At 51.4% G+C, this 57,671-nt stretch carries 49 protein-coding genes; 30 read left to right on the top strand and 19 right to left on the bottom strand.

What is annotated here, in order from left to right; all coding sequences use genetic code 11:
• Nucleotides 1-111: 111 nt before the first annotated feature.
• Both ACI4OH_RS05550 and ACI4OH_RS05545 read right to left on the bottom strand, forming a co-directional pair.
• Nucleotides 112-633 carry a MoaF-related domain-containing protein gene (locus ACI4OH_RS05550; RefSeq protein WP_432647003.1) on the bottom strand — a complete coding sequence of 174 codons (522 nt, stop codon included), beginning with the start codon at nucleotides 631-633 and terminating at the stop codon, nucleotides 112-114.
• Nucleotides 634-688: 55 nt separating this feature from the next.
• A complete protein-coding gene (locus ACI4OH_RS05545; protein WP_439784350.1) occupies nucleotides 689-1,321 on the bottom strand; it encodes an NAD(P)-dependent oxidoreductase in 633 nt (210 codons plus the stop codon).
• Between the two features lie 200 nt (nucleotides 1,322-1,521).
• Between ACI4OH_RS05545 and ACI4OH_RS05540 the strand changes: the two genes are divergently transcribed.
• From ACI4OH_RS05540 to ACI4OH_RS05520, 5 genes are all read left to right on the top strand, one after another.
• A complete protein-coding gene (locus ACI4OH_RS05540) occupies nucleotides 1,522-1,710 on the top strand; it encodes a VOC family protein (RefSeq protein ID WP_432647000.1) in 189 nt (62 codons plus the stop codon).
• A gap of 26 nt (nucleotides 1,711-1,736) precedes the next feature.
• Entirely contained in the window at nucleotides 1,737-1,907 is a 171-nt protein-coding gene (locus ACI4OH_RS05535; protein WP_432646999.1) for a hypothetical protein, read from the top strand.
• A gap of 160 nt (nucleotides 1,908-2,067) precedes the next feature.
• A complete protein-coding gene (locus ACI4OH_RS05530) occupies nucleotides 2,068-2,427 on the top strand; it encodes a type II toxin-antitoxin system RelE/ParE family toxin (protein ID WP_439784349.1) in 360 nt (119 codons plus the stop codon).
• Complete coding sequence (locus ACI4OH_RS05525) at nucleotides 2,424-2,720, top strand: helix-turn-helix domain-containing protein (protein WP_432646997.1); 297 nt, start codon at nucleotides 2,424-2,426, stop codon at nucleotides 2,718-2,720. The genes ACI4OH_RS05530 and ACI4OH_RS05525 overlap by 4 nt, the downstream gene beginning before the upstream one ends.
• A 41-nt stretch (nucleotides 2,721-2,761) precedes the next feature.
• A complete protein-coding gene (locus ACI4OH_RS05520) occupies nucleotides 2,762-3,067 on the top strand; it encodes a type II toxin-antitoxin system HicB family antitoxin (protein ID WP_432646996.1) in 306 nt (101 codons plus the stop codon).
• A gap of 152 nt (nucleotides 3,068-3,219) precedes the next feature.
• On the opposite strand, the gene ACI4OH_RS05515 is transcribed toward ACI4OH_RS05520, so the two are convergent.
• Entirely contained in the window at nucleotides 3,220-3,465 is a 246-nt protein-coding gene (locus tag ACI4OH_RS05515) for a hypothetical protein (protein WP_432646995.1), read from the bottom strand.
• A gap of 777 nt (nucleotides 3,466-4,242) precedes the next feature.
• Between ACI4OH_RS05515 and ACI4OH_RS05510 the strand changes: the two genes are divergently transcribed.
• The 7 genes from ACI4OH_RS05510 (at nucleotide 4,243) to ACI4OH_RS05480 (ending at nucleotide 14,463) form a co-directional block, all read left to right on the top strand.
• Entirely contained in the window at nucleotides 4,243-5,730 is a 1,488-nt protein-coding gene (locus ACI4OH_RS05510; RefSeq protein WP_439784348.1) for a hypothetical protein, read from the top strand.
• Nucleotides 5,731-5,805: 75 nt separating this feature from the next.
• Nucleotides 5,806-7,374, top strand: coding sequence for a type I restriction-modification system subunit M (locus tag ACI4OH_RS05505; RefSeq protein WP_439784347.1), 1,569 nt, complete (start codon nucleotides 5,806-5,808; stop codon nucleotides 7,372-7,374).
• Nucleotides 7,375-7,384: 10 nt separating this feature from the next.
• On the top strand, nucleotides 7,385-8,638 hold the full coding sequence (locus ACI4OH_RS05500; protein ID WP_435721769.1) for a restriction endonuclease subunit S: 1,254 nt from the start codon (nucleotides 7,385-7,387) through the stop codon (nucleotides 8,636-8,638).
• 22 nt (nucleotides 8,639-8,660) lie between these two features.
• Nucleotides 8,661-9,041, top strand: a complete 381-nt coding sequence (locus tag ACI4OH_RS05495; RefSeq protein WP_435721770.1) for a hypothetical protein — start codon at nucleotides 8,661-8,663, stop codon at nucleotides 9,039-9,041.
• Nucleotides 9,041-12,070 carry a type I restriction endonuclease subunit R, EcoR124 family gene (locus ACI4OH_RS05490; RefSeq protein ID WP_439784346.1) on the top strand — a complete coding sequence of 1,010 codons (3,030 nt, stop codon included), beginning with the start codon at nucleotides 9,041-9,043 and terminating at the stop codon, nucleotides 12,068-12,070. The genes ACI4OH_RS05495 and ACI4OH_RS05490 overlap by 1 nt, the downstream gene beginning before the upstream one ends.
• Before the next feature lie 111 nt (nucleotides 12,071-12,181).
• A complete protein-coding gene (locus tag ACI4OH_RS05485) occupies nucleotides 12,182-12,664 on the top strand; it encodes a pyridoxamine 5'-phosphate oxidase family protein (RefSeq protein WP_439784345.1) in 483 nt (160 codons plus the stop codon).
• A gap of 140 nt (nucleotides 12,665-12,804) precedes the next feature.
• Nucleotides 12,805-14,463 carry a [FeFe] hydrogenase, group A gene (locus ACI4OH_RS05480; RefSeq protein ID WP_439784344.1) on the top strand — a complete coding sequence of 553 codons (1,659 nt, stop codon included), beginning with the start codon at nucleotides 12,805-12,807 and terminating at the stop codon, nucleotides 14,461-14,463.
• Nucleotides 14,464-14,667: 204 nt separating this feature from the next.
• Here the strand turns inward: ACI4OH_RS05480 and ACI4OH_RS05475 are convergent, their stop codons facing one another.
• On the bottom strand, nucleotides 14,668-15,543 hold the full coding sequence (locus ACI4OH_RS05475) for a Na+/H+ antiporter NhaC family protein (protein WP_435721773.1): 876 nt from the start codon (nucleotides 15,541-15,543) through the stop codon (nucleotides 14,668-14,670).
• 261 nt (nucleotides 15,544-15,804) lie between these two features.
• Nucleotides 15,805-15,873 (bottom strand): putative holin-like toxin, encoded by a 69-nt coding sequence (locus ACI4OH_RS05470; protein WP_435721808.1) that lies wholly within the window; start codon nucleotides 15,871-15,873, stop codon nucleotides 15,805-15,807.
• A gap of 121 nt (nucleotides 15,874-15,994) precedes the next feature.
• On the opposite strand from ACI4OH_RS05470, the gene ACI4OH_RS05465 reads away from it, so the two are divergent.
• From ACI4OH_RS05465 to ACI4OH_RS05435, 7 genes are all read left to right on the top strand, one after another.
• The gene (locus ACI4OH_RS05465; protein WP_435721774.1) at nucleotides 15,995-16,270 is read left to right on the top strand and encodes a helix-turn-helix domain-containing protein; all 276 of its coding nucleotides are present in this window, start codon (nucleotides 15,995-15,997) and stop codon (nucleotides 16,268-16,270) included.
• Between the two features lie 582 nt (nucleotides 16,271-16,852).
• Complete coding sequence (locus ACI4OH_RS05460) at nucleotides 16,853-18,133, top strand: replication initiation protein (protein WP_435721775.1); 1,281 nt, start codon at nucleotides 16,853-16,855, stop codon at nucleotides 18,131-18,133.
• Between the two features lie 282 nt (nucleotides 18,134-18,415).
• Entirely contained in the window at nucleotides 18,416-24,085 is a 5,670-nt protein-coding gene (locus ACI4OH_RS05455; protein ID WP_439784343.1) for a UvrD-helicase domain-containing protein, read from the top strand.
• A 95-nt stretch (nucleotides 24,086-24,180) separates the two neighbouring features.
• Nucleotides 24,181-24,858: a hypothetical protein gene (locus ACI4OH_RS05450; protein ID WP_435721777.1), complete on the top strand. Its 678-nt coding sequence runs from the start codon at nucleotides 24,181-24,183 to the stop codon at nucleotides 24,856-24,858.
• Nucleotides 24,859-25,043: 185 nt separating this feature from the next.
• Nucleotides 25,044-25,853 (top strand): diguanylate cyclase domain-containing protein, encoded by an 810-nt coding sequence (locus ACI4OH_RS05445; RefSeq protein WP_439784342.1) that lies wholly within the window; start codon nucleotides 25,044-25,046, stop codon nucleotides 25,851-25,853.
• Between the two features lie 70 nt (nucleotides 25,854-25,923).
• Entirely contained in the window at nucleotides 25,924-29,748 is a 3,825-nt protein-coding gene (locus ACI4OH_RS05440; protein ID WP_439784341.1) for an EAL domain-containing protein, read from the top strand.
• A gap of 246 nt (nucleotides 29,749-29,994) precedes the next feature.
• Nucleotides 29,995-30,438: an Hsp20/alpha crystallin family protein gene (locus ACI4OH_RS05435; protein ID WP_432646945.1), complete on the top strand. Its 444-nt coding sequence runs from the start codon at nucleotides 29,995-29,997 to the stop codon at nucleotides 30,436-30,438.
• 105 nt (nucleotides 30,439-30,543) lie between these two features.
• Here the strand turns inward: ACI4OH_RS05435 and ACI4OH_RS05430 are convergent, their stop codons facing one another.
• The gene (locus tag ACI4OH_RS05430) at nucleotides 30,544-31,224 is read right to left on the bottom strand and encodes a Crp/Fnr family transcriptional regulator (protein ID WP_432646944.1); all 681 of its coding nucleotides are present in this window, start codon (nucleotides 31,222-31,224) and stop codon (nucleotides 30,544-30,546) included.
• Between the two features lie 205 nt (nucleotides 31,225-31,429).
• On the opposite strand from ACI4OH_RS05430, the gene ACI4OH_RS05425 reads away from it, so the two are divergent.
• Both ACI4OH_RS05425 and ACI4OH_RS05420 read left to right on the top strand, forming a co-directional pair.
• Nucleotides 31,430-32,569, top strand: a complete 1,140-nt coding sequence (locus tag ACI4OH_RS05425; RefSeq protein ID WP_435721780.1) for a S1C family serine protease — start codon at nucleotides 31,430-31,432, stop codon at nucleotides 32,567-32,569.
• Between the two features lie 278 nt (nucleotides 32,570-32,847).
• The gene (locus tag ACI4OH_RS05420; protein ID WP_439784340.1) at nucleotides 32,848-33,294 is read left to right on the top strand and encodes a GNAT family N-acetyltransferase; all 447 of its coding nucleotides are present in this window, start codon (nucleotides 32,848-32,850) and stop codon (nucleotides 33,292-33,294) included.
• A gap of 148 nt (nucleotides 33,295-33,442) precedes the next feature.
• Here ACI4OH_RS05420 and ACI4OH_RS05415 read toward each other — a convergent pair whose 3' ends face one another.
• Nucleotides 33,443-33,838, bottom strand: coding sequence for a pyridoxamine 5'-phosphate oxidase family protein (locus tag ACI4OH_RS05415; RefSeq protein ID WP_435721782.1), 396 nt, complete (start codon nucleotides 33,836-33,838; stop codon nucleotides 33,443-33,445).
• Between the two features lie 208 nt (nucleotides 33,839-34,046).
• Between ACI4OH_RS05415 and ACI4OH_RS05410 the strand changes: the two genes are divergently transcribed.
• On the top strand, nucleotides 34,047-34,424 hold the full coding sequence (locus tag ACI4OH_RS05410; protein ID WP_432646940.1) for a winged helix-turn-helix transcriptional regulator: 378 nt from the start codon (nucleotides 34,047-34,049) through the stop codon (nucleotides 34,422-34,424).
• 31 nt (nucleotides 34,425-34,455) lie between these two features.
• Here ACI4OH_RS05410 and ACI4OH_RS05405 read toward each other — a convergent pair whose 3' ends face one another.
• Complete coding sequence (locus ACI4OH_RS05405) at nucleotides 34,456-35,448, bottom strand: AraC family transcriptional regulator (protein WP_439784339.1); 993 nt, start codon at nucleotides 35,446-35,448, stop codon at nucleotides 34,456-34,458.
• Between the two features lie 48 nt (nucleotides 35,449-35,496).
• Complete coding sequence (locus ACI4OH_RS05400; RefSeq protein WP_435721784.1) at nucleotides 35,497-36,282, bottom strand: SDR family NAD(P)-dependent oxidoreductase; 786 nt, start codon at nucleotides 36,280-36,282, stop codon at nucleotides 35,497-35,499.
• A 225-nt stretch (nucleotides 36,283-36,507) separates the two neighbouring features.
• Between ACI4OH_RS05400 and ACI4OH_RS05395 the strand changes: the two genes are divergently transcribed.
• Nucleotides 36,508-37,020: a nitroreductase family protein gene (locus tag ACI4OH_RS05395; RefSeq protein ID WP_432647764.1), complete on the top strand. Its 513-nt coding sequence runs from the start codon at nucleotides 36,508-36,510 to the stop codon at nucleotides 37,018-37,020.
• Nucleotides 37,021-37,173: 153 nt separating this feature from the next.
• Here the strand turns inward: ACI4OH_RS05395 and ACI4OH_RS05390 are convergent, their stop codons facing one another.
• Nucleotides 37,174-38,301, bottom strand: coding sequence for an ROK family transcriptional regulator (locus ACI4OH_RS05390; protein WP_432647763.1), 1,128 nt, complete (start codon nucleotides 38,299-38,301; stop codon nucleotides 37,174-37,176).
• A 234-nt stretch (nucleotides 38,302-38,535) separates the two neighbouring features.
• On the opposite strand from ACI4OH_RS05390, the gene ACI4OH_RS05385 reads away from it, so the two are divergent.
• From ACI4OH_RS05385 to ACI4OH_RS05375, 3 genes are all read left to right on the top strand, one after another.
• Nucleotides 38,536-39,312: an SDR family oxidoreductase gene (locus tag ACI4OH_RS05385; RefSeq protein WP_432647762.1), complete on the top strand. Its 777-nt coding sequence runs from the start codon at nucleotides 38,536-38,538 to the stop codon at nucleotides 39,310-39,312.
• Nucleotides 39,313-39,379: 67 nt separating this feature from the next.
• Complete coding sequence (locus tag ACI4OH_RS05380) at nucleotides 39,380-40,972, top strand: xylulokinase (RefSeq protein ID WP_439784338.1); 1,593 nt, start codon at nucleotides 39,380-39,382, stop codon at nucleotides 40,970-40,972.
• A 37-nt stretch (nucleotides 40,973-41,009) separates the two neighbouring features.
• Entirely contained in the window at nucleotides 41,010-42,404 is a 1,395-nt protein-coding gene (locus ACI4OH_RS05375; protein ID WP_435721786.1) for a glycoside-pentoside-hexuronide (GPH):cation symporter, read from the top strand.
• A 126-nt stretch (nucleotides 42,405-42,530) separates the two neighbouring features.
• On the opposite strand, the gene ACI4OH_RS05370 is transcribed toward ACI4OH_RS05375, so the two are convergent.
• Both ACI4OH_RS05370 and ACI4OH_RS05365 read right to left on the bottom strand, forming a co-directional pair.
• Complete coding sequence (locus ACI4OH_RS05370; RefSeq protein ID WP_439784337.1) at nucleotides 42,531-43,712, bottom strand: cation diffusion facilitator family transporter; 1,182 nt, start codon at nucleotides 43,710-43,712, stop codon at nucleotides 42,531-42,533.
• A gap of 126 nt (nucleotides 43,713-43,838) precedes the next feature.
• Complete coding sequence (locus ACI4OH_RS05365; RefSeq protein ID WP_432647768.1) at nucleotides 43,839-44,324, bottom strand: pyridoxamine 5'-phosphate oxidase family protein; 486 nt, start codon at nucleotides 44,322-44,324, stop codon at nucleotides 43,839-43,841.
• Between the two features lie 215 nt (nucleotides 44,325-44,539).
• On the opposite strand from ACI4OH_RS05365, the gene ACI4OH_RS05360 reads away from it, so the two are divergent.
• Genes ACI4OH_RS05360 through ACI4OH_RS05350 form a run of 3 tightly spaced genes read left to right on the top strand, consistent with a single transcriptional unit; the run spans nucleotide 44,540 to nucleotide 47,835 of the window.
• Complete coding sequence (locus ACI4OH_RS05360; RefSeq protein WP_439784336.1) at nucleotides 44,540-45,538, top strand: ADP-ribosylglycohydrolase family protein; 999 nt, start codon at nucleotides 44,540-44,542, stop codon at nucleotides 45,536-45,538.
• 38 nt (nucleotides 45,539-45,576) lie between these two features.
• Entirely contained in the window at nucleotides 45,577-46,944 is a 1,368-nt protein-coding gene (locus ACI4OH_RS05355; protein ID WP_439784335.1) for a purine-cytosine permease family protein, read from the top strand.
• 15 nt (nucleotides 46,945-46,959) lie between these two features.
• Complete coding sequence (locus ACI4OH_RS05350; RefSeq protein WP_435721791.1) at nucleotides 46,960-47,835, top strand: PfkB family carbohydrate kinase; 876 nt, start codon at nucleotides 46,960-46,962, stop codon at nucleotides 47,833-47,835.
• Between the two features lie 91 nt (nucleotides 47,836-47,926).
• On the opposite strand, the gene ACI4OH_RS05345 is transcribed toward ACI4OH_RS05350, so the two are convergent.
• Both ACI4OH_RS05345 and ACI4OH_RS05340 read right to left on the bottom strand, forming a co-directional pair.
• On the bottom strand, nucleotides 47,927-48,955 hold the full coding sequence (locus ACI4OH_RS05345) for a zinc-ribbon domain-containing protein (RefSeq protein ID WP_435721792.1): 1,029 nt from the start codon (nucleotides 48,953-48,955) through the stop codon (nucleotides 47,927-47,929).
• A gap of 89 nt (nucleotides 48,956-49,044) precedes the next feature.
• Nucleotides 49,045-50,112, bottom strand: a complete 1,068-nt coding sequence (locus tag ACI4OH_RS05340) for a hypothetical protein (RefSeq protein ID WP_435721793.1) — start codon at nucleotides 50,110-50,112, stop codon at nucleotides 49,045-49,047.
• 324 nt (nucleotides 50,113-50,436) lie between these two features.
• On the opposite strand from ACI4OH_RS05340, the gene ACI4OH_RS05335 reads away from it, so the two are divergent.
• Nucleotides 50,437-51,315 (top strand): aldose 1-epimerase family protein, encoded by an 879-nt coding sequence (locus tag ACI4OH_RS05335; protein ID WP_435721794.1) that lies wholly within the window; start codon nucleotides 50,437-50,439, stop codon nucleotides 51,313-51,315.
• A 141-nt stretch (nucleotides 51,316-51,456) separates the two neighbouring features.
• On the opposite strand, the gene ACI4OH_RS05330 is transcribed toward ACI4OH_RS05335, so the two are convergent.
• The 5 genes from ACI4OH_RS05330 to ACI4OH_RS05310 all read right to left on the bottom strand — a co-directional run bounded on the left by ACI4OH_RS05330 (nucleotide 51,457) and on the right by ACI4OH_RS05310 (nucleotide 57,472).
• Nucleotides 51,457-52,578, bottom strand: a complete 1,122-nt coding sequence (locus ACI4OH_RS05330) for a 5-methyltetrahydropteroyltriglutamate--homocysteine S-methyltransferase (RefSeq protein ID WP_435721795.1) — start codon at nucleotides 52,576-52,578, stop codon at nucleotides 51,457-51,459.
• A 189-nt stretch (nucleotides 52,579-52,767) separates the two neighbouring features.
• Nucleotides 52,768-54,684: an EAL domain-containing protein gene (locus tag ACI4OH_RS05325; protein WP_439784334.1), complete on the bottom strand. Its 1,917-nt coding sequence runs from the start codon at nucleotides 54,682-54,684 to the stop codon at nucleotides 52,768-52,770.
• A 144-nt stretch (nucleotides 54,685-54,828) separates the two neighbouring features.
• Nucleotides 54,829-56,139, bottom strand: a complete 1,311-nt coding sequence (locus tag ACI4OH_RS05320; protein WP_435721797.1) for a C1 family peptidase — start codon at nucleotides 56,137-56,139, stop codon at nucleotides 54,829-54,831.
• 87 nt (nucleotides 56,140-56,226) lie between these two features.
• Complete coding sequence (locus ACI4OH_RS05315) at nucleotides 56,227-56,562, bottom strand: 7(1) septoil knot domain-containing protein (RefSeq protein ID WP_432647740.1); 336 nt, start codon at nucleotides 56,560-56,562, stop codon at nucleotides 56,227-56,229.
• A 340-nt stretch (nucleotides 56,563-56,902) separates the two neighbouring features.
• The gene (locus tag ACI4OH_RS05310; RefSeq protein WP_435721798.1) at nucleotides 56,903-57,472 is read right to left on the bottom strand and encodes a DNA-3-methyladenine glycosylase I; all 570 of its coding nucleotides are present in this window, start codon (nucleotides 57,470-57,472) and stop codon (nucleotides 56,903-56,905) included.
• Nucleotides 57,473-57,671 lie beyond the last annotated feature (199 nt).

Raw genomic sequence — 57,671 nt, 5'->3', positions numbered from 1 at the left:
ATTGTCAATATGTTGGCTTATACTAAAGAAAAAATTACATATTTAGCTTGATAAGCCACGCAGATGTGTCCTTTTTGTCTGCCCGTCGGCAGAAATATAGAGGAAGATGTATTATTTTTTATCGACGAGTTTGAAGCTGCCCTTATGGAAGATGCTCGCACGATTGCCGCGCTCGCCCTCTTTGTTCCAGGTCATGTAGGCATAGGCTTTATGCGTCTTGAAGTTCAGGATCTGGGAGACGACAATGCCTTTGCTCTCAACCCAGTTGATGCTGTAAATGTCCGTGCCGACTTTCTGGACTTCATAATGTTCTTTGTCGGACTTGGCAAGCGTCAGGCTGCTTGTCGGGGTCCACTGCAGGACGCCGACTTCCGGATAGTCGATGTTGAACTGGAAGCCGCTGTCATAATGTACAGCCACGGTCTTGCCATCCACGCGCTTAAAGAAATCCTGTTTCTGCTTTTCGGCTTCGGCAGCGGCCGCGATTTTGCTCTGCTCGATGGCAGCCTGAGTGGCGCTGACCTGCTTGGCCGACGGCTCCGCATTCGTGGCGCTGACATCGGCTGCAGCGCAGATGCTGCTGAAAGAAAGGGCTACGAGCATGGTTGCTAAAATTCGTTTCGTCTTATTCATGGTGATTCCTCCTGCTAAATCGTATCCGTAACAAACTCAAAATATCGAAACCGGCTTACTCGGCCACGACGGAAATACGCTCTTGGACATGGCTGCCTTTTTCGATCTCATCAACCATGGCGATGGCGTAGTCGGCATAGGAAATGACGGATTCGCCCTTGCCGTTCGTATGGAACTCCTCGCCGCCGAGGATGTATTTGCCCGTGCGTGCGCCATCTGCCTGAAAGTCGGCAGCGGGGCTCACATACGTCCATTTGACATCCGTACGTTTGCGCAGCTCGGCAAGGGCTGCGGCCATGCCGTTGGCGACCGGCTTATAGGCATCCGGGAAATCCGGCGCATCGACGAGCTGGACTTTGTGCTCTTTGTCGAGATAAAGGGAACCGGCACCGCCGACGATGAGCAGGCGCGTATTGGTGCCGGCAAGGAGGTCGGCAAGATGCTGCGACGTCGTCGTGTGCAGGCCCATCGACTCCGGTGCCCACGTGCCAAAGGCATCGACCACAGCATCGAACCCCTGCAAATCTTCCTTTGTCAGCTCGAGGATGTCCTTTTTGCGGTAATCCTTGGCCTCGGTATTATTTTCATCATGACGGCCAAACGCCGTGACTTCAATGACGCGATTTACGGCTTCTGCGATGATCTTGCGGGCTACACGGCCATTAGCGGCAACAACTGCGATTTTCATGGGAATTCCTCCTCGTGTATGTCAAATTCGTTAATACTTACCTTACAGGTATATTATATAAAAATGACATACAGCCAACAAGAACGCAATTTGACTTTCCTTAGTATGAAATGCTTGCGTATTGGCGCTGTACAAGAGAAAAATATTTTAGTAAAATTTGTATGAATATGAAACATTCATCGCAGGGGAAGGTGCTTATCATGAAAATCGAACACGCAGCCATGTATGTAAAAGACCTCGAGGCCGCGAAGAAGTTCTTCGTCGACTACCTCGGGGGCAGAGCCAACGACGGCTACGAAGTCATCAGCGGCCCGCGCACCACAGGCGACGGCTACTACGAAAGTTGCGTCCTCGGCATCGAGGGGAATCAGATTAAATTGACGGTCTGACAGTCATGTGCAAAGCAATGGAAGAAATGAGAAAAGAAGCAGCAGAAAAAGCATCTGCTAAAACAGCTATGAAAGTAAGACTGGAAGTAGCTGTTGAGCTTTTGAAACAGCATATGAGTATTGAAGAAATTGCAAAAGCTACGAAACTTTCTGTAGAAAAGATTACCGAAGCCGGTCGCCTGCATGGGCTGCTTTGAGGCCTGCAATGTATTGACCGTAAAAAAGACGTTTTACAAAACAGGGACGGATTGTGACCATTTCCACCTTCACAGGTGGTTCTAAATCACAATCCGTCCTCTTTTTATCTTTCTTGACAATATGATATATATCTCATAAAATATAATTGAGGTATGTAATATGAATTTTGAAGTTGAATTTTATGAAACGGAAGATGGGAAACAGCCGATAGAAGATTTCTTGTCTTCGTTAGAACCAAAGATGCGTGCAAAAATGGTTTCTATAATGGAACTGCTCGAGGAAAAAGGCACCAATTTACGTGAACCGTATACAAAACATCTGAACGATGGAATTTTCGAGTTAAGGTGTAAATTAGCAAGTAACATATCGCGTGCGTTGTTTTTCTTCTACATTGGCGGTAAGATCATCATCACGAATGGCTTTATAAAGAAAACACAGAAGAAGCCACCAAAGGAAATCGTTTTGGCAAAAGAACGCCGCGCAGATTACCTTCACAGGATGGGAGGGGTATCATCATGAAGAGTTTAAAAGCATATAAAGAGGAACAGATGAAGGATCCTGAATTTGCGAAAGCATATCGAGATCTTGAACCAGAGATGAATTTTATCCGGGCACTGGTAGATGCTCGAACTGGACAAAATCTAACACAGAAAGAGCTGGCAGAAAGAACCGGTATTGCGCAGACGGAAATCAGTAAAATTGAAAATGGTTCTCGAAATCCGTCTATTAAACTTTTACAGAGATTAGCGGATGGTATGGGAATGGTATTAAAAGTATCTTTTGAACCGAGAAAGGACATCACGGCGCACTGATTCGAAAAAAGACAGCTTTTCCAGAGAATCGAGGGATAATCATGACAAAGGATCTCAAATATTATTTGTCGCTTCCATATCGGAAAATCATTGTGCCGGCCAAGGAAGGCGGCTATGTTGGCTATATCCCTGAATTGAACGGCTGTATTACGCAGGCCGAAACGAAGGAAGAACTCATGAAGAGGTTAGACGAAGCCAAGAAAGACTGGCTGACCGCAGCACTTGAAGATGGTATAGAAATCCCCAACAAGGAGACGCTGCAGGCCATGCAGGACGTCCTGCATGGAAAAAATCTCAGTCGGACTTATGATTCAGCAGATGAGGTAATGAGGGACCTAAACGATTGAGCCCTATTACAGTAAGCAAACAATGCCCAACGCATGATCATGTGCGTTGGGCATTGTTTGTATCTTGCTTATCTGGTCCGTACACCCAGTACATACGCATGGCGCGGTTCGTTTTATTTTCAAGATAGGAAACGAATAGCAAAATGCATACATTAGAACTCCGTCAGATCAATCGGTGCAGAAACGCTGCCTGCCTTGTAATTCCGGATGGACTCATCCATCATGGCAAGAGATTTTTTGGAGATTTCCTTGGGAACTACCAGTTCACGAGGTTCTAAAACAATGCAGCCGTTTTCATATTCTTTCACCTGATAATACTCGTACTTAGCTTTGCGAAGCGTTAAACGATGCTTGGCGTCAAGATGAGCAGTGTAATCGACAACAACAGAAGCGTCCATAGTGATTCCTCCTTTTCGTGGGATATCCCACAGCCTTATAGTTTTATGATAAGGCAAATAAAGTATTTTGGCAAGCAGAAGTTTATAGGGACGGATTGTGATCAAACTTTTTCTTTTCTCATGAAAAATAGGGGCATGCACCGGCGATTTTGCTGAAAATCGCTTGTTTTACCAAGAAATGAGGACGTGATTGGCGGCCATTTCCACCTTTTGCGGGTGGATCTGGTCACAATCCGTCCTCATTTCGTTATATGTCGTTTTTGTTTCGACCTTGACTGACAACACGTCAAAATGTTATATTAATAGCAGACACAACGTCATGTCCGTGCCATAGAAAAGGGCACCCCTTCACTACCAATGTCGGGGCGCCCTTCTATGAGCACAGCTCGCATCTTGACTACCAATCTCGGTGCGACGCTCTCATCGGAAGAAAGGGTTCCGATAAGATGACTGCAACTTTCATGCCTCTATTTTAGCAAAAGCCGACTAAAATAACAAGTCGGCTGAGGTGTGAAATCCCAAAAAATGCTGCAAAAAGCTACGAAAAGACACGATTTGACGCGATTCGATACGCCAGGAAGGCTTTTGCAGCAGGGGAAGAGCTCGTGACCAGAGGATGCCAAAAAGCATCCCTCGTCCGGACCAGCTGTTTTTAGCAGGTCCGCGAAAAGTCAGATGTCACGGCCTGCAGATTCTTATCCGCCAAGTGGAGCCTGTCCGATGAGGACAGGCTTTTTTGATGCACGAAGTCAAAAAACACGAAGCGGAGGGAAATATATGAATTTCACCAAAGTACGCCGTTCGAAGGCCAGAAAGATGAACACGCGGGACCGTCAGCTTAGGGACTGGCAGCAAAAGTCGGACTATCTAAGCAATCATTATATCGGGGTCTCGCCCCTGACTTTTTACGTGTCGCTGGGCTTTGCCGATGTTTCCGACGAATTTTCGCTCTGCACGATGAACGCCAAGGCCCCTGCAGGGCAGCGCCTGAAAAAATACTGCGACATCATCGACATGCTGGCCGACTCGTACGGCCGCGATGATGCCTACGTCTATCCGGCGTTTTACCTCAATTCGTATCCGAAGGAAATTCTGCTGCATTCGCTCCGCTGTCTCTATCTCGACCTCGACTACGTCACGGCTGCCAGTCTGCGCCGGCTCTGCGAACATGATTTCTACGGCCATCGTCCAACTTTTCTCGTCAACTCCGGCAACGGCGTACACCTCGTCTACGTTTTGTCCGATTCCCTGACGACCTGCCGCGAGACGAAGGAGCAGCTCAGCACGATTCACAGAAAGCTCCTGCAGGCTTTCGCCAAACACAGATTCAAGGCCGACATGAACACGGGGCTTTCGCATGCCTACCGCGTCGTCAGCAGCAAAACGAAGCTCGGTCAGCGCTGTACAGCCTACCGCATCGGCGGTACGCATGATATTGCCGACTTGGCTGCGTCCGTTGGCATGGTCTGGAACGATACGAATCCTTCCTATTATAAAAGCGAGCAAACCTATGAAAAAAATGCGGTCCGCAAAAGTCAGCAAAATCAGGAATCGGCACGGTGCCGTCAAAATCCCCATGCCCTGTACGACTGCATGCTGCGCGGCATCGAGGAAAAGACCGTCGAGGGGCATCGCTACACGTCGCTTTTCGCGCTGACCTGTGCCGGCTACAAGTGCCATGTTTCCATGAAAAAAGTCCGTCAGGATGTCCTGTACTTAGCAAACCGCCTGCATCTGCCGCTTTACGAGGCCGAACACGCCCTTGAAGCCTGCGACGAAAAGAAAGCCCTCACGGTGCGGGCCGTGACGCTTGAATCATGGCTCGGCTGGAAATTCGCGCGCGCGAAAAAACGCAACGGCCGCACGCGTCAGGAGCACCTAGCATGGGTTGCCGAAGTCCGCACGGCCATCAGCCGCAGCCGCGTTTGGCAGTACCTGCAGTCCGACCCGCAGGCCTCGATTGCCGGCATCGCACGCAAACTTCGCATGGGCCGCAACACCGTCGCCAAATACGTGCACGAAAAATGGCAGCAGATTGCCGCAGAAGCCGCCGCCGCTGTCCGCGAAGCCGTCAATCTCATGGAAGAGGAACTTGAAAAAGAGACGGCTTCGACGCTCCTGCAGTCGGCCCGCAAACTGCCTGCTTCATTCATTCCGTCTATACGTGCCCCTTGGGGCGAGCTCTGCTCCGCTTCTTCAGCAGGCGAAGCAGAAAGAGACACTCCACGAAGGAACTCGTTTAGCCCGGCCGTTCCCCTCGCGTGATCTCTCTGACTCGCCCGCACCCTCCTTTTACATGGTATAATAAGGCTATAGTAATATGAAGCGGGGGAAAATGGCATGGCATCGCAGGAACTGAATCAGGCACTTTGGAATGCGGCGGACGTGATGCGCGGCAGCATGAGTGCGGATGAATACAAGAACTATCTATTGGGGCTGGTCTTTTACAAGTATCTGTCGGACCGGCAGCTTTATGCTGTGGTCGACAATCTCGAGGATCGGAAGCCCGCGAGCCTTGACGAAGCGCAGGATATCTACGCAGCTGCTAAAAGCGGCGAGGACTGGGAGGATCTTGTCGGGGAGCTGACGGAGAGCTATGGCTTTGCGATTGCGCCGGAGTATACGTTCACGGCACTTTACCGCGAGATCAACGACCATGCCTTTACGACGGACCATCTGCGTCAGGCCATGCGCGACATCGAGCAGGGGGGCGAGGCCATCAACGGGCACAAGCCTTACGAGGATCTCTTTGAGGACTTTGACATCGACAGCAAGAGCCTTGGCACGACGCCGGCGAAGCGCAACGACATGCTCTCAAGCGTCATGAAGGAGCTTGCGCATCTCGACTTTACGAAATACGGCTCCGATGCTCTCGGCGATGCTTACGAGTATCTCATCAGCCAGTTTGCCGCAGGTTCGGGCAAGAAAGCCGGCGAATTTTACACGCCGCAGGCCGTTTCGACGCTGATCACGCGCATCGTCACCGAAGGCCGCCGCAGCAAGCCCGCCTTTTCCATCTACGATCCCTGCATGGGGTCGGGGTCGCTTTTGCTGCAGGCCCGCAATTTCATGGACGAGGACGTGCGCAAAAATATCCAGTTTTTCGGGCAGGAGCTTTCGCATACGACCTACAACCTCGCGCGCATGAACATGATCCTGCACAATGTGCCGTTCCAGTATCAACACTTCCGCAACGGCGACACACTCGGCCCCGACTGGCCGACTGAGGAACTCACGAATTATGACGCCGTCTGCATGAATCCGCCGTACAGCCAAAAATGGAGCGCCGACAAGGGCTTCCTGACGGACCCGCGCTTCCAGCACTATGAGCGACTCGCGCCGAAGTCGGCCGCCGACTTTGCCTTTCTGCTGCATGGCTTTTACCATCTGCGCACGGACGGCACGATGGGCATCGTCCTGCCTCACGGCGTCCTGTTCCGCGGGGCTGCCGAGGGCACGATCCGCCAGCACCTTTTGGAAGACGGCAGCATCTACGCCGTCATCGGCCTGCCGGCCGGCATTTTCTTCAACACGGGCATCCCGACCTGCGTCATCATCCTCAAAAAAGAACGCGAGGACCGCGACGTGCTCTTTATCGACGCGAGCAAGGAATTCCGCAAGGACAAAGCCCGCAACTTCATGGACCCCGAGCACATTGACAAAATCGTGCAGGCCTACGACAATCGTCAGGACATCGACAAATTCGCCCACCTCGCGAGCTTCGACGAAATCAAAGAAAACGACTACAACCTCAACATCCCGCGCTACGTCGACACCTTCGAGCCCGAGCCGCCGGTCGACCTTGACACCGTATTCAAGGAACTCGCGGACCTCGACAAAAAAGAAGCCGACCTCAATCAAAAGCTCAACGACACCTTTGCCGAGCTGGGCCTTAAATGGAGATTGTGAGGGCAGAGCGATGAAAGAAAAGAAAAACGTGCCGGAGCTGCGGTTTCCGGAGTTTACCAGTGCTTGGGAACAGTGTAAACTGGGGGATATTGTTAAATTAAACGGTCGAATTGGATTTCGAGGTTACACTGCGAAAGATATAATCACTAAGGAAGAAGGTGGAATATTAGCTTTTAGTCCAACCAATATTGTTAACAACAAAATTAATTTGAATGTCCGAAACACTTACATTACATGCGAAAAATATGAAGAATCTCCAGAAATAAAAATTTCAAATGGTGATATTTTGTTCGTTAAAACGGGATCGACTTTAGGAAAAAGTGCTTTAGTGACAGGGATTTCAGAACCTGCATCAATAAATCCTCAGGTTGTAGTTATGCGAACTTCACAAAAATTTAGAAGTTTTTTGGCTTATGAGCTAATTTCGGATAACGTACAAAGGCAGATTACTGCAGTCAAAATTGGTGGGGCAGTCCCAACACTCACGGAGTCTGAAATTAAATATTTTAATATTTGGATGCCTGTGTCTGAAGATGAATCTTATAAAATTGGTATGTTTTTTTCGCTCTTTGACAAGTTCATGACTCATTATCAACGTAAGGAAAATCTTCTAAAAGAACTCAAGAAAGGCATGCTGCAGAAGATTTTCTCGCAGGAACTCCGCTTCAAAGGCGACAATGGCCAAGACTTTCCAGACTGGGAAGAGAAGACTTTTGGTGATGTATTCGATTCTATGGAATACGGAATGAATGCATCGGCCGTTGATTATGATGGAAAACATAAATATATACGAATTACAGATATAGATGATGCTACGCATAAATATATTGATGATGCACCGGTATCACCAAGCGGCGAAATTCAGGAACATTATGCAGTTAAAGAAGGAGATATTCTTTTTGCGAGAACTGGAGCAAGCGTCGGAAAATCGTATATTTATGACAAGAATGATGGCGAACTTTACTTTGCAGGATTTTTGATTAGAGGATCAGTAAAAAAAGAATATAGTCCATATTTTATATTCTTGCAGACCGTATCAGAAAGCTATTTTCACTGGGTAAAGATTACATCAATGCGTACAGGACAACCGGGGATTAACAGTAAAGAATATAAGTCATTTAAATTTTCATGTCCTTCTTTACCCGAACAGAAAAAGATTGCCGACTATTTCACGCATTTAGATGCCTTAATCACCGCCGAGCAGGAGAAGCTTTCTTCCCTGCAGCAGATGAAAAAAGGGTTTCTCCAGAAGATGTTCGTTTGACCAAATATGAGGGGGCATAAAAATGAGATTAGCGGATATTTGCGATGCACAGCGCACGTTGGAAGATGCCAGAAAGAGACCGGTTACGGCGAATCATTTGCTTTCGGAAATGGGGTATTTTGAACTGTATCCGGATAGCAGCCTTGACGAGATGAACAATACCGATGGCATGCCGGTCAATACGTTCAGCTTGATGTTCGAGGTTGAGGAAGAAAATGTTGTCGAAGGGCTGTTTGGCATTGCCGTGACTCTTCGTTATGCTGACGGCCAGAAGCGTGTATTTGACCTCAGAGAGATGGGCGAAGTGCCGGCTTTGGTCGAGAGTTATATGTTTACGCTGACGGACCCTGAGGATAAGGATATCGAGGACGATTTTGACTTTGGATTTGGTGGGGACGACTAATGGCAGAAAAAGAAGCGGCGATGGAAGAAGCCCTGATCCGGCAGCTCACGCAGGATGTCTCGCAGTGGGTGTATCGGCCCGACATTCATACGGAGGAGGAGCTTTGGGCGAATTTCCGCGCGAAGCTCGATGCGAATAATATGGCCGTGCTCGACGGCGCGAAGCTGACGGATGTCGAGTTTGGCCGCGTGCAGCAGTTCGTGCTTGATCAGGCGCAGACGCCGTACCGTGCGGCACTTTGGCTGGCTGGCGAAAATGGCGAGGCCGTGATTCCCCTCGAACGTGAGGATGCTTCTTTAGGCTCCGTACACCTGATGGCCGTGAGCTCGCGCGAAATCGCGGGGGCGAGGTCGAGCTATGAAGTCATCAACCAATTTATCGCGAACAAGTCGGACGCAGAGGACCGCAAGCGCCGTTTTGACGTGACGCTCTTAATTAACGGCATCCCGATGATCCAGATTGAGCTCAAGAATCAGGACCATCCTTATATGGATGCGTTTCGTCAGATCAAAAAATACAGCATCGAGGACAAGTACTGCGGACTTTTCGGCATGGTGCAGATGTACGTCGTGACGAATGGCTCTGACACGCGCTATATTGCGGCCGCGCAGGGCGAAAAGCTCAACGAGACGTTTTTGACGCCTTGGGTCAATGCGAAAAATGAGCCCGTCGAACACTACCTTGACTTTGCGCGCGAGGTCCTGCGCATCCCGATGGCTCATCAGATGGTCGGACAGTACGCCGTGCTCGACGCCGAACGCCGCAAAGTCATTTTGCTGCGGCCATATCAGGTCCATGCCATCGAGGCCGTCAAGGCGGCGTCGGCGCAGGGGCAGTCGGGCTTTGTCTGGCATACGACGGGCAGCGGCAAGACGCTGACTTCCTACACCGTCGCAAAAAATCTGCTGCTCATTCCTGGCATCGACAAGACGATTTTTCTCATCGACCGCCGCGACCTCGACCAGCAGACTTCGCTTTCCTTCAAGGCCTATGCCGAAAACGACATCATCGACGTCGACGACACGGCGAACGCCGGCGAGCTCGTCAAGAAGCTCTACAGCAACGATAGAATCGTCATCGTCACGACCATCCAGAAAATGGAGATTGTCCGAAAACGCTATACGAATGAGGCCAAGAAGGACAGTCCCAAAGCCAAAAAGCTCCGGAGCCTGCGTCTCGCGTTCGTCGTCGACGAATGTCACAGGACCGTCACGCCCGAGACACAGCGCGATCTCAAGAAGTTTTTTGCCAAGTCGCTCTGGTACGGCTTCACGGGCACGCCGATTTTTGAAGAGAACAAACGCGCCCGCAAGGGCGACCTCGCGCGCACGACCGAGGGACTTTTCGGGCCGTGCCTGCACAATTACACGATTAAAGAGGCCCTCGCGAATCATGCCGTGCTGGGCTTCCAGATCGAGTATAAAGATTCTCTTTCCCACGACCAGATTTTTGATATTGGCGCGCAGCTCCATGTCGGCACGACGGATGAACTGGCCAGCAAGGATTTCATCGTGGCCGAGGAAAAGGTGCTCGGGGCGTATTACAAGGTCAAGAGCGAGGATATTTACGATACGGACGAGCACAGGCTTGGCGTGATCAACTATATTGTCAACAAGGCCGCCGGCAAATTCCGGCTGCAGGCCGCTTCGAAGGGCGATGCTTACGAGGCCATCCTGACCGTGCCGTCGATCCCGACTGCGCAGAAATATTACCGGCTCATCAAGGATTTTGTCAAAGAGGGGCATGTGTCCGACAAAATCAAGGCCAAGGCCGTTGACTTTCCGCGCGTGGCCATCACCTACACCGTGACGGAAAATGACGAGGGCTCCATCGAGAGTCAGCAGGCCATGAAGGAATCGCTGCGCGACTACAACGCGATGTTTGGAACGAATTTCCACATTGATGACCTCAGTGCCTACAATGCGAACCTCAATGACCGGCTCGCACGCAAGAAAGGGCAGTACAAGCTCCGGAAAGAGCAGCTCGACCTTGTCATCGTTGTGGACAGACTGCTGACGGGCTTTGATGCACCGCCGTGTGCGCTGCTCTTTGTTGATCGGCCGCCAATGGCACCGCAGAACCTCATTCAGGCCTTTTCGCGCACGAACCGCATCTACGACAAGAGCAAACGCTTTGGCATGATCGTCATTTTCCAGCGTGCTGCTGAGTACCGCAAGGCTGTCGACGATGCCCTGCTGCTTTATTCCAACGGCGGCACGAGCGACGTCAGCGCGCCGCCGTTTGCCGTGATTGAAAAGGCTTTCAAGGAGGCCCTCGCGGAGCTGCGCAAAATCGCAGCCGAGCCGCAGAAAGTCGATACCCTTGGCGACATCGAACTCAAGAAAAAATTTGCCAAGGCCTTCCAGAAAGTCGACAAACTGCGCGGCGAGATTCAGGTTTACGACGAATTTGAGGAAAAGGACCTGTCCGACTACGGCATTTCGGAAAATGAACTCAACGACTATACGGGCAAATACCAGAATGTCCTTGAGGAACTGCGCCATAAGACGGAGACGGAGGACATCGACGTCGATGTTGAATACGAGCTCGAGACGGTTACGAGCGTGACCATCGACTACCGCTACATCGTTGCGCTGATTCAGAAATACGTGCCCGACGACGACGTGCTTGTGGCTCCGCCGGTCGAGGATCAGCGCATCGACGAACACATCGAGGCGCTTAGTCGGACCAATCCGCAGCTCGCCGGCGTCATCGGGAATTTCTGGTCCGACATGAAGGCCCAGCCGGCCAAATACCGCGGTCAGGACGCCATGACCGTCATCGAGACGCAGATCGAGTCCATCATCAAAACGCGCATTGAGGACTTTGCGCGCGAATGGTCCACCAAAGTCAACGACATCATCGCCATCCTGCACACCTATCATGACGGCGACACCGTCACCATGAGCATGGACTACGACGACTACAAGAAAAATCACGAGGGCATCAGCAAACTCAAATACAAACGCCGCGCCAAAGAGGCCGTCGTCGACCTCATCAAAAAAATCCGGCCGCTGCGGGAGAAATAACAAAGAACACAATCAAGCGTGGCTGGAAAAACATGATTTTCCCAACCATGCCGATAATGCCTACACAGGCGGACAAACAGGTAATACGGATTAAGGGAGGTATTGATTCATATGGATGAATTTCGTACGATGAGAAGGTTCAAACAGCAGCTCAATCCAGAAGAGTGCATTGAGATTCTTAAAACTGAACCGCGTGGTATTTTGTCCATGCAGGGAGAGCATGACTATCCCTATGCGATCCCGCTGGATCAGTTCTATGATGAGGATGACGGAAAGTTGTATTTTCACTGCGCTAAGCAGGGATTGAAGCTGGATCTCATTGCGAAGAATCCGAAAGTATGCTTCGCCATCATGGATAAAGGCTTTGTCAAAGAGGGAGATTGGGCTCTTAACATACGAAGTGTTCTGTGCTTTGGCAGAATTGAAATTCTGGAAGATCACGACAAGATACTTGAACAGTGTCGGAAACTGGCCAGAAAGTTTTACCCTACGGAGGAATCCATTGAGCATGAAATCGCTGCTGCTGGAAGCCGGGTAAACATGCTCGTGATGACCATAGACAGGATGACTGGCAAACTGGTTAATGAGTCATAGGAATCGCTGACGTGCAGGCAAATTCTGTCTATGTGCTATAAAACGGCAGGAAAACGCTTTTCCTTGCAGAATACGGTAAATATAAGCTATCAGTCTTTTCGGAAAATATTTATCTAACGGAAGCCATGGAGGAGAGTGTCATGAGCAAACATTTATCACCAGAAATCCGTGTGCCGATTGAGCCGGGGAACCCGGCGATCCTGCGCAGGGAGGATCTCTGCATCCGCTGCGGGCAGTGCCGCGACGCCTGCCGGGACCAGATCGGCGTGCTCGGTTATTATGATTTGGAGAAGACGGGGGATGTCCCCATCTGCATCCACTGCGGGCAGTGCGCGAACGTCTGCCCCGTGGATTCCATCATCGAGACGCCGGAGTGGGAGGCGGTGCGGCAGGCCGTGGCTGACCCTGATAAAATCGTCGTGGTCAATACCTCGCCATCCGTGCGCGTTTCTTTGGGCGAAGAATTCGGCCTGCCGGACGGCAGTTTCGTGCAGGGGAAGATGGTCGCGCTGCTGAAGGCCCTGGGCGTGGACTACGTGCTCGACACGAACTTTGCGGCCGATATGACGATCATGGAAGAGGCCAGCGAGCTCGTGGAGCGCGTCACCAAAAAGACGGGGCCGCTGCCACAGTTCACGTCCTGCTGCCCTGCGTGGGTGAAGTTCGCGGAGACGTATTATCCGGAGATGCTGCCGCACATTTCTTCGGCGAAGAGCCCGATCGGCATGCAGGGGCCGACGGTCAAGACGTACTTTGCGAAAAAAATGGGCCTTGACCCGCGCAAAATCGTCAATGTGGCGTTTACGCCGTGCACGGCCAAGAAGTTTGAGATTCGCCGGACGGAAATGGCGGCGGCCGGCAAGTATCTGGGCATTCCGGAGCTTCGGGACATGGACCACGTTATCACGACGAGGGAAGTCGCCGCTTGGGCAAAGTCGGCCGGTCTTGATTTGTCGGCCCTTGAGGACCAGCCCTACGACTCCCTGATGGGTGAGGCTTCCGGCGCCGGCGTCATTTTCGGCAATACAGGCGGCGTCATGGAAGCGGCCCTGCGCACGGCGTATTACCTCGTCACGGGCCACAATGCACCGAAAGATTTTTACGAGTTGGAGCCAGTGCGCGGCCTCGACGGCCTCAGGGAAGCCACGGTACAGATGGGGAACCTTTCGCTCAAAGTCGCTGTTTTGTTTGGGACGGAGCATGTCAGGGAGTTCCTGACAAACCATGCGGATAAGATGAAAGAATATACGTTCATCGAAGTCATGACCTGCCCCGGCGGCTGCATCGGCGGCGGCGGTCAGCCGAAAGGCACGCAGCAGAAGGGCAAAGCCCTGCTCGCCAAACGCATTGAGGGCCTTTACAAGAGGGATGCCTCCCTGCCGAACCGCAACAGCCATGAAAATCAGGAACTTCTGACTTTGTACAGGGAATTCTACGGCAAACCGCTGAGCCCGCTGGCCGAAGAAATGCTGCATACGAAATACACCGACCGCAGCGAAACGCTTGGCGAACCCGTGGCAAAATACCAGAAGCCAAGGGAAAAAGCCGCAGCCAGCGACTACGAAGAAGTGACTAAGCCTGGGGCAAAAGTCCGGAAATGGAAATGCCGCGTCTGCGGCTACATCTTTGAAGGCGAAGAGCCGCCAGCAGAATGCCCGCTCTGCCACAAGGACAGCAGCTACTTCGACGAAATTAAGAAATGGAAGTGTCGTGTCTGCGGTTACGAATGCGAAGGCGTAGAACCGCCGGCCGAGTGCCCGCTCTGTCATATGGACAGCAGCTACTTCGACGAAGTTTGATTTTTAGAGAACGAAAGGCATGTGCATCGAGCGACGATGTACATGCCTTTTTGTCGTGTAATGGGAATGAGTTTTTATAGTACACTTTAAAAACTATACAAAAATAGAAGTTTTTAAAGTATACTATAAAAACTTCTTACGGGCAATGCTGATGCTTGACGGCAAAAAACGATCACCTCATGAATTGATGAGATGATAGTTTTTTTATTGGGCATGTTTTGTTTTTATCTGCGTGTACAGCCAGCTCCAAAGGGGCTGCAGGTAGAGGTAGACGGCAGCAGCGATGCCCCATGATGAGGCGCCGAGGGCTGCTAACGGTACGGCGGAAGCCACGCTCCAAGGCAGCAGGGCTGCGAGTACGATGGTCGTATCTTCAAGGGCCAAGGCCATTTCCTGTTCGTTATCGTAAAGGTCGCGGCAGAGCTCATGCACCATGATGGACGAAAGCGTCTGGTTGCAGGCAATGGCGACGGATGCAAGCGAGACGGCAATCGTGCAGCCAAACGTCGTGAGCAGGCGGGCAAGACGGTGGATGCCAGATTTGACGCCGTCGAGCAGGTCCGTTTTTTCGAAAATTCCTGCGTAAGAGCACGAAAGCGCGACGAGCACGGCAGGCTGTGCCATGGAGAGCAGGCCGCCGCCGTTGAGCATCGCCGCGAGCTCGGGGTCCGTGGTTTCGTAGCCCGTGAGCAGCATGGGCAGCAGCGTCATCATGTCCATGCCCTGTACGAAAAGGCAGAGCCCGATGGCCGCCGCAATGCTGACGAGCATTGTTTTCCAGACGGCAATGCGCAGCACGGACATGACGATGACGGCCAAAGCCGGCAGCAGAACAGGCCAAGTGAGGACGAAATCCTGCTGAAATCTCGCGAGAATGCCGATGAGCACCATGCGGATTGTACGGATCCCCTGCCACGACAAGGACAGAAGTTCCCTGACCGACAAACGGCGATATCGTCCATACGAGAAAAAGACCACATAGCCAAAGGCCAGAGCGTACAGGACCGAAACATGAAAAAACAGGCAGAGCACCAGCCCTGCCGCAAAAAGCCCTAAAGGAAGAAAAGAAGGATATTTCATCTGGATGCAGGCGGGACAGCCAACGTCCCGTCAACGTCACCTCGCTTTCCTATGCAGCGTAGTTTATAGTCTTCATTATAACAAAGCGGCATCCTGCGAAAAGCTAAAAAAGAGTACTCGCTGAACCGAATTATTGCTATTGCAGGCAATTTTGGCCTGTGCTAAAATATAGACATAGGAAAACCGGCGGGTGGAATCGCCGGTGTCCCTTCAATTTTGAGTTGAGGACACGACTTTTCTCTAGGTGACTGTACTTGACTCTTACTTAAGGATCGTTACGATCAGCGTTGCGAAAGCTATCAGCAGGGATAGTTCTTCGTAAAGGCTCATACGCACGCCCCCTTTCGCAGAGAAAGGGCAGCCAGCTCCGCCGGCATACAATAGTATACCATGGAGCTGGCTATTTTTCTATTTTGAACTGCTATCTTTGTAGTTTGTAGGAGGCACAACCATGAGAACGTGGGATGATTATAAAACGCATGTCAAATCAGTCAGCGAGGAAGAACGCCGTAATATGGAAGAAATTGAAGAAGTAGCCGATATCGTCTCTTCTATCATTCGCCGGCGTCAAGAGCTCGGCATCAGTCAGCGCATGCTGGCTGAACGCTGCGGACTGCCGCAGTCGTCGGTTGCCCGCATTGAGACCCTTAAGACGACGCCAAAGCTGGATACGCTCGTCAAGCTCATGCAGGCAATTAACTTGAAACTTCAGGTTGCTGCCGTCTAAAAAAGATGTGCCAGCTTAGCGACTCTTCGCATGATGTTTCGGAGGGTGATGACTAGTCGGACTCAAAAATAAGATAAATTGAAGATTGAACAATAACAGGGGGAAGCGAAGCGAGGGGGCTCTCCCCTGTTGTTGTTATTATATGTAACATATGTATATATATGTCGGAGCGCTGGAAGCTAGTAATGGCGCGGGTTTCAGGACCTAACTTATGAAAAAATTGCGGTCATCCTATGAAAAATTTGCGGTAAAGTTATGAAAAAATTGCGGTCGAACCTATGAAAGATTTGCGGTTCTATCCTCGAAGCTATGAAAAATTTGCGGTTGTCCGGATGAGCTTTGAAATCTAAGATAATCCGACTATTATCTGACTATTGTCCGACTGTGAAATAAAAAAAAAGATGTGATAACCTATGAAAAAAATGCGTCAGCCCATAAAAAATATTCGGTGCCTCTTTGAACCTATGAAAAATTTGCGGTATCAGTGTCGCAGATAAAGATCTTCAGGATATTGCCATGAAACTATGAAAGCCTTGAAAAGTTTCATAGCTTCAGGTAGAATATCTTTAAGAGGTGAAAGCGATGGCTGATACAGTGATTAAGAAAGTTGACGAACGTGCCTTAGTTCGTCAATCAAATGAGCTAGTCGAAGCAAATTACAAGCTCACATTGGCAGAACAAAAGGTAATCCTGAATTTTATTGCCCAAATCGATACCACAAGAGAAAATTTTACGGTGAACCGTATCAATGCAAAGTCCCTGTCAGATGCGTGCGGCTTCAATGCCAAGTCCGGATATTGGCAATTGCAGGATGTCATAAAGAAGCTTTTGACGCGTTCTATTATCCTGCAGCATCGCGATGGCTCGGGGTGGTATGGCTCCCATTGGGTTCAGTCGTGTGAGTATGTCACGGGAAAAGATGGAGATAGCGACTGTGCCTATGTCGAGTTTAAACTCGATGAACGGCTTTGTCCTCATTTTCTGCAGCTTCGGGAACGATTCTTAAAGTCCGACTTAAAAAGCTTAATCGCATTTTCGCATGTCTATAGTACTCGCTTCTATATGATTTTCAAAAATCGGATCAAGATAGGACATGCACGATTTACATTTCAGGAGTTATGTAAGATACTGGAGCTGCCACAGTCTTATCAGAAGAAGACGACGGATCTGAAAAGTCGGGTCATCAAAGTCGCTGTTGAGGAAATCAATGAGAAAGCAGACATCACGGTAGAATATGCTTATTACAAGCAAGGGGGGCGGGCTCATGTCGGTGTTGACTTTACCTTCTATGAAAAGTCGAAGCAAAAGGCAGTGCCTATTTCAGAACGTCCTGCTCAGTCTGAGGAACTTGATGACGAAGCGCAGAAGATGCTGGCTCGTTTGATGAATCCTGACCGCTGGAATGTCACGGAGAAGATGGCGCGGCAGCTCATCAAGGATTATCCGCTTTCTTTGCTGGACGCGAATCTTCGCTATGCTTATAAGTACCGCAAGAACAAAACGTCCTTAGGCGGATGGCTGATTTCCTGCATCCGCAACGATGAGGCCGGAAGGGAGCAGGCGCGCGTCGCGGCGAAGAAGGCGGAGGAAAAGCGGCAGCATGAGAAAGCAGCGGAAGCAGCGGATCTCAAGCATGGCATTTTTGCGGAGCCGGATGAAGCCGCGAAACGCGTGGAAACGACATACGAGATCCTCGACAACGCCGTCAAAGAATCGAATGAGCTGGGCACATACACGATTCTGCAGGTGAAAAAATATTTGTCGGATGGCATGGATGAGAAAGCAGAAAAACTCCTGCAGATGCATCAGCTGACGCTCTCGGCGTTCCGAGAGAAGTACCTGCCGGAAGATAAAAGTAAATGAATTGGCCAAGGATAATGGTCTGGCGTTCTGAGTTGGATTGCTTGACGAAACTTATTTATATCCTTACAGCTCCGCATTTTTGCGGGGCTTTTTTGTGTTGGCAGGGAAAACGGTATCTTGAGTCGAAATTGTTTTATAAGACTTAAAAAAGAAATTAGTGTGTCTTCTTGCAGGAGGATAAACGTGCGGACGAAACAAGTAAATGGTCCTGCAGGAAGATGCGCAAAAGAGGTGCCGCCTCTGGAAAAAACGGCGAACAAGAATATGAGGGGAAGTGGGTTTATGTGGCTGGCAAAATTGCAGATGGAGGTTTTTCGATTTCCGACGGACGGCGTCAAGATGGTCGCGAAGGTCGTGAATCCTCACTATGCCGAAGTCATTAAACGGAAACTGTTGGAGCAGGGAATTGAGGCGGAAATCGGCAAGTCGCTTGATGTGACGAATGACCTTTCTCTGCGCGGTTTAAGCGAGGGGGCAAAAACATTTTTTCAACGGGAGCAGCTGGCGAGACATGCCGGCTGGAGCCGTTCTGTGCGCGATAATCTGGAAAAATGGATTGCGGCCGGCGGGCTGCAGGATGAGGATGAAGTCGTCAAACGCTATCAGCCGTTTTTTCCGAAGAGGGTCTGGCCGTATTTTGAGGAGCTCGTGCTGACGACGTATCGTTATATCTGCAGCCGGATGAATCCTGACGTCATTGCCAAGGAGTTCATGCAGGATTTTTATGATTTGACGGAGGGGAAGTGTCTGCGTATCTGCCGCTGCTACGATGAGGAGACGCATCTTCTCGTGGAACAGGCTGTGCGCGCAGAACTGCCGGAGCACGATTTTTGCTGGCTTGACTGCAAGGGCGTCAATTCATCGGACGCAGAGAAGGAACTCGTAAAACACATTTTGCCGGCCAAGGGGCAGGATGAAAAAGAAAACGAACTCTATGATTCTTTATCGCGTTGGCTCAACCGCTATCGGAATCATTATCAAAATCCTTCTGACCTTGAGAACGCCTTTGCTTATCATGTGGAAGAAATGAAGCTGTCATCAAATCTGGCCAAAGTCGCCGCGATGATCTGGAAGCGCTATGTCGTTTGCAGGGAAATGAAGAAGCAGGAGATTGCGGTCAATCATCTGCGCAGTTCCAATCTGCAAGGCATGCTGGAAGATTATTTTCATATGGATATTCATGGCGGTGTCGAGCTGAAAGAAGGAGCCCGTCAGGCGGCCGCGAAAAAATGGCTGCGCAAACAGAGGGAAGAAGCGGAACAGAAGAAAAAGGCGGCGGACAAAAAGGATAAGAGTGACTTTCATATCAAGGATGATATGGCGGAACTTAAGAAGCTGGTAAAAGCGGCCGTGCCGGCAAAAAAGGCAGACAGCACGGAAAAATCCGTTCAGGGAAATCATGCCGCACGTCCGGAAAGTCTCATTAAGGACAGCCGCGCTTATCTGCTGCAGATTTTAAAGGGCATGCCGCTTGGAAGTCAGCTCAGTCAGGAAAAGCAGGCAGCGGAGAATTTTACAGAGGCAAAACTTGCCGGCGTGCGCAGGGAGACGGCTGACTTTCTCGCGTATGCGAATGCGCAGAAAGTCGATATCATCAGCCGTCTGCAGTTCTTTACGGAGCAGCAGAGCAAAAAAATTCGTACGCATAAGCAGCTGACGAATGCCCTGCTTCATCAGGAGATGATTCCTTCGAGCTACAAGCTGCTGCTGCACGATATTTTTGCGCATATGCCTAAAAAATCCGAACCGAAGGCCAAGAACAGCCATTACCTCAAACGTCTCAATTATATCAATCAGGCAAACGGCGGCAAAAATAAGCAGGAGGTAAACGAAAGCGGCAAGGAAAAGTCGGATTTGTCAGCATCGCAGCCAGACAGTCAGGATGCTACTGCTGTCGATAAAAGTCAGCTGTTTGAGGAGGTACTGGCCGGGGAGCGTGCGTATTTTGCCGGTGACCATGCAGAAGGCAGGAAGAAAGAACTGCCTTTGACGGAGCCTGAGGCCATGCAGGCTTATACGGCGCTGATTCACTGCCCCCTGCAGACTCCTGCGGATGCGTATCTTTTTGCGGCTTCGGCAGCTCTGCTCTTTGCGTACAGCCGTCAGCAGCAGCAGGTTTCTCCTGCATATCTGTCGCAGCCGCTCGGCCGTCTGAAGCAGGCGAAAGTCATTGAGGCCAATCCCAATATCTGCACCTACGCGAAGGATTTCTTTTATCTCGTGGTTTACGGACTGCGGTTTCAGATTGGCGAGGCCCCACCGGAGGCTGCGGCTTCGCCGCTTGTGACTCTTTTGCGTCAGGATGATGAGGTCGATGCCTGTAAAGAGCCGTTTGTCGCTTGGCAACGGGCACTTCATTGTCAGCGTGAATGCGGACAGGCCGAAGTGACGGAAAAAATCGAAGCGGACCTGAAACGGCTGGCAGACGCTATGGAGCGGGGACAGGCCTCCATGACCGAAGAGGGCGTTGTCTATCACTGGGGGCCGGACCTTGAGGCCGAGGTCCGCGCGAACAGGCCGCTTGCTTATCTTTTAAAGGAAGAGGCCGCAGGGAAAGAGTGCGCGCGTTTCCGCAATCCCGAAGAAGCGGCAATCATCCGCGCTTTTCTGCAGCTTGCTTTTCCGGACCGGCCGTTTGTCATTTTGGACAGAGAGAATGTACCAGAGAAGACGCTGGCTGCTTTCAATCAGACATGGCCGGCTTACGGTGTCTACGATGTCAGCAAAAAAAAGCATTTTCTGCTGGCCACGGCCCGCACGCAGGAAATGGCGGAGCAGATTGCGGCTCTCTTTCATCAATACAAGAACCGCATGTATAAAGCCGTGCCCGTGAGTCAGGAACGCGAGTCGGAAATCGCGGCGTATCATGGCGTTGTGCCCGAGGCGATTCTCCATCTGACGGGCTTTGTCGACCCGCAAAAGACCCTTTATGAAGAAATCTATGACTTTCTCATGGAGGATGGTTCGGCTGTCTACATGAAGGCGCTGTTTGAAAAGTACTACGCGCTGTTCCCCGTGAAATGCAGGAAAAATGTGCGCGGTGAAATCCGCTCCTTTATGTTCCATATCTTCAAGCGCGTCCGTTATGAGGCAGAGTATGTTGTCCAGGAAGATGCCAGCAGAATTTTGACGGAGCCGAAGTGGCAGGAATATGCGGTGAAGGTTTTCCGCGGCGAGAAAGCAGCAGAGCTCGGCCCTGCAGAAGAGTCCGAAACGAAGGAACAGCCGGCAGAGTCCGACAAGTCCGACGAAAGTCACGAAGCTTCTCAAGACGAGCAGGACAGTCTTGCGGCAAGGACCGGCTCTGCCGCAGAAAAAGCAGAAGAAAAGGGCGAGCAGGAAGAAAAACAGGGGCTGCAAAATGGAAAAGAGGCAGAAGAGGCCGCTTCTTCTGAGGAAAGTGACATAGGGAAAAGCAGGAAAGAAAGTTCAGAACCCAGGGAAAAGTCAGCGGGCAGACTGCGCGTGCCGAAAAAGCATAAGGAACATGTTGAGCTGTTCCGCGGCATTCAGTTCGACAAGCATATTTTCCGCCATGTGCCGGCCGCGTATCAGGAGCGGTTCCGGCGGACGTTTGCCAAGCGTCTTGAAAAGATGCAGTCCATCTTCAACGGCGAGCACAGGGCTGCGGGCAACGACTTCAAGATGGTCGCGGGCGCACATGGCAAACGCGTTTTTAAGCGGCGCATCGGCGACCACCGCCTCAGCATGGTCTACAAGGACGGCATTTTGACGCTGTTGGCACTCAGCAGTCACGACCGGCAGATGGCCGATATTCGCAAAATCCGCGGCAAGAGCATTGGCTATGTCTACTACGATACGGCTGACTTTCTGCATCAGCTCGATGCGTGGCAGGAAAAGGGCGAACGCAAGCATATTTCGCTCGGCGATTACCTTGCGACGCCGACGCATTTTGTCTTTGATGAGGACCAGAAGGCCATTATCGAGAGCACGGAGAAAGCCGAAAATCTCTCGGTCATCGGCAATGCCGGTGCGGGAAAATCCGTCGTCGGCCTCAAATGGCTGCGCGAGGAACTCAAAGAGCCGCATCATGATGCCCTCTATCTGACAATGTCGGAAAACCTCGCCTATACGCTTGCCTTTACCTTTGACAAAGAGCAGATGGAGCAGGGCAGTTCCCTGCCCTCAAAAGCCGAAATCCGCACGACATTTGACTTTCTGCGCGCAGAAGTCAAAGAAGCCTATCCGCAGATTCCGGAACAGAAGCTCTTGAATGCCGCGCAGAGTTTTGCTGAATTCGTCAATTTCTGGCAGGCCGAGGTCGACTGGACGCAGTTCTGGAATCACAAGGACAAGGCCTTTGCGAGCCAGACAGAGGAAATGACGCGGCTTTCGGCCTGGCGCGAGATTCACGGCATCATCAAGGGAGCCGTGCCCGAGGATGTCGATTATCACCGACTCGATAAAATCCGGCCGAATCTTTCGGAGAACGAGTATCAGAAGCGGCTGCAGCAGGAAAAGAAGGCCAGCCGCAGTACGGTGCTCTGGGAGACGACGCTTTACCGCGTTTATGAGAAGTATCAGGCTTATCTGCACCGTCACGGGCTTTTTGATGACAATGATATGGCAAGGCTGCTGCTGCGGAAAAAGCGCAGACATGTCAAGAAATACGGTGCAGTCTTTGTCGACGAATGTCAGGACCTCACGCAGATGGAGCTTTTGGCGATTTTTCATCTGCTGGACGGCACGCGCCGCAAGCGCATGGCGTCGGACCGCTGCCAGATGGTGCAGCCGACGTACTTCGATGAAGGCTGGATGCGCACGGCGTCGAACGACTACGACCGCGCACAGGGCCGCAAAATCGAGGAGATGGGCCTGAGGCCGCGCTTCCTTCATTACAATTACCGCTCGAGCCGCAGCATCATCGAGTTTCAGAATTACCTCGTGCAGTATTTCCGCAGAGGGGGCCTCTTGACGCTGCGTCAGGATGAGCTGAAGGAAATTGCCGTGCCGCCAATGACGGCAAGCGGCATGAAGCCTGTCTGGGTCATGGCAAGTGACAAGAACCGCGAACACCTTATTCACGACCTTTGGCGCAAAGTGCCCGCAAGTGACCTGCAGACGATTTTTGCCTTTGCCGGTTCGCAGTCGAAAAAGGATTTTCCGCTGACAGCCGAGGATGCCGTGACGGATATCATTCACTGCAAGGGCATGGAGTATCCTTCGGTGCTGCTCTACAATATCCTGTCGGAGACGCGTGACAATCCGGCTCTGGCGTGGAAGTATTTTTACGTCGGCGCGACACGCGGCAATGCCTGTCTGATCATCTACGAAGAGGCAGCAAAGCCGGGCACGAAGCTCTATGAATTCCTCGAAGATGCCGCGATCGAAGGCCTGATCGACTATACGGACGACCTTCTCGGCAAGGCCGACTACGGCGAGATGACGTGGCTCGGTTATCTTTATCAGAGCATCCATGAAAATACCGATGAAAATCGCATGGAGACGGCCGAAAATGCCCTGAACTTTGGCCAGTACGAGCTGGCCCTGAGCATTTACGCGGCCGAAGGCAAGGACGAGAATATGATTGCCTACTGCCGCGGACGCGTCAAAGAAAGTCACGGCGACTACAAGGCGGCCCTGCAGTCGTATGCGGGCCTCGCCCCCGACTGGTCGAACCGCGGCCGCACGCGGCAGAATGCTGCCGAGACCATGCTGACGCGGCCGGACGTAGAAGGCCCCGAGTTTTTGGCGGCCTTCTGCCTGACGGGCAGGGGCATGCAGGATTTTGTCCTTCAGGCGAAGGAAGCCTGGCAGTACAAATACGGCGAAGTGAAGAGCAGTCATTTCTATACAGCTTTGTATGAAGCTCTGCAAAATTATCCGTTCCTTACAAGAGCCTTTGCCAAATGGACGTGGCAGAAAGAAGCCACCATCGAAAAGGCCGGCGAAGCCATCGCGGCAGCCGCTGACTTATGGCCGCTGACCTGACAATTAGACAAGAGCGCAAAAAAGCACAAATATATGCATCAATCCATGCAGGAATTCATGCAAGCACAGAAGATAGAAGAAAGTAGGAAAGCACTATGTCATTTGATACAAAAGAAGACCTCGCCCATGTCTGCGAGTCGGTCATCAACTACCAGAAGGGGCTCGAGGAAATCGAAAAATACATCGGCCGTCTCAATGAGTATGTCGCAAATCTTGATAAGGAGCTCAAGGAGACGGATGCTGCGGGAAAGTTTGCCGCGTACGGCCAGTCTCTGGCAGAATTACAGGAGAATGCCGAGAAAGTCAAAGAGCTCACGGAAAGCCTGCGCGACGGCGAGCGCGGAATTTTCTCGGAATCGCGTGTCATCAGCAAATTCAATTATAATGTACGCCATTTTGAAGATGCCATGAAGGCCTTCAACCAGCGCGTTGACAGCCTGAGCCAAAAGCTTTACAACAAGGACTTCAACAACGCGATTAAGGCCATGAATACCATCGCTGAGGACTCGAAGCAGTCGGCCACGTATGAATACCGCCATGTGACGAGCCACGACTACGATATCCTCATGCACGAATATGAGGAGTCGCTCAAGAAATGCAAGCAAAAGGGTATTGTCACGCGCTACCTCGCGGCCATGACCGAAACACTTGTCGAAACGAAACTCAAGCGCGGGGAGTTTGAATCGCTGCAGCGGCTGACGGAGAAAATGCTGCACAGTGACACGAAATCCCTGCAGAAATTCCTTGAAACCGTACAGAATGAGAAGGACTGACCGATGTAAAAAGATGAAAAAGTCCAGCGCTGGACTTTTTCAGTTTGTGGTGTTTGGCAGCTGCCGCTATTGACCGTTTACAAGCAAAACAAATTGTAATAAACTGAAACTGTCAAATAAGCAAGGCAGATAGACGTAAGAAAGATGATCACGATGGTGTTTTGACAATAGGATGGTTGGTTGGCATGAACAGGAAGAACGAGGCATCGAGAGAAGAGGTCATGAATCTTTTCCCCGGCGGCGTGGTTTTGATCTCCAAGGATGCAGAAGAAAAGATATTAGCCGTAAATGACAAAGTCTGTACTATGTACCAGTGTGCATCAAAAGAGGAGTTCCTTGCCCTGACTGGCGGGACTTACCGCGGTATGATGAAAGCGGATGCATACGTGCCGCTGGCAGAAATGTACGCAAGGCGGGCCAAAGATGTTGAGGACGACCCGAAACTGTATCATTTTTTAGTGCGGTCCAAGGAAGGTCATTTCCGCCGGCTCGAAGTGCTGTTATCCCCAATCGAGGATCCGCAGTATGGCCCGGTGTGGTCGCTGCATATCATGCCAAACCGCATACGCGAAGAGGCCTTGGAAACGGACCATATCACAGGCCTGATCGGACGGTATGCTTTTTACAAGAGGGCTTTGGCCGTTGCAGCCGTGGATAAGGAAAAAGGGATACTCGGACGTCATGTACCGGTTTATATCAATCTGACGAATTTTAAACTGTATAATGCCAATCATGGTCTGGAGGCAGGCGACGAGCTCCTGCGCAAGCTGGCCAAATGCCTGCGGAAGCAATTTCCTGAGACGCTCATGGCGCATCTTTCGGCGGATAATTTTGCCATGCTGGCGGAACGGGCAGATCTTGAAGAGAAATTATTGGCACTGTCTGATGATTTTCGTGCCCAAAATGATGATCCTTCGGTTGCTCTTAAAGCAGGAATTACTTTGTATGAAAATCTGGCGCTGAAAAAAACAGGTCAATCCGCGTCAGAGCTTTGATGCGGCCAAGATTGCGGCCGATTCCATCAAGCAGGATGCCAGCCGCGTCTATGCCATCTACACGGAGGATATGGGGCAGCATCTTGCTGAAGCCGCTTACATTCTGCGTAATTTTGAGCAGGCCTTGCAAAAAGGCTATATCAAGGTCTTTTACCAGCCCGTCGTGCGTACGCTGACGGGAAGGCTCTGCAGCGTGGAGGCTCTGGCCCGTTGGGTAGACCCTGAGAAAGGGCTTCTGAGTCCCGGACAGTTCATCCCTGTGCTCGAAAAATCCCGTCTGATACCAAAGCTTGACTTCTATGTCATCGAGCAGGTAGCGAAACTAATCCGTTTCCAGATTGAGAATCAGCGCCCGCTCCTGCCCATCTCGGTCAATCTGTCGCGCGTGGATTTTGACAGCCTTGACCCCGTGGCTGAAGTCGAGAAAATCGTCGAGCGCTACCAGCTGCCGCGCAGCCTTCTGCGCATCGAGATTACAGAAACGACATTGGCCATGAACGGGAAAAAGCTCCGGATGGAAATCCAGCGCTTCCGCAAGGCTGGCTATGAATGCTGGCTCGATGATTTTGGCAGCGGTTATTCCTCACTCAATGTGCTGCAGCATTTTCAGTTTGACGAAATCAAGCTCGATATGTCTTTTCAGAAGCACTTCAATGAGGAAAGCAGAAAAATCCTTCGTTCGCTCGTGCTCATGGCCAAAAATCTCGGCATCCATACGCTGGCTGAGGGTGTGGAGACGAAGGAGCAGGCAGACTTCCTCGCTTCGATTGGCTGCGAGAAGATTCAGGGGTATTACTATGCCAAACCGCTGCCTTATGAAGCCTGCCACCGTTTCTGCTATGAACAGAAATTGATTTCAGAAAAACCGACGGAAGCAATGGTCATGGAAAAGGCCGGTCTTATCAATGTGATGACCGATCTTCCGGTCGCTGTATTCTGGTACGATGGCAAAGATAAGGCACAAAGCCTTTGGGAAAACCGCGCCTTCAGAAAAGTTCTGTATTCTACGGTAAACTTAAAGATCCATGGGAACAGGCGGGTCATGGAGCTCACCAAAACACCGGTCCTGCGTCAGTTCAAAGAGCTTCTGGATACGTCCATCCAAACGGGGAAAGAAGAAGTCCTGACGTATGTGTATAACGGCCAGTACATGAAAATCAAGGTGCAGATGCTTGCCGGCGGTCCCGGCATGCATACGGGCAAGGCGGAGCTCTATAATATTACATTTGACAGCTCGTTCCGCAATACACACAGGCTCGATAAAATCTCTCATTATCTGCTGCAGGTCTATGACGGCTTTTATTTGTACCGCGGCAGCAAGGATGAAGTTGAGGTCATCAGCTCGCTTCATGCTGTCGGCTTGACGGGAAAAAGGATTTCCCGCCGGCAGTGGATGACGCTTGAGGAGTACATCCATCCGGATGACAGACAGCGGTTCCTCTCCTGGGTCGCGCCGCGGATTCTCTACAGGCAGGCACAAAAGTCGGGCCGCTCTCTTGCCGTCGGCATGTTCCGCGTCCGCCGCGATGATGGGAATTATTACTGGCAGGAATTTGATGCACTGGCTCTTGGCCAGACTGCCGAAGGGAATATCCTGTTTTGCATCAAGGATGCGCCTATGGAACGCATTAAGGATCGGGAAAACGTGCTGCCCCATTTTCTCAAGAGCTTTGGCATTGCAGCAGCACTTCCTGTCGCAGGCGGCAGTAGAATTGACCCGTCTACGGTCTTTCATACTATTAAGAATTCACGGGAGATCAAGTTCTTTTGGAAGGACACTGAAAGGAGATTTGTGGGGGCCAGCCGCGCCTTTCTCGATTATTACGATATTCACGATGAGGCGTCTATCCTGGGCAAGACGGATGAAGACATTGGCTGGCACGTGGATATTGAACCCTATAAAAACATCGAAGAAAAAGTCCTGCAGAATGGCATTTCTTCCTATGGGGCCTTGGGCAGATGCATCATCCGCGGCCGTCTGCATACCATTCGCGCGACAAAGGTACCACTTTATCGAGGCAATCGGATCATTGGCCTCATGGGCTATTTCGAGGACCTCGATCAGGAGGAACGTGCCTACGAAAATGACATGAAGCTCGGTTTGATTAATCGGGAAACAGGTCTTGCCGGTTTCCGCGGCATAATTTTGGCTGGCTTAGAGTATTATGGCAATTACGAACGGAAGCAGGAAGACTTTATCTGTATTTTGTTTCACGTTCCGAAACTCAATGAAACCGCGCAGATTTACGGTCATGAGACATATGAAGCCCTGCTGGCCAGGATCAGCCGCATGATGGAGCGGCTTTGCACGCTTGACGATGTCATCGGTTATCTTGGCAATGGGAAATACCTGCTGTTCATGAAGTATAAAAAAGAAGCAAGGCTTGATGACCGTCTGCTGCGCCTGGCAAATAAGATTCATGGTATCCGTGAAGTCCGTGGGCATTCCATCACGCTGTATCTGCAGTGGTCTGCGGCTTATGGCTCGGAAGCGGGCAATCTCAATGGACTTCTGCAGCTCCTTTATGAACGTCTGGACGAGGCAGAGCAGCAACGGTACGGTCAGTCCATTTACGTGGGCGACCGCATTGCCTTTGACCGTGAAGCTTTTGATACGAGCGACCAGAATGTCATGATGAGCCGTCTTGACAATAATGAATTGCTTTATGTCAACAAAGCAGGTCTGCGTGACCTTGGCCTGCCGGAGGACTTTGACTATCGCGGCATGACCTGCCATAAACTTCTCTGCGGCCTTGATTATCCCTGCCCGGACTGCCCGCAGTCCATGCTGCGCCGCGACCGCTTCTATACGCGCACATATCATAATCGGAAACTCGGGAGAGACTATCTCATCCAGCACATCCTCGTTCCGTGGCGCGGCAGGAACTGTCATCTTGAAATGGCGACGAATCTCCATCAGTATATGAAAAATGAAATTGAGAAGAACGAGATTCTCTTCAAGGAAATGGCCGTCAACGATGCCATTGAAATCGGCCTGCGCGAGGAAGATCCTTCGCTTGGCATCCAGAATATGCTGGCCCGTGTCGGCGAAATCCTCGAATGTGAAAAAGCCGATATTATTGAGGAAATGCCGGATGACACCGTCAGCAATACGTATGAATGGTGCCGTGAAGGCATTCCTTCAACGAAAGCGGAGCTGCAGCATATCCCGCGTGAGGATGTACAGTTCATTTATGACAATTTCAACACGGACCAAATCGCCATCATTGAAGACGTGGATAAGTTTCTTCATAAATGCGGCAGGGCAAAACCGCATATGAAAGGACTCAAGAGTTTCATTTCCGGTCATTTGATTTTTGCCGGTCAGTCCATCGGCTATACGGAAATCGTCAATCCTTCCGAGAAAATCCTGAAGGAAGCAAGTCCGCTGCTGGCGACGCTGACACGCTTCCTGTCCATCCTGATCCGCAACCGCGACAACGTACATCGCCTGAGTCAGATGAGCTACGTTGACGTTATGACGGGCACACAGAACCGCAGAGGCTTCTTGAAATACGCGATGAACCTGCCTGCCGGCAGGCAGACGGCCTTTATTTTCGGCGACATGAACGGACTCAAGTACATCAACGACCACTATGGCCATAAGGCCGGGGATAAAGCCATCCGCATGGCGGCCAATCTCATGAAGGAAATGGTCGGCACGGGCAATGTTTTCCGCATGGGTGGGGATGAATTTCTCATGGTCATCAGCGATATGGACAAAGAACAGGCTGAAGAACTCATCCGTCATATGAAGAACCGGTTTAAGAATTGTCATCTCAGCATGGCTTTTGGCGCAGCCGTGCAGACTACGCCAGTTCAGAATGTCGATACCATCATCACGGAAGCCGATGGCGAGATGTATAAGGACAAGAAACATCCGCGCAAGTCGTAAGGGTAAGAAAAAATAGCATACCAGATAAAAAAGAGAAGTCCGCGGCGGCTTCTCTTTTTTATTTTTTTCTTTTTGACTTATTGACTTTTTGACCAATATGAGTATAATAAGAACTGTAGCGAGGATGAAGGGCCTGAGAAAAGAAAAAGCAAGGTCCAAAGTTCTCAGCACGATGAACAAATGGTTTTGATTCACCCCTGAGCAAACGCTCAGGCAGCATCGAGACGCTGAAAGGGGTTTTTGATTATGTTTGGTTTGGTTCCATTTGTTTCCAATAACGATCTTCAGAAAGAGGACAATGTATTTGACCGCCTCATGAATGCTTTTGATGAGCCGTTCATGCAGGATTTCCATACGCCGGATTTCAAAGTCGATGTCAAGGATAATAAGGACAGCTACGACCTCATGGCTGAGCTGCCGGGCCTGAAGAAGGAAAATATCTCCCTGACTTATGATAATAACTACCTGACGATTGCCACGAAGAATGAGCAGTCCGATGATGAAAAAGATGAAAAGGGCAATTATGTCCGCCGCGAGCGCAGCCAGAGCAGCATGAGCCGTTCGTTCTACATCGATGATATTGATGAGACGAAATGCACGGCCGACTACAAAGACGGTGTCCTGACCGTCCATATGCCGAAGCTGACCGAGACGCGCCCAGCTGGTCATACCATTGCAATCAATGGCTAATAGCCATTTGATTCCATAATAAACTTCCCTCAATTTTCTCTCCCTCCAATAGAAAGGCGGGAACCGCAATCCCCAAGCGGTTCCCGCCTTTTTTATCTCTTCTGGTTAATCGTGTTTCAGGAAGAAACGCCGTCCCTCAATGCGCAGCAGGCCTTCATCCTGCATGAGGCCGAGTTCGCGCGACAGGGCACTGCGGTTGACACCGAGGAATTCGGCCATGGCCGTCGTCGTGAGCTTGACGAGGATGGAGCCGTCTTTAGCGTGCGGCAGACCGCTGAGAAAGATGCCGATGCGATCGCGCAGTTTTTTCTGGCTCAGGATGCGGACTTTGTAGTTCTGGTAGATGTTCTGACGGGCGAGACCGTGGATGAGGTTCATCGCGAGGTGGTACTGGATGCCCGTAAGCGCTGCTTTTTCCTGATGCATGGCCGAAAGGTCAACGAGCAGGACGATGCTGTCGGTCAGGGCTTCGAGCTGAATCGGGCTGTGCGGCGGCTGCACGCAGCCGAGGGCCTCGCCGTAGAGCTTGCCCGCGTCAAAGCGGTTGATGCTGATTTTCGCGTCGTTCTCGTTGATAAAGGAGCCTTCGATGCTGCCGGAAAGGACGATGCCGGCATAGCGGAACGGCTCGTCGAGCTGCTGCAGGATTTCGTGCTTTTTTAGATGCACGGCTTTTCCACGCAGAAAAGTCAGGGCCTCCTCGTACTGACTGGCCGGAATTCCTATGAGCAGCGGGCAGGCAGCGAGAACTTTCTCGTATTTTTTGATAATCTTCGTTTCTTCCATGCAAAATTCACCCTTTTTCATTTTGTTTCCCTAAAGAAATCGTATCCTTTTCATAAAGGGAATGTCAATTCTATTTTTGTCACCACGATGACAGAAATCACAGGCAAAATACGCTATACTATACATGTGGCAGAAAACAGCCCCTTCTTCGGATGCCGGAAAGGCAGGATGAAGAGACTGAAGAAAATGGATGGAGGGGTTCTTCATGAAATCGTTCTTTAATTTGCTCCAAAGCAAAAAAAATAAAAAATTGGCTGTAGCACTGGCCGTGGCCCTGTCGGCCGCGACATTTGCGGGCTGCTCGTTAGGCTCGTCTTCAAGCTCAAGCAGCAGTTCCTCGGGCAGTTCGTCCGCCGCACAGCAGCAGGCAGCCAATTATGATAATCTCTCGGATGCCCGCAACACGCCGACTGTCCGCGCCGCAAAGGCCGTCGGTCCGGCTGTCGTCGGCATCACGAATAAGGCCGTGGCGCGCGACTGGTTCAACAATCCGGTACAGAGCGAGGGCGTCGGCTCGGGCGTCATCTTCAAGAATGACGGCGGCAAGAGCTACATCGTGACGAACAACCATGTCGTCAAGGGCGCCAGCGAGCTCATCGTCTCGCTCGCCGACGGCCGCAGCCTCAAGGGCACGCTCGTCGGCACGGATGAACTCACGGACCTCGCGGTCGTCAGCGTCGACGACGGCAATCTGACGACGGCTGACTTTGGCGATTCGGACCAGATTGTCGTCGGTGAGTCCGTCATTGCCATCGGCAACCCGATGGGCCTTGAGTTCCAGGGCACGGTAACGCACGGCGTCATCAGTGCCCAGAACCGCACGCTCGGCGATGGCGATGAACGCGTCAAGCTCCTGCAGACGGATGCCGCCATCAACCCGGGCAACTCCGGCGGCGCGCTCGTCAACATGGACGGCAAGGTCATCGGCATCAACAGCGCGAAAATCGTTGCGAACGGCGTCGAGGGCATCGGCTTCGCCATCCCGTCGAATACGGTCCAGAACATCGTCGATGCCATTATGGCCAAAGGCTATGTCGCCCGTCCGTACCTCGGCGTTTCGATCTTCGACCAGCAGACGGCAGCCCGCTACGGCTATCAGCTCAATATCAAACAGGGCATCTATATCTTCCAGGTCGTTGCAGGCAGCCCAGCTGACAAAGCCGGCCTGCAGAAGGGCGATGTCGTCCTCAAAGTCGACGGCGCTGAAGTCAACAGCGTCAACGACATGCGCGCCAAGATTGCCGAGCATAAAGTCGGCGACACCACGACCCTGACGATTGAACGCAACGGCCGCGAAAAGACCGTCGACGTCACGCTGAAAGAAGCACCGAAGGATAATCAGTAATCCGTAAAATATAGGCTTCGCAGTCCTCACTGGACAGGCCGAAGCATCCCGTTAAAAAGGCGGCTGTATGAGTTTTTTCTCATGCAGCCGCCTTTTTGTGTCGTGAATATGGCAAAAAGTCCAGTACTGGACTTTTTCGATTTCTATGGAGTGATTTTTCCAATTAAATTGGAAAGAATTAGTTACTCAATAATTTATTAGTAAATTGATATTCCGCAGTTTTTCTCTTATCATGATAGACGTTACATGGATTTGAGCAAAGGAAAGAAGGCTGCTTTATGACAGAGAGAGTTTACGAGACGAAGGATTATTTGACATTGACGAAGTTTTTCCATGACTGCGGCATGGAGGTCGAGCCGAGTGCCGAAGTGCCCGCGGATATCGAGATGGTCAAGATGTGGCGCGTGGATGATGAAGAGGGCAATCTTCTGGCTGCCGCAACCTTGGAGATTCGCGACGGCGTTTATACGCTCGGTGACCTCGGCGTGCGTGAGGACCATCGCCGTTCGGGCTACGGACGCCGCCTGCAGCAGATTGTCTTTGACGAGGCGCGCCGCCATGGCGTCAAAAAGCTCTGGTGCAGCGGCAAGGTGCCGAAGTACTACGAGAAAATCGGTTGGCATCTTGAGGATTGGGATAGTTCGCCAAATATCGCCCGCAACTGCACCGGCTGCAGCCGCCGCAATAAAACGTGCTTCCCGGCAATTCTGACGTATGATTTATAATCGGCCAAAAGGCCGCGGGACAGGGGCATCCTGTTTCGCGGCCTTTTTAATTATATTTTGAGCAACAAAAAATGCTGCCCAGAATGCATTGGACAGCATAATCATGAGGATGTATCTTAGACAGGATATTCAGGAGAGAGAAGGGGAATCAGAGTTCCTTCTTGTTGTCCGGACCCGGCGTCGTGACGATGACTTTTTCCGGAATGATCTCAACAGCACCTTTGGCCGTAACCGCGCCTTTGAACATCTCTTCGACGACTTTCTTGAAGTTGTCTACGACAGCACCGCTCTCGATGTATTTGGCATGGCCCTTGATCTGATAACCCGTGAGATGTGGACCGTCAAAAGCGGAGACGGCGATGCGGCCGTTGGCCTTGATGTTCTTCAGCGTCGTCTCGAGGAAAACGTCGCCGATGAGCAGATGGCCTTCATCCGTGATGTCTTTAAAGGCAACCGGTACAACATTTGGCTCGCCTTCGGGGCTGACCGTAGCGAGGTCCCAGAGAGAACTATTCAAAAGTTTTTTGACTTCATCATTTAACATGAAAACTTCCTCCTTCAAGAGTGACAGCAGATTTTCTTTACGCCACTTATCATAGCAGGGCTTCTCGTCATTTTGAAGATATCGCGAAATTTATAAGTCACTATTTAATTTCAGAGCATATGGAGAAAATATGGGTACCGACCTATAATGAAGGAAGAACGTAAAAAGCGCGAAACTTGAAATTCAAAATTCGAAGGAAGGACTTATCATGTATCAGAAGAAATTGGAAGAAGATATCCGCTGCCCCCTCGAATACGGCCTGCATGTATTTGGCGGCAAATGGAAGTCGCGCGTCATCTGCGTGCTCGCGGCCAAGAAGACGCTGCGCTACAGCGGCATCCGTAATGAGATGAAGAATATCACGGACGCCGTACTGGCGGCCACGCTCAAGGAACTCATTCGGGATGACCTTATCGTGCGCAAATCCTACGACGAAATCCCGCCGCGCGTGGAATACTCGCTGACGGAAAAGGGCGAGTCGGTCGTGCCAATCCTGCAGAGCATCTGCCGCTGGTCGGGCCTGTTCTATAAGGAAGACAGCGAAAACGTCATGACGCAGTGCGAACGCTGCGACTATCGCAATTGAAAAGGCTGAAAAAGTCCAGTGCTGGACGTTTTCAGTTTTCTTTGTTGTGGTCGTGGCGATACTGACTGACGCTTTTGCCGGTCCAAATGACAAAGGCGCGCAGGAAGGAATTGAGTTCGGCGTAGCCGAGCAGGAAGGAAATGTCGAGATTGCTCATATCGGTATGGCAAATGTAGTGAATCGCGAGAGTCTCACGGGTGCTGCTAAGCTGTTTCTGGAAGGTTGTCTTTTCCTCGCTGAGCTTGCGCTGCAGGGTCCGCTTGGAAATGCCGAGCTTTTCCGCGACCTCTTCGATGCCGTAAGCGCCGCCGGGCAGCATCGAGGCCAGGGCGCTGCGAACTCTTGCCGACATGGAATCATCCACCGTGAGTTCGGCCAGACGTTTGTTCATCTCGGGCTCAAAATAACTCCACATGGCCGGATTGAAGCTGACAAAAGGTTTGTGCAGTTCTGCCAAACGAAATGAAATGGCATTTTCCTCGCCCTGCTGGATGGGAATGCCCGCGAGGTCGGACAAAGCGTGGCTGGCAGGGAGATGTTTCACCTGCAGCTTGAGGGGATGCATATCGGTTTTTGAGGCACGGCGCAGCATGCCGATGAGGAAGGCAAAGTCCGACTGCACGAGGATGGAAGGGAGCTCGAGCTCCGGACTGCCTGCTTCCATGGTGACCGTAAGCTCGTTTTTCTCTTTTGTGATGTGCCAGCTCATTGGCCCGATAAGTTTTTTATAAGCAGAGAGCCTTTCAATGCAGGCCTCGCCGTCTTTGCTGCACCAGGAGGCAAAAATCGGTGGGGAAAATGTTTCAATCTGCTCCTTGGACGCCAGCTGCAGCAGAGGTGCCTCCTTGCCAAGGGCGTCGCCAATGGCCTCTAGAAAGCGGTAATAGCCCGCTTCCGTCATCGTGATGGTCTTGTGGTTTAACGTATCTTCCGGCAGTCCCGCGCGGCGCAGGATTTCGGTGGCATCGAGCTGCAGGGCGCTGAGAATGGCCTTGTAGTTGCCATCTAATATAAAATGGTTCATATACGTTCCTCTATTTCAGGGCTGACAGAGCTGCCTCTTGGCAGATTGTCAGTCTTTATTATTCTGCTGGTCGTAGACCATGTCCATCATCATTTTCTTCGGCAGGATCGGCGCAATTTTCATCATCGGTTTCTGATAGCCCGGCAGGCCGCTCAGGACATTGAGCTCGCCAGCAAGCATGCCGTTATAACCGTCTCGGGCTACCGGCATCGGGGCAACGGTATTCTGGAACATTTTCGTGTCGGAAAGGCCGCCTCTCTTGGCAAAGCCCGTCGTCATGGCACCAGGCTGCAGGGCCGTCACCGTGACGCCCGTGTCCTTGAGCTCGCGCCAGATGGCATTCGAGACACTCGTGAGATAGGCTTTTGTTGCGTAATAGACAGCCTGCAGAGGGCCCGGCAGGATGCCCGCCGTCGAACTGACGTTGAGCACACGGCCTTCGCCGCGCTGTACCATGTCCGGCAGGAAGAGCTTCATCAGGCGCGTCGGCGTCTCGATGTTCACGGCAATCATCGCCATATCTTCTGCCATCGTACGCTCCCGCGTGAAATCGCCCTGACCGCCAAAACCGGCGTTGTTGATGAGATAATCAACCGTCCAGCCATGCTTATGGCAGGTATCGTAGATTTCCTGTGCTGCTTCCGGCTTCGAGAGGTCTGCGGCAATCGTTTCGACCGTGATGGGATACTGGCTGCGAAGCTCTTCTGCCTGTTTCGCCAGTTTTTCCAGACTGCGGCCGACAAGAATCAGGTCGCCGCCATGCTCTGCATGAATTTTTGCAAGGCAGGTGCCGAGTCCGCCGTAAGATCCCGTAAGTAAAGCTGTATTCGTCATTTCGCATTCTCCTTTATTTTAGGCTTTTCTTTCGTGCCTGTCATCTCTGTCGCTGTATTGTTGCTTTCGATGCTTTTATGATACCGGAAAAAGATGCCAGAGGATACATCATGATGTGCCACTTAGCACATCATTTTGTGCCAGTTTAAAAAGTACGGAAAAGAGACTGGTAAACAGGATTTTGCTCCTGCATGGCGAAAGGATAAAGACAAGGAGGGATTCGTCATGGAATTTACGGATGTCATAAAAAATCGTTATTCATGCAAAAAATTTAGCGATAAAAAGGTACCGCAGGAGGCACTTGCGGCGGTGCTCGAGGCTGGACGCCTCGCACCGACAGCGAAGAATCTGCAGGAGCAGCATATTTATGTGGCGCAGAAGCCGGAGACGCTGGCCGTCATCGATGCGGCGACGCCGTGCCGCTATGGGGCAGGCACCGTGCTGATTGTGGCGTACGACCGCAATAACGTATTCACTTATCCAGGAGATAAGCATGATTCCGGCGTTGAGGATGCAAGCATCGTCGCAACGCATTTGATGCTCGCGGCAGCCAATGCAGGGCTCGATGGCTGCTGGGTCAACTTCTTCGACCCCGAGAAACTCGCCAAGGCCCTCGGCCTGCCGGAAAACGAGAGCATCCTGATGCTTCTTGACCTCGGCTACAAAGCTGAAGGCGTCAAGCCATTGCCAAACCATGCGAAGAGAAAACCTTTGAGCGAGACCGTCACATATTTGTGATGACCAATTGCATTTTCTAAATAAGCGATAAGCACCAAAAAGAGGCTGCCGCACGTAACTGTGCAGCAGCCTCTTTTGTCGTTCGGGCATGGCAGCGAATTATTTTTCCATTCATTACCTGACATTCCTGAAAAAGTCCAGCACTGGACTTTTTCAGATTTTCTCGAGAAATTTCTGGATGTAGGGCAGAGCCGCGCCGATGGCGATGTTGTGCTTGGGCATGCGGCTGAGCTGTAAAAAGTCATGGGCTTCGGGAAATGGCGTCTTCGAGGCGATTTCTTTGTAGAGATAGTCGATGTCGGCCTGCTGCAGATAAGGGGCAAGATATCCGCCGAGGATGAAGGTCTTGTCGTAAATCAGGTGCAGCAGATTGATAGCATGGGCCAGATTTTTCAGATAGGTGATCCAGATTTCCTGTGCCTTGAGGTCTGCGGCGTGGACTTTGTCGAAAAAGTCATCGAGATGCTCAAGGTCGCAGTGCAGCGCGCGCAGGGAACACTTTGTCTCAAGGCAGCCGCGCTGGCCGCAGTAACAGAGCTCTCCCTGCGGGTCAATCTGCATGTGTTCAATGGTCGCACTGTGTCCATGCATGCCCGTGATGATTTTGCGGTCGAGAATCAGGGCTGCGGCCAAGTGGCGGCTCAGGGAAAGATAGAAGGCGTCTTTGAGGTCCGGCGCGGCCCAGAGTTCGGCGATGGCCGCGCTGTTGGCATCGTGGAAGAAGCGGCAGGGGAACGGCAGGTATTTTGTCACGGCAGAGACTTCAAGCCCCGTGCAGTTCAGGATTTTGCCGTAGATGACTTTTTTGCCGTCGGGAGAAATCAGGCCCTGCATGGCAAAGCCAACACCGAGTACCTGCGCATCCGTCAAATGGCAGGCTTCCTGGAACTCCAGAATGTGCTGGCAGACTTTTTGGAAATAGGCATCCGTGTTTTCAAAGTCCAGTGCAAAGACATCGCGGTGGATTTTCCGGCCATAGAGGTCTACGGCAATGGCCTTGACCTGCCGGCTCAAAAGCTCTACGCCAATGCTGGCACGGTAAGTCTCATTGACTGCATAGGCATTGGCCTTGCGCCCGACAAGCTCCGTATCCATCTGGCCGGCTTCTTTGACGAGCCCTTCTTCTTTTAAGGCAGTTAAGTTCGTCGTCACGGTAGGCCGGCTCAGATGCAGGTCGTAGGCAATGTCCTGCTGCGAAACATTTTCCTTCTGATAAATATATTGGTAGATGCGCTGACGGTTTGTCTGACGGATCTCGGATGGTGTAATGCTCTTTTTCATAGGAAGACCCTCTTAATTTTGTAAAATGATTTTGTAAATCTATAGGTATCATTATAACAAAGCGGGAAGGAAAAAGCCAGTCAGCGATGACTTTTTTCTGTATTCGATGGGATTCGACGTATTTATTTATTTTATTTTATAAAATGGCTTGACAAAACTACAAAGTAGGATTATCATATAAACAGATTTGAAAAATGATTTTACAAAATGTAAATACAGAAAGGAAGATGTATCATGGGTATCATCGAAAAAATGAAATTGACGGGCAAGAAAGGTTTTGTCACGGGCGCAGCCCGCGGTATTGGCAAGTGCACGGCCACGGCTTTTGCAGAGGCTGGCGCTGATGTCGCCATCGTTGACCTCGACATCGAGACGGCGAAAAAGACGGCTGCTGAGATTGCAGAGAAGACGGGGCAGAAAGTCATCGCCATTCAGACGGACTGCACGAACAAGGAACAGGTCGACGCCATGGTCGACGAAGTCGTCGAAAAGCTCGGCGGCCTGAATTTCTGCCATAACAACGCCGGCATCTGCATCAATGCACCGGCTGAGGAAATGACGTATGAGCAGTGGCTCAAAGTCATCAACATCAACCTCAACGGCATTTTCCTGACGGATATTGCAGCCGGCAAATACATGCTGACGCATGGCGGCGGCTCCATCATCAACACGGCTTCGATGTCGGCACACATCGTCAACGTGCCGCAGCCGCAGTGCGCTTACAACGCTTCGAAGGCCGGTGTCATTCAGCTGACGAAATCCCTCGCGATTGAATGGGCCAAGAAGGGCGTCCGCGTCAACTGCATCAGCCCGGGCTACATGGCTACAGAACTCACGATGAACTCCCCGACGCTGATTCCGCTCATCGAGAAATGGAATGCGATGGCACCGATGGGACGCATGGGCAAGCCGGAAGAACTCGAATCCATCTGCGTTTACCTCGCTGGCGATACGAGCACGTTTACGACGGGCACGGACGTCATCGTGGATGGCGCATTCACCTGCTTCTAAAAAAACAGCAGGGCAGCAGCTTGAGATTTTCAGCTGCTGCCCCGCAGAAAGGAAAAGGAACAATCTTATGACTGCGAAAGAGGCTATTGTAAAAGGACAGACGGCACTCGGCATCGAATTTGGCTCGACGAGGATCAAGGCGGTTCTCATTGATTATGCCGGCACGGTGCTTGCTGTCGGCATCCATGATTGGGAAAATTCATTTGAAAATGGCATTTGGACCTTCCATCTGCAGGAAATTTATGACGGCCTTCGCAGCTGCTATCATTCTTTGAAAAAAGCCGTTCAAGACGAATATGGGATTACGCTTACGAAAACAGGCTCTATTGGCGTCAGTGCCATGATGCACGGCTACATGGCCTTTGACCGACAGGGAAAACTGCTGGCACCATTTCAAACCTGGCGCAATACCAATACGCAAAAAGCAGCGGATACTTTAACGGATTTATTTCATTTCAACATTCCGCTGCGCTGGACCGCAGCGCATCTTTATCAGAGGATTCTCGATCAGGAAGAGCATGTTTCTCATATTGACTATGTTTCAACGCTTGCCGGCTTCATTCACTGGCAGCTGACGGGCGAAAAAGTCATCGGCATCGGCGATGCTTCGGGCATGTTCCCTGTCGACCCTGTTGCGAATGATTATGTTGAAAGCATGGTGCAGAAATTTGATGACCTGCTCAAGCCGTATCATTTTTCCTGGCAGCTCCGTGATATTTTTCCGAAAGTTCTGGTCGCCGGCGACAAAGCCGGTGTGCTGACGAAGCGGGGAGCAAAGCTTCTCGATGAAGAAGGGGACTTGCAGGCCGGCATCCCATTCTGCCCGCCGGAAGGCGACGCAGGCACGGGCATGACGGCGACGAATGCTGTAGCACCGCGCACGGGCAATGTTTCGGCCGGTACGAGCACATTTGCCATGATTGTCCTCGAGCAGCCCCTTAAAAAGCTGCATCGTGAAATCGACATGGTGGCCACGCCGACAGGGGCTCCATGTGCGATGTCGCATGCCAATAACGGCACGACAGACCTCAATGCCTGGGTTCATCTCTTTGGCGAATTTGCTGCCTTGATGGGGCATAAGGTGAGCACTGGAGAATTGTTCACGAAACTTTATACGAATTCCCTGCAGGGTGAGGCCGATGCCGGCGGACTTCTGCCGTACGGCTATTATTCCGGGGAAAATATCACGATGATCAACGAGGGACGGCCCATTTTCCTGCGCACGGCGAAAAGTCATTTCAATCTGGCGAATTTCATGCGCGCGCATCTCTATACGTCGCTCGGTGCCGTCAAGATTGGTCTCGATATCCTGCGCGATGAGGGCGTGCAGGTCGACCGCATCATGGGACATGGCGGCTTCTTCAAGACAAAGGGTGTCGGACAGCTTTATTTGTCGGCAGCCTGTGAAGCTCCGGTCACGGTCATGAACACGGCCAGTGAAGGCGGTGCCTGGGGCATTGCCCTGCTTGCGGCTTATCTTGTCGACAGGCAGGAAGGGGAAACACTCGGCGATTATCTCGATAAACGCATCTTTACGAAGTTGGACGGCGATACCATCAAGGCCTCGCCGGAGGAAATCGCTGGATTCCAGACCTTTATGCGTCATTACCGCAGCGGTTTGGATGTCGAAAAAGCTGCCATTGCCGCGCTGGATTGGTAACGGATGATACTGGCATAAATTATAGGGGGGATTTTTCATGATGAGTAAATGGCGGATACGCCTTGGCTATGGCATGGGCGACTTAGGCTGCAATCTCGTATTCAGCACGATGGCGTCTTACCTGATGGTTTTTTATACCGATGTATTTGGCATTGCGGCAGCGGCCGCCGGCACGATGATGCTCGTGACGAAATTCATCGATGCCATGACGGATACGATGATGGGCATCATTGTCGACCATACGCATACGCGCTGGGGGCAGGGCCGTCCGTACTTCCTGATCGGCGCGGTGCCGTTCGCGTTCTTCACGTTTCTGACGTTCTACATTCCGGATTTTGATGCGACGGGCAAATTGATCTGGGCTTATGTGACGTACTGCCTGCTCTGCACGGCGTATACGGTCGTCAATATTCCCTTAAATACGATTGTCCCGCGCCTGACTTCGGATGTACATGAACGCGATATCCTCGTTTCAACCCGCATGATCTGCGCCATGATCGGCACGGCCATCGTCATGTCCATTACGGCTCCCCTGGTTGACTTTTTTGGTGCCGGCGATGAGGCACAGGGCTATCTTGTGACCATGACCCTTTACGGCATTGTCGCGATGTTCATTTTCTTCTTCACGTTCTCCAGCACGAAGGAAGTCGTGCCGCCAACGGTCAGCACGGAGCATATGAGCCTGCGTGACAGCTTCAAGGGACTCACGGGACAGGCCTGGATCCTGTTCTTCCTGAACCTCTTCTATTTTTCCCTCTACGTCGTCCGCAATACGACCGTCATTTACTACTTCAAGTACAACCTCGACCGCTCGGACCTTTTGGCTCTTGTCGGTATCCTCGGCATCCTTTCGGGCCTGCCGATGCTTTTGGCCCTGCCGACTCTGGAAAAGCACTTTAAGAAACGCAGCCTGATGTTCCTGAGTGTCGGCCTTTACGTTGTCGGTGACCTTCTGATTTACTTTGGGCAGAGCTCGATTGTCTGCCTGCTCACGGGCCTCGTCATCACGGGCCTTGGTATTTACGGTATTTTCGGCATTACCTTTGCGATTCAGCCGGATGTCATCGACTATTCGGAGTACAAGAAGAGCAAGAGCGTTGCCGGTCTGATTGCAGCCTTCCAGGGCTTCTTCGTCAAAGGCGGCATGGGCCTGACGAGCTTTATCGTCGGCCTGTTCCTCAACATGGGTGGCTATGTCCCGAATGCGGCGCAGAGCGCCTCGGCTCTCTCGGCCATTGAGACCTGCTTCATCTGGATTCCGATTGTACTCTGTGCCATCATCGCCGGTTTGATTTACTTCTACAAACTCGACTACATCCGCAAGGACATGACGGCAGAACTCGACCTGCGCCGCCAGATCATGGCACACAAAGCAGAACATCCGGACCTCGTACAGGCTATCCCTCTGTACGACCCGAAGGCTGTGAAATAAAACCCTTCTATATATAAGAAAGCTCCGAAACGGCTGTGGTCTTATAGGCCATGCTCGTTTCAGAGCTTTCTTTTTATGTAGGCTGATGCATTTTTAAATGAAAAAGTCCAGTACTGGACTTTTTCGTCACCGATTGATGCCGAGCGCGGAGATATCCATGTCGGGATCGATGAGAATATCGTAGTCGGGGTAAGCCTCTTTGACTTCTTTTTCAAGCAGCTCAATCATCTCGGGGATGTTCGTGCCGAACTTCACGACGATATCGAAGCGCATTTCTTTTTTCTTACGGTCTACGTAGAAGCCGTGGACCTGCAGGAGATGGTCGCGGTGCTTCATCATGATTTTGTAGACATCTTTGCGGATCTCGATGGCTTCGGGGTCGTTCGTGTTGTAAGAGTACACGGTAACGCCCATCAGGCGCACGCCGGTTGCGAGGAAAATCCTGTCATGAAGGCGGCGCGTCAGGCGGTCGGCCTGTTCCACGGTCATGGTGTCGGGCAGGTCGATATGGACGGAGGCGTAATTGCGGTCCGGACCGTAGTTGTTGAGCATGAGGTCGTAAGCACCGTGGACTTCCGGCTCCTCGATGATAATGGCGCGTATTTTGCGCACGAGCTCGGGGTCCGGCCGTTCGCCGAGCAGGTCGTTCAGGGTCTTTCTCATCATGTCAATGCCGGCTTTGAGGATAAAGATGGAAATAATCGCGCCGACATACGCTTCGAGGGAAATCCCCGTGCCAATGTAGATAAACGCCGTTACGAGTACGGAAAGGGACAGTAGCGCGTCAAACATGGCATCGGCACCCGACGCTTCTAAGGCATCGGATTCGGCTAAAAAGCCCTGGCGCTTCGCGTAGCGTCCCAATTGAATTTTAACAACGATGGCGACGGTGAGAATCAGCAGGGAAATTGGCGTATAGGTTGCCATCTCCGGCTCGATGATTTTTTTGACCGACTCCCAGAGGGAAGTCAGGCCGGCATAAAAGACGATGGCCGCGATGATCATGGCACTGAAATACTCGTAGCGGCCGTGGCCGAAAGGATGTTTCCAATCCGGCTTGCGGCCCGCGAGTTTCGCGCCGGCCACCGTGATGACCGACGACAGGGCATCCGACAGATTGTTGACGGCATCGAGCAGGATGGCGATGGAATTTGTCGTCAGGCCCACGGCACCCTTGAAACCTGCAAGTAAAATATTGACGGCAATACCGATGGCGCTCGTGCGCACGATGATGCGCCCGCGCGCGATCTGCTCCTGACGTATCTTATGGATATCCTTTATGTTTTGTTCATTTTGTTCCTCTGACAAGAACATCATCTTCTTCCTTGGCAGCCCGCAGGGGGACTGCCTGTTTTTTCATATCCTGACCATTATAGCGCAAATCGTCAAAGGATTACAGTGATTTTAGGGAAGAAGGTGCTGTTTGACAGAAAATCAGTTCTCTGGTTTCGGCTTTTTGCGCTTGCCCGTTACCGACTCGACTTCGAGGCAGTAGACGGCCGTGCGCGGGATGGCAGCCGGATTGAAATAGGCATTCTCGCCCGGATGGTAATGGTCCATCAGGCAGGCGAGTGAAGCCGCTTTTTCTTCCTCGGGGACCATGTGCAGACGGCCTTTGCCGACGACGCTTTCATACGCATAGGTGCAGTAGCCCTTATCGGCGAAATACTGCAGCCTGTGTTTCGTGTCCATCTCAAATGAGGCGCGGCTGTCGCGGGCCATGAGCTCGAGCTTGCGGCCCTCAAGGGCACTGTGGAAGTGGAGAAAAATCTTTCCGTCGCGTTCCTCAACGCCGTAATTTATGGGCAGAATGTAAGGGTAGCCGTCCTCGTCGTTGAGCGCAAGCCGGCAAACCTGCGCTTTTTTCATGACTTCGATAATTTCGGCTCTATCCGTGATTTCGCGGTCGTGTCTTCTCATGGGATTATTCATCCTTTCGTTGCAGCTGTACAGATATTAAACTCGTGATTTAATTCTCCCTTTTACGTGAAATATCCTGCAGGTCTATTGCCAAAATATAATATATGAAGTTTACAATTGACAAGACAATTGCCGTGGGTTGGGCAGGAAATCATCATTTAGACAAGAAAATAATAAGAGAATAAATTTTTTATATTTGAGAAGGAGAGATGCATATGTTGGACCGCATTTTAGGAGCCTTGTACGGCATGGCCCTTGGGGATTCGATGGGCATGCCGTCGGAGCTTCTGAGCCGCCGCAAAATCAAGGAAGTCTTTGGCGAGATCAAGACGTTTGAGAACAGTCCGGAGGCCAATCCCGCGGCCATAGGCCTGAAGAAGGGCGAATTCACAGACGACACGGCACAGGCTTTGATCATCGTGGACTCCCTGATGGAAAACAACTACGTGCCGGACAAGCGCATTATCGCGAAGAATCTGATTAAGTGGGCTGTTGACACGGACGCCTTTGCCAAGAACATCTTAGGGCAGAGCTCCAAGGCCGCCTTACATGCCATTCAGGCTGGGGAGGATCCTGAGCCCTATACAGTCAAAGCCGTGACAAATGGCGCTGCCATGCGCATTGCGCCGATTGGCTGCCTGTTCCCGAGCAATGACCTGCCGGGCCTTGCCAAGTATGTGGCCTGCATCAGCGAAGCCACGCATAAGACGGATGTGACGATTGGCGGTGCCGGCATGGTGGCCGCAGCCGTCAGCGCGGCCTTGGAAGATAAGTCATGGGAAGACATTATGAGCACGGCGGAAAACTGCTATATGTTTGCTTCGAGTTACGGCGCTGAGACGTATCAGGCTTCGCCGAAAGCAAGACTCAAGCTCGCATTGGAGCTGGCCGAGAAATACCGCGATACGCCGAACCGCTTCTCCCTGTCCATTTACGAAATCATCGGCACGACGACGCTGATGAGCGAGGCTGTGCCTGCTGCCCTTGCGATGGCGTATTATTACCGCGAACCGGAGGTCTGCAGTCTGGCCTGCGCAAACCTTGGCGGCGATACGGATACCATCGGAGCCATGGCCGTCGCTGTCTGCGGGGCCAAAGCCGGTGCAAACGGCATTCGCCAAGAACTGAAAGAAGTCCTTGAACGCAGCAATCATGTCGACTTTTCGCATTATGCCGAAAGCCTGCTCGAGCACCGGGGCAAAGTCAGCTGCTGAGACGGACTTGATTCATTCTATATTGAGGAGGAAAACTTATGAGTACGGAAAAAGAAACAACATTTTTACCGCCTTCTGAACGGACGGATAAGCCGCGAAGCCTGTTCTTCCTGTACTGCGCGGCCAACATCGGCATTCTCGGGCTTGTTTACGGCGCCATCATCATCGGCTACAAGCTGAGTTTCATTCAGGCCATTCTCGTCACGGTCATCGGTTCCTTTTCCTTTGGCCTTGTCGGCCTCATGAGTCTGGCCGGACACGATACGGGCACGGTGACGTTTGTCCTGTCAAGGGCCTCGTTTGGCTTTAAGGGCAATCTCATTCCGGCTGTGGCAGCCCTCATCAGCCATGCGGGCTGGCTGTCCATCAACGTCTGTACGGGCGCTTTGACCGTTCTTGCACTTTTTGTCACCTGCGGCCTTGCGACCTCGCCTTTGACCATGGGCATTGCGCTGGCGATTTTCGTGGCATTGATTCTCGTTTCGGTGCTGTTCAGCCATAAGATGCTGATTCGCATGCAGACCATCTGCACATACCTCTTCGGTTTCCTGACTCTCGTTATTTTGTTTATCATCATCCCGAAGACGGACTGGCAGGTCCTCTTTGCCATGCCGAGCGGCGACTGGCTCGGCAATTTTCTGCCGGCACTGGCGTTCGTCGCAGCGGGCACGGGCATTGGCTGGACGAGTTATGCGGCCGACTACAGCTGCCATCAGAATCCGAAAAACACGCGCAGTCAGGTCGGCTGGGCCGTCACGCTTGGCGGTGCAATTCCGCTCATCCTGATGCTCAGCGTCGGCATTCTGCTTTCGACGCAGATGCCGGACCTTGCCCAATCGTCTAATCCGATTGAAGTCATCAAGGGTGCTCTGCCGACAAATCTCGCCATCATTTATTACATCACGGCCATCGGCGGTCTGACGCCGCAGTGCTTCTTAGGCTTGAAATCCTCTAAGCTTGTTCTCAAAGCAGCTCATCTCATTTGGGATGACAAGTGGATTCTCGTATTCCAGACTATCATCGTCACGGTCATTCCGGCTTACATCCTGTTCGTTGCACAGGATTTTCAGGGCACGCTCGAAGGCTTCCTCGGCATCATCGGCAAGCTCCTCGCTGCCTGGTCGTCCGTCTTCCTCGTTGACTATCTGATGCTGCGCTGGAAAAACGGCTATGACAAGACGCTGCTGACAGACCCCATGAAGAACCGCATCAATTATCACGGCGTCATCAGCTGGATTGTCGGCTTCGTCGTCGGCATGCTGTTTTCCAAGACGTTCATCTTTGCAGGGCCGTTTGCCACGGGCATCTTTGCCGGCAACAGCCTGAACGTCCTTTTGACACTGGTCGTCAGCGGCCTCCTGTATTTCATCCTGACCGTCTGTGATAAGAACAGGTCCACGCTTTAAGGGGAGATGGGCTTTATGGTGAAAAATATCCTGATCCTCGGCTCCGCTGTCATCGATGTCATCATCGACATTGAGCGCCTGCCCAAGGCCGGCGAAGATATCACGGGCCTGCAGAAGGGCATGGTAGTTGGCGGCTGCGCCTTTAATGTCTCCAAAATCCTCGATGAACTGCAGGTCTCCCATGACTTATGCGTGCCAGTCGGCAGGGGCCTGTACGCCGATAAAATCCGCAGCACTCTGCAGGCCGGTCATCACGATGTCATGATTGAGGACGCGCGCTGTGACAATGGCTACTGCCTTTCCTTAGTTGAGGCCAACGGGGAGCGCACATTCATCACGATTGACGGCATCGAGACGAAATGGCTTGACAGCTGGCTGGCAAACATCGATGCTGCGGCTTATGACTATATCTATGCCTCGGGCTACGGCTTTCAGGACAGCAACAACAGCGGCGATGTCATCCTGAAATTCCTGCGGCGCAAGCGCCCTGACTGCCGTCTCGTCCTCGACCCTGGGCCGCGCCTCTTAGGCAAGCGCTTTCAAAAAGAACTTCTCGGCATGGGCACCATTCTCGAACTCAACGAGGGGGAGGCAAAGGCCATGACGGACAGGACTGACGTCCGCGAGGCCGCCAAAGAACTGCAGGCCGCGACGAAACAGCCTGTCATCGTGACACTGGGCAAACAGGGAACGCTCTGTGTCAATGAAAACGAGGCTTTTCTCGTGCCGACCAAGCCCGTCAAGGCCATCGACACCATCGGTGCCGGCGACTCGCATACCGCAGGTTTCCTCGCGGCTCTGTCAAATGGCAAATCGCTGCGTGAAGCCTGCGAAGAAGCCAACCGCGTGGCCGCGCTGGTCGTACAGCATGTCGGCTGCTCCTTAAAATAAAAGAATAAAAATGCCCCTGAAAAAGTCCAGTACTGGACTTTTTCAGGGGTTTCTTTTTATTTTGAGCCGTAAAGGAACTATATAGTATTGCTTAGTTCACAATGCGGATAAAGATTTTTGCGGCATTATCCCACGAACCGTAATTCGGCACGACGGTGAAGACGGCTTCGCCAGGAGCATTGGCCGTGATGATTTTTTCGGTGCTGGAGCCCTTGCCGCCGGTTTTGCCGGCCGTGGTGACGCTGACGCAGTTCTTTGGCGTCACGATGCCCATCTTGTCGCGGTTGTTATCCGTCATGAGGCGCAGCACGCCGGCTTCGCCGGAATTGTCACCGGGATAGAGGTGAAGCTTCTGGCCCACGTGCATCTCGATGGAATTCTGCGAGAGGTGCAGCTGAGTCGTCTTGCCGCCGGTGTACGTCACATCGATGGTATCGCTGCTGGCTTTCGCAGTCTGTTTAGCTTTATTGGCATTTTCCTCAGGAATACGGACGCTGATGTACGCGATTTTATTCGTATCCTCGCTGACGGCAAAGCGCAGGATGCCGTTTTTGCCATCGAGGGACTGGAAGGAGTATTCATAGAGCATCTGCCCGTTGTATTCCATTTTATTGTAGGAACTGCCATATGCTTTTACCATGTCATCGTACGAATCGCCCTGATGCAGGCCGCGCTTTGTGGCGACTTTATCGTTGTCGGACACGAGGGAAGTCAGTTTGTTGTTCGTCGAACCGACTTTGAGGCCCTCATAAAAATAATACATGTGATTGTCTTCCTGCTTGGAAGACTCCTCCTGACCAAGGCGTTCGTGCATTTCGTCAAGCGTGAGGTCGAGGTCAAGACCGCCTAACGAGAGGTCCGAGGTCATTTCCGGCGTTTTGGCCGCTGTGTCAGCAGCTGCTGTCTGTTTACTCGGGGCTGACGCCGGTGCCTGCTGGCCAAAATAATTCTTACCGGCCCAGAAGCCGACAGCGCCAATGACGACAAGGCCGGCAATGGCCATGGCAATATATTTTTTCCGTGTCTTCTTTTTATCGGGTTCCAGCTTCTGACCGCATTTCATGCAGAATTTTGCATTGTCGTCCAGCTGGGTACCGCAGTTTGGACAGAACTTCGACATAAAATCCACCTCGTCGTAAAATCAGATAATTTTTTCTAATATACTAGACTTCAACATGAAGTAGAGTTTTCCTGCCTCGGCAAGGCCAGTTACTTCTTGATTTTTCGCTTGAGCTGTGCAAAGTCGCGGTAAAAGCCATTGATGGTGGCGTTTATCGTATCGTCGTGGTCGTCTGACTCGAAGTCGACAAAATCGTGGCGTCCGGCAAAGACGCGCTGAAGTCTCGCGCGGTAGGCGAGAACGTAGCTGTAATTTTTGCCGCCGCGCTTGATGGCCGTATCGCAGTCGGCCATGGCCTTGCGCGTGGAACCCCGGAAGCCCTTGGCAATCGAGCGCACGTAATAAGCCGGCCAATGGTGGCCGTCGAGCCTTAAGGCTTGATCGGCCATGGCTTCCGCGCCGTAGTGGTCGTAAAGCGACTCTTTGTAGAGCGCCCATAACGTATAATAGAAGGGATCTTTCGGGTCGGTATCGATGGCCTTCTGGAGGTCCTGTTCAAAAGAAGCCTGATTCGCCGTGCCCATGAGGTCCAACAGGGCAATACGGCCGTAAATGTCAGCCGGCACGATGCCATTGCGCTGGTCAACGAAATCTTCGAGATTGCTGCGCACGACCGAAATGCTGCTCGGATTTTTCTGCAGTCGTTTGAGTTCGGTCTCGGCTAACAGATTCGCATAGGGGTCATTGCCCGTGTCACGCATCTTCTTGTTGACGGCCTCGCGGTTCTTTTCCTTTTCCTCGGCGAGCTGACTCTGCAGGTTCTGAATCTGGTTGTTGGCATCGATGCGCTTTTGGAAGTCATTGTCGTCGACCGAGGCCTTGATGGCCGCATGGATGACAAGGGTATTGTTGACAAAATCCTGCGTGTATGTGCAGTCCTTGATCTGCATCGTCTGAATGCTGATGACTTCGACCTGATCGTCCGTGAGTTTGAGATTCTTCGTCTTTGAATACGAACGGACATAGACACCGGCTTTTTCCGCAGCATTGCGCATGGCATCTTTGCGCGCGTTTTCCTTGGCCGAGGCAATCGTATCATTTTCGCCCATTTGGTAAACGCCCGTAGCCTCGATGGTCTGTGTCTTCGCCATGGCGGCAGGTGCGGCAAAGAGCAGGCCGCAGCACAGCAGCGATAAAATCTTGGCTTTTTTTGACAAAACAGCACACTTCTTTCTGACATGCTAAATAGTTTGCTTCTATTATATAACATACAACGCCATTAGAACGCGGGTCAATGTACCGGAACTAAAAGAAAGTTTACTTACGATAATTTATTTTTATCGGAAGTAAACTTTACATACATCTCAAATCTCTCTCTAGAAACGCAGCTGAAAAAGTCCAGTACTGGACTTTTTCAGCTGCGTTTCTTTTTTATGCGAAAAATATTTTTGTCTGACGTTTTGGCAGGAATCCATACAGTTTGCCGCGAATCATAAAGCATCGTGATGTAAACTGCCTTACTCAAGGGGGATTTTACTTATATGCTTTATACAATTGAAAACGACAAGCTGTGCGTGCAGGTACGCGACCACGGCGCAGAGCTGCGTTCCATCAAGGAACGCGCGGATGAGACGGAATATCTTTGGAACGGCGATCCAACTTGGTGGAAATACAGCTCGCCGGTGCTTTTCCCGATCATCGGCAAAGTCAGGGATGGAAAATACCGCGTGGACGGCAAGGAATACGAGCTGCCGAGCCATGGCCTTGGCCGTATCTCCGACTTCAAGCTCGTCGAGAAAAAGGCGGACCGCATTGCCTTTTCGCTGCTTTGGAGCGAGGAATCACTCAAAAAATATCCGTGGAAATTTGAGCTGCTTGTCGCCTATGAGCTGCATGATAAGGCCATCAAAGTCATCTGGACCATCCGCAATCACGATGACCACGAAATGATTTACTCCATCGGTGCCCACGGCGCTTACCGCTGCCCGATTGTCCATGGCGAGAGCTTCTCCGACTGCTATCTGGAATTCAATAAAGCGGAAGACGCCCCCAATATGCCGCTCAATGAAAATGGCCAGTTCCTGCGCACCAAAGGCGACAAACCTTTAAAGGGTACGAAACTGCCCCTGAACTTTGACGAGTTCAAAAATGACGTGCTCGCTTATCACAATCTCCATTCCGACAAAGTCACGATTCGCTCGACGAAGAGTACAAAATCCCTTTCCATTATCGCCAAGGATTTCCCGTTCTGGGGCTTCTGGACGCCTGTAAAAGGCGGCGCCCCGTTCCTCTGCATCGAGCCGTGGCACGGCCATGCCGACTACGAAGATTTCGATGGCGATTTCTCCGAGCGTGAGGGCAGCGAACGCCTCGCAGCCGGTGAGGAACAGACCTTCACCTATACGATTGCCATTGGCTGATGCTGCGCATTTGCCAAATTGCTGCTAAATACAAAAAGCACTGCTGAAAAAGTCCAGTACTGGACTTTTTCAGCAGTGCTTTTTTGATGTAAGAGAGATACTTCAGCTGATTTGCCGATATAGCTGATATATTAGTAGATTTTATTTTCCCCAGACGGTTTCCGCGATATCTTTGACGAGCGCGAGTTTGGCCCACTGTTCCTCTTCGGTGAGTTTGTTGCCGATTTCACAGGAAGCAAAGCCGCACTGCGGACTCAGATAGAGTTTTTCCAGCGGCATGTATTTGGCAGCTTCATGGATGCGCGCGATGACGGCGTTTTTATCTTCAAGTTCCGGACGCTTCGTCGTGATCAGGCCGAGCACGACTTTTTTGCCCGGCGTGACTTCCTTGAGGCATTCGAAGCCGCCGGAACGCTCGTCATCGAATTCAAGATAGTAGGCGTTGACATTTTCCTTGGCGAAAACGTACGGAGCGACGCGGTCATACGGGCCGCTGGCTGCATACGTCGAATGATAATTGCCACGGCAGATATGCGTGTTGACGATGAGGTCTGCCGGCAGATCCTGCAGTGCGAGGTTGTTGACGCGCAGATAGCGGTTGGCTTCGCTCTCGACCGTCACGCCCGGTTCGATATGCGTCTGCCAGTAGCCGTCATCAACAATCATGCCCCACGTGCAGTCATCAAGCTGAATGTTGCGGCAGCCGGCAGCGTAAAGCTCGAGGAAAACGGTATGATACGCGTTCGCAAGGTCCTTGATGAGCGCTTCCTCATCTGGATAGAATCTGCGCGTCGTCTCGCCGTTGTCGCCGCGGAAGAGTTCGGCGAGTGTCTGCGCCGGAGCTGGCAGAGTCTGCTTTGCAACGGTATTTTCATCCTCGAACTGCTTGACGAACTTGAAATGCTCGACAAACGGATGCTTGTGACCGCCAATTTTGCCCGTCACAGCGCAGGAGCCATGTGTCGTTTCTTCGCCGTGGAAGTGATAGCCATGGTCGAGCTCGATGTGTTCGATGCCCTCAAGTCCCCACATGAAATCGAGGTGCCAATAGCTGCGGCGGAACTCGCCGTCCGTGATGACGTGATAGCCGGCCTTTTTCTGTTTGGCAACAAGCTCGCGGATGCAGGTATCCTCAACAGCCTTGAGCTCGTCTGCTGAGATTTTCTTTTCAGCGAACTGCTGACGTGCTTTCTTGATCTTGGCCGGACGCAGGAAACTGCCGACGTAATCGAAACGGAATGGCGTAGAAAGATGCTTGCTCATGATAATTTCCTCCTCAAAGTCTATATCCATTGCTTCACGTTTGGTGGTCCGATCGGTTGATGCTTCTACTTTACCGCAAAACGGCTGCGATGAAAAATACAAAAAAATCGTCTTTGGCGATAGATTTCTCCTATGGCTAAAGACGATGCAGCCAAACAAAAAAGTCCAGCACTGGACTTTTTGCTGGACTTATCTAGTCAATATGTTCTTTTTTGCGAGGTACTGCAGGAATTCCGCTGCAGGCATCGGCTTGGCAAAGTAATAGCCCTGCAGCGTATCGCAGCCGAGCCTGCTGAGCTCTTCTACCATCTCTTTTGTCTCGACCCCTTCGGCCGTCACATGTAGGCCGTAGGATTTGAACGCGCCGATGATGGACGGCAGCAGGCGGTTTTTCTTCTGGAAGTATTCGCGGACGAGCGTCATGTCGAGCTTGACATCCTTGAACGGCGAACGCGATACGCGGATGAGATTCGAATAGCCTGTGCCAAAATCATCGAGAGAAAATACGGCACCTTTGGCGATGAGCCGGTCCATATTGCCCTGCAGTTCATCTGGGTAAACAAGTGCCGTTTCCGTTACTTCAAACTTGAAAATATCGAAAGTCAGATGATGACGGACGGTTATGGCATTCAGACGCTCCGACATGAGATTGTCGCGGCACTGGATGGCCGACAAGTTGACATTCAGCCGCCTGAGACCAAGCTTTTTGATATCATGATGCTTGGCAAAGATGCAGACTTTTTCATATACCTGTTCACCGAGCTGCGTAATCGTGCCACTCTGTTCAGCCGTGCGGATAAATACGCTCGGCGGCACGAATCCCAGTACCGGGTCGTTCATGCGCGCGAGTACTTCTGCCCCGATCATGCGCTGTTCCCCGACGCCCCAAAGCGGCTGGAAGTAAATTTCGATACTGTCATCGCGGATGGCGCGGTCGATGGCCTGACGGACCTCCCTCTCATACTCCATCCGCCGGAAGCATTCCGTCCCCATATGTACGACTTCATTCGTCTGTTCCGCTCGCCTGAGAGAAGATGCCGTATAATCCAGCATATGCGGCAGGATGCCGGGCTCCGGCCGACCGCGATATACCGCATAATGCACATTCAGATAGATATTGACATGACTGGCATGCCACGGCAGTTTCATGCGTTCGTTGATTTCGTGGCAGACCTGACGAAAATCGAGGGGCTCTCCCGTAAGAACTAAGAACCGGCCCTCATCCATATAAGCAACATAACAGTCTGGAAATTTCTGCCGCAGAAAATCTGCAATCAGGCGCAGGCCCTTCGTGGTCTGATGGCCGCCATATAGAGTCCTGTTTTCTTCAAAATCATTGACCGCAATGGCCAGCAGCGAAAACGGACCTCCCTGATAAAGCTCCCGCAGACAGACATTGGCTGCATCCGCGTTGAAAAGATTCATCCGGCGGCTGAAGAACAAATCAGGATTCTGGAACGCAAAGAAAATGAGCAGCATCTCAAGCGTGTAAAAGGCGTTCATGACGAGATACGGACTGGAGTGCATGCGCACGATATAGCCAAGGCCAATCAAGAGGCAGGAGCCAATAAGCGATACCAATTCCAGCCTTGTCCACACAGTATGGCGAAGCGAAGCGACGATAAAGCCGGCCGTCAAAATCAGATACAGATAGCCGTTGCCGTAAATCAGCGGGTACAGAGGACCGCTTTTGTAGGCGCCGCTGCCTGCATCGAGCGAGAAAATCCAGCCTGTCCAGTAAGAAGCAAGCACAATGAGTGTGGTCAAAGCCACGGGCAGGAAGGCAATATGATGCGGCAGGCGCAGCCCCGTACATCGCTCACGCACAAGGGCTTCGACAAAAGCAAAATTCAGGAAGGACCGCCATATGAAGCCAAGGAAAAAGACTGCATTGACAAGATACAGCATACCAAGGGAGAATTCCGCATGACGCATATCCATTTCGGAGGATATGACATCAAAGAGCATGGTGATGACATCCGCTGCCAGTAAGCAGCGAAAAGAGAAGTTACGCCGCGTCGCCAGATAGGTCCGGCTGAACGCAAAAATACAGAGCATGGCGAGTACAATGCCCGCCGCCAACGTAAATTCGTAATGATAGGTCATTTTTCCCTCTATTCAGATGTAACAGCAACTCGGAAGAAAAAAGATCATTCATTGGTTCCCCGTCGGGCAAACGCCCGAAATTGAATCCATTATATCATAGAGGGATGCCTCTTTCGAGTGCTGTTTCTCACAGATTTCCCTTTTTTAGTAATCTTCGTCCCATGCGTTGATGAAGACTGGCTCTTTCTCGAGCATGGCCAGCTGCTCCGGGGTAAAGTGCTGTCTGTCGATGACGGCTTCATAGACGAATTCTTTGAAGTATTTTTCGGAGCAGACGAAATAGCCCTTCTCCCCGACTTCCTCGCCCCACGAATTCTCGATTTTCCAGCGGTCCGGCCTTCCGTCAGCGTCAAAGTGGACACCGGTCAGGAGCATCGCGTGGTTGGCCGAACTGCTGTTGTATTCGAGACGTTTGCCCTTGGGCATGGCCGTCGAAAAGCCGCCAAGCAGTGCCTCATATTTGACGCTGTCAGGGTCCCAGACACCTTCCTTGCGCGCGCCGAACGCACCGGCATCACAGGCAAACCAGATGGCCTGACCGGCCTTTAATTGCTTGACACAGAGCTCTTCGAGGGCTTCCTGCGCAAGATTCAGGGCCTTCATATCGCGGCCCGTCATATTCTCAACGGCATGAAACTGAATCGGCGTATCAAGCGGCTTATCCGCCGTCGGCTCGTTGATGACAGCCGTATAGTCACGCAGGGAAATGCCGACGTATTTTTCATAGAATGCTTTTGGCGTCAGGCCGCGTTCCTCATGATAGTTCCCATCTTTATCGCGGTAGGCAAAGTCAAATTCCTGTACCGGTTGGCCAAAGGCGATGCACTGAGCCTTGTAGACTTCGGCCATCATCTCGTGCTTGCGCGCATACGGGTCCTTCCCTGCCTTGACGAGTTCCCGCAGCTCCATGGCATCTTTGCGCAGAAGCTGATTGATTGCTGCAACAAAACGTGCTGTGTGCTCCGACTGATACGTCTCGGGCTGAACCTGTTTCGGCACGACGCCGTATTTTTCGATGATGTCCACGGCTTCCGACCAGTAGCCGCCATCCGTCATGCCGCGCAGGACATACTGCATAAGCTGTCCTTTGATTGGCTCTTCTGCGTGTTCAATGACCATTTCGAGGAAGTTATTGGCCTTTTCAAGCTTGTCATAGAACGACAGATAGTTCTGCGACAGCTCAAAATGCTCAAGATTACACTGCTCCGCAACCTTTTCGCGCAGGATATTGAGAGCCGCAAACAGCCAGCAGCGGCCCGACTTCTGCTGTGCCGTGATGCCGCGCGTCTTTACCTCAACCGAAAAAGCGCCCTTGAGCTTTGCCGCGGCCTCCGGCACATAGGCAAGATCCGCCATATCGGCTTTGGAGAGAGCCGCATGCAGAGTCTGCGCTGCTTCGTCGGCCGCATAATCCTGCTGAAACTGCTGTAATACATTTTCTGTGATATCCTTCATAAAAATCGCCTCGTAAGCTTGTGTGAGTTAAAAAACATTTTCCTGCACATCGCGGGATACTGCAGGGACTTCTCTAGGAGTTTTCCTTCAGTCTACACCGGGCCAGTGTTCGACAAATTGGATCTTGATGTCCGGAAAACTGTTGACATATTGAATCGTGAAATCTTCGCCGTAATCGACGAACTGCCACTCGCCGATGTCATCGGGGAAATGCTCGACGACCTTGACGCGCAGATCCGGAAAACTGTTGACGACCTGCACCTTGATATCCGCATTGTATTCGACGACTTTGACTTTGCCGGCAAGACGGATGCCGTTGTAATAACCATCCTGACTGATTGGGGAAGATGCAGACGCCGGTATGGCCATGACGAAAATCAGCAGCATTGTGAGCATGCCAATGAGATTGATTTTCTTCCACATAAAACACTTCTCCCCTTTCTAAAAAAGTATAATCTTTATGACTTTTGGATGAGATTTTATCGTTTGTCGATTTCTTACAGAATAGTTCGCTATTTCCTATAAATTTTCCTCTTTCCAGCGAAAAAACACTGGTTTTCATTCATAAAAGTATAATCTTAAATGAACATATTCATAAAATGATTTTGTAATATTTATGAATAAAATATCGTAAAAAAATCAGGCATTCAATAAGGTGTACCTTTTTGAATGCCTTCGCTTGATTTTCTTTGAAGTTTTGCTGATGCACTTTAGTCAAGTATGTTTTAGTAAAATATGTTTGACTAAAACAATCAGCAAAAATTTACGATTCCTTCCTATTATATAGAAAGCATTCCGGCAAATGCGCGTTGATGAGTCCGGCAGCCTGCAGATATGACTGGATCGTCGTGGAGCCGACAAATTTCATACCGCGCTTTTTGAGATCCTTCGAAAGGGCATCCGAAATCGATGAAGTCGTGCTGACATGGTCGTAGATGACTTTGCCATCGGTCCACTGCCAAAGATATTTTGAGAAGCTGCCGTACTCCTCGGCAATCTTTCGGAACACGCGGGCATTGCCAATCGCGGCTTCAATCTTGCGGCGATGGCGGATAATGGCAGGATTTGCTGCCAGCTGGTCGACATCTTCCTCGGTAAAATCACAGACCTTGTCCAAGTCGAATCCTGCAAAGGCCTGACGAAAGCCCTCTCGTTTATTTAAGACGCATTCCCACGAAAGCCCTGCCTGAAAGCATTCCAATAAAAGCAGCTCAAAGAGCTTCTTGTCATCGTGAACAGGCACGCCCCATTCCTCATCGTGATAGCGCACATAGCGCTCATTTTTCGGGTTGGCCCAGAAGCAGCGCTCTTTTCCATCCTGCCATACGGTCATATCGCACTCCGCCTTTCTTTTTCTATCATTATATCATTGTACCATTCGGCGGCTTTCGCTGCATACGAAATTTTCGCAGACCGCACAGTTCAGCCGCTTAGCTGCTGGACATTTTGTCTGAAAACTGCTATAATAACATTTGTGATAGATGCATGGCATTCACCATGCGCTTCCAAAACTTTATATAGAGAATGCGGAC

The organism is Mitsuokella apri, from assembly GCF_051886055.1.
In the GTDB taxonomy this organism is placed as follows: domain Bacteria; phylum Bacillota; class Negativicutes; order Selenomonadales; family Selenomonadaceae; genus Mitsuokella.
The sequence above is the reverse complement of the archived record's forward strand: the minus strand, read 5'-3'. Positions and strand labels throughout refer to the sequence as shown.

Bases quoted from the DNA above. Each gene is read 5' to 3' on its own strand.
- ACI4OH_RS05550 (WP_432647003.1), bottom strand. From the start codon at position 633: ATGAATAAGACGAAACGAATTTTAGCAACCATGCTCGTAGCCCTTTCT.
- ACI4OH_RS05545 (WP_439784350.1), bottom strand. From the start codon at position 1,321: ATGAAAATCGCAGTTGTTGCCGCTAATGGCCGTGTAGCCCGCAAGATC.
- ACI4OH_RS05540 (WP_432647000.1), top strand. From the start codon at position 1,522: ATGAAAATCGAACACGCAGCCATGTATGTAAAAGACCTCGAGGCCGCG.
- ACI4OH_RS05535 (WP_432646999.1), top strand. From the start codon at position 1,737: ATGAGAAAAGAAGCAGCAGAAAAAGCATCTGCTAAAACAGCTATGAAA.
- ACI4OH_RS05530 (WP_439784349.1), top strand. From the start codon at position 2,068: ATGAATTTTGAAGTTGAATTTTATGAAACGGAAGATGGGAAACAGCCG.
- ACI4OH_RS05525 (WP_432646997.1), top strand. From the start codon at position 2,424: ATGAAGAGTTTAAAAGCATATAAAGAGGAACAGATGAAGGATCCTGAA.
- ACI4OH_RS05520 (WP_432646996.1), top strand. From the start codon at position 2,762: ATGACAAAGGATCTCAAATATTATTTGTCGCTTCCATATCGGAAAATC.
- ACI4OH_RS05515 (WP_432646995.1), bottom strand. From the start codon at position 3,465: ATGGACGCTTCTGTTGTTGTCGATTACACTGCTCATCTTGACGCCAAG.
- ACI4OH_RS05510 (WP_439784348.1), top strand. From the start codon at position 4,243: ATGAATTTCACCAAAGTACGCCGTTCGAAGGCCAGAAAGATGAACACG.
- ACI4OH_RS05505 (WP_439784347.1), top strand. From the start codon at position 5,806: ATGGCATCGCAGGAACTGAATCAGGCACTTTGGAATGCGGCGGACGTG.
- ACI4OH_RS05500 (WP_435721769.1), top strand. From the start codon at position 7,385: ATGAAAGAAAAGAAAAACGTGCCGGAGCTGCGGTTTCCGGAGTTTACC.
- ACI4OH_RS05495 (WP_435721770.1), top strand. From the start codon at position 8,661: ATGAGATTAGCGGATATTTGCGATGCACAGCGCACGTTGGAAGATGCC.
- ACI4OH_RS05490 (WP_439784346.1), top strand. From the start codon at position 9,041: ATGGCAGAAAAAGAAGCGGCGATGGAAGAAGCCCTGATCCGGCAGCTC.
- ACI4OH_RS05485 (WP_439784345.1), top strand. From the start codon at position 12,182: ATGGATGAATTTCGTACGATGAGAAGGTTCAAACAGCAGCTCAATCCA.
- ACI4OH_RS05480 (WP_439784344.1), top strand. From the start codon at position 12,805: ATGAGCAAACATTTATCACCAGAAATCCGTGTGCCGATTGAGCCGGGG.
- ACI4OH_RS05475 (WP_435721773.1), bottom strand. From the start codon at position 15,543: ATGAAATATCCTTCTTTTCTTCCTTTAGGGCTTTTTGCGGCAGGGCTG.
- ACI4OH_RS05465 (WP_435721774.1), top strand. From the start codon at position 15,995: ATGAGAACGTGGGATGATTATAAAACGCATGTCAAATCAGTCAGCGAG.
- ACI4OH_RS05460 (WP_435721775.1), top strand. From the start codon at position 16,853: ATGGCTGATACAGTGATTAAGAAAGTTGACGAACGTGCCTTAGTTCGT.
- ACI4OH_RS05455 (WP_439784343.1), top strand. From the start codon at position 18,416: ATGTGGCTGGCAAAATTGCAGATGGAGGTTTTTCGATTTCCGACGGAC.
- ACI4OH_RS05450 (WP_435721777.1), top strand. From the start codon at position 24,181: ATGTCATTTGATACAAAAGAAGACCTCGCCCATGTCTGCGAGTCGGTC.
- ACI4OH_RS05445 (WP_439784342.1), top strand. From the start codon at position 25,044: ATGAACAGGAAGAACGAGGCATCGAGAGAAGAGGTCATGAATCTTTTC.
- ACI4OH_RS05440 (WP_439784341.1), top strand. From the start codon at position 25,924: ATGGGGCAGCATCTTGCTGAAGCCGCTTACATTCTGCGTAATTTTGAG.
- ACI4OH_RS05435 (WP_432646945.1), top strand. From the start codon at position 29,995: ATGTTTGGTTTGGTTCCATTTGTTTCCAATAACGATCTTCAGAAAGAG.
- ACI4OH_RS05430 (WP_432646944.1), bottom strand. From the start codon at position 31,224: ATGGAAGAAACGAAGATTATCAAAAAATACGAGAAAGTTCTCGCTGCC.
- ACI4OH_RS05425 (WP_435721780.1), top strand. From the start codon at position 31,430: ATGAAATCGTTCTTTAATTTGCTCCAAAGCAAAAAAAATAAAAAATTG.
- ACI4OH_RS05420 (WP_439784340.1), top strand. From the start codon at position 32,848: ATGACAGAGAGAGTTTACGAGACGAAGGATTATTTGACATTGACGAAG.
- ACI4OH_RS05415 (WP_435721782.1), bottom strand. From the start codon at position 33,838: ATGTTAAATGATGAAGTCAAAAAACTTTTGAATAGTTCTCTCTGGGAC.
- ACI4OH_RS05410 (WP_432646940.1), top strand. From the start codon at position 34,047: ATGTATCAGAAGAAATTGGAAGAAGATATCCGCTGCCCCCTCGAATAC.
- ACI4OH_RS05405 (WP_439784339.1), bottom strand. From the start codon at position 35,448: ATGAACCATTTTATATTAGATGGCAACTACAAGGCCATTCTCAGCGCC.
- ACI4OH_RS05400 (WP_435721784.1), bottom strand. From the start codon at position 36,282: ATGACGAATACAGCTTTACTTACGGGATCTTACGGCGGACTCGGCACC.
- ACI4OH_RS05395 (WP_432647764.1), top strand. From the start codon at position 36,508: ATGGAATTTACGGATGTCATAAAAAATCGTTATTCATGCAAAAAATTT.
- ACI4OH_RS05390 (WP_432647763.1), bottom strand. From the start codon at position 38,301: ATGAAAAAGAGCATTACACCATCCGAGATCCGTCAGACAAACCGTCAG.
- ACI4OH_RS05385 (WP_432647762.1), top strand. From the start codon at position 38,536: ATGGGTATCATCGAAAAAATGAAATTGACGGGCAAGAAAGGTTTTGTC.
- ACI4OH_RS05380 (WP_439784338.1), top strand. From the start codon at position 39,380: ATGACTGCGAAAGAGGCTATTGTAAAAGGACAGACGGCACTCGGCATC.
- ACI4OH_RS05375 (WP_435721786.1), top strand. From the start codon at position 41,010: ATGATGAGTAAATGGCGGATACGCCTTGGCTATGGCATGGGCGACTTA.
- ACI4OH_RS05365 (WP_432647768.1), bottom strand. From the start codon at position 44,324: ATGAGAAGACACGACCGCGAAATCACGGATAGAGCCGAAATTATCGAA.
- ACI4OH_RS05360 (WP_439784336.1), top strand. From the start codon at position 44,540: ATGTTGGACCGCATTTTAGGAGCCTTGTACGGCATGGCCCTTGGGGAT.
- ACI4OH_RS05355 (WP_439784335.1), top strand. From the start codon at position 45,577: ATGAGTACGGAAAAAGAAACAACATTTTTACCGCCTTCTGAACGGACG.
- ACI4OH_RS05350 (WP_435721791.1), top strand. From the start codon at position 46,960: ATGGTGAAAAATATCCTGATCCTCGGCTCCGCTGTCATCGATGTCATC.
- ACI4OH_RS05345 (WP_435721792.1), bottom strand. From the start codon at position 48,955: ATGTCGAAGTTCTGTCCAAACTGCGGTACCCAGCTGGACGACAATGCA.
- ACI4OH_RS05335 (WP_435721794.1), top strand. From the start codon at position 50,437: ATGCTTTATACAATTGAAAACGACAAGCTGTGCGTGCAGGTACGCGAC.
- ACI4OH_RS05330 (WP_435721795.1), bottom strand. From the start codon at position 52,578: ATGAGCAAGCATCTTTCTACGCCATTCCGTTTCGATTACGTCGGCAGT.
- ACI4OH_RS05325 (WP_439784334.1), bottom strand. From the start codon at position 54,684: ATGACCTATCATTACGAATTTACGTTGGCGGCGGGCATTGTACTCGCC.
- ACI4OH_RS05320 (WP_435721797.1), bottom strand. From the start codon at position 56,139: ATGAAGGATATCACAGAAAATGTATTACAGCAGTTTCAGCAGGATTAT.
- ACI4OH_RS05315 (WP_432647740.1), bottom strand. From the start codon at position 56,562: ATGTGGAAGAAAATCAATCTCATTGGCATGCTCACAATGCTGCTGATT.
- ACI4OH_RS05310 (WP_435721798.1), bottom strand. From the start codon at position 57,472: ATGACCGTATGGCAGGATGGAAAAGAGCGCTGCTTCTGGGCCAACCCG.